Source organism: Burkholderia sp. 4NA327C6, from assembly GCF_005502655.1.
Lineage (GTDB): Bacteria > Pseudomonadota > Gammaproteobacteria > Burkholderiales > Burkholderiaceae > Burkholderia > Burkholderia contaminans.
In genome coordinates this window covers 171574-228313 of sequence record NZ_SCNZ01000004.1, presented here as the reverse complement: position 1 = coordinate 228313, position 56740 = coordinate 171574, and the positions used below count along the sequence as shown (strand labels likewise).

The 56740-nt window shown below is 68.2% G+C and carries 48 protein-coding genes and 1 pseudogene (2 of these 49 running past the window's edge); 25 read left to right on the top strand and 24 right to left on the bottom strand.

The genetic code is table 11. From position 1 onward, the window contains the following. Together FFS49_RS06210 and FFS49_RS06205 are read right to left on the bottom strand one after the other, a co-directional pair. Window positions 1–464: the beginning of a P1 family peptidase gene (locus FFS49_RS06210; RefSeq protein ID WP_039367269.1), read on the bottom strand. Its footprint begins 646 nt before the window's first position; 464 of the gene's 1110 nt are visible here — the first part of the coding sequence; it begins with the start codon at window positions 462–464; its stop codon lies beyond the left edge, outside the window. A 71-nt stretch (window positions 465–535) separates the two neighbouring features. Continuing rightward, complete coding sequence (locus tag FFS49_RS06205; protein ID WP_105815293.1) at window positions 536–1942, bottom strand: APC family permease; 1407 nt, start codon at window positions 1940–1942, stop codon at window positions 536–538. Between the two features lie 141 nt (window positions 1943–2083). On the opposite strand from FFS49_RS06205, the gene FFS49_RS06200 reads away from it, so the two are divergent. Together FFS49_RS06200 and FFS49_RS06195 are read left to right on the top strand one after the other, a co-directional pair. Then, window positions 2084–2884 carry a helix-turn-helix transcriptional regulator gene (locus FFS49_RS06200; protein ID WP_071332643.1) on the top strand — a complete coding sequence of 267 codons (801 nt, stop codon included), beginning with the start codon at window positions 2084–2086 and terminating at the stop codon, window positions 2882–2884. Window positions 2885–3022: 138 nt separating this feature from the next. After that, window positions 3023–3406, top strand: a complete 384-nt coding sequence (locus FFS49_RS06195; protein WP_105815294.1) for a hypothetical protein — start codon at window positions 3023–3025, stop codon at window positions 3404–3406. An 80-nt stretch (window positions 3407–3486) separates the two neighbouring features. Here FFS49_RS06195 and FFS49_RS06190 read toward each other — a convergent pair whose 3' ends face one another. Beyond that, on the bottom strand, window positions 3487–3792 hold the full coding sequence (locus FFS49_RS06190) for a panthothenate synthetase (RefSeq protein ID WP_105815416.1): 306 nt from the start codon (window positions 3790–3792) through the stop codon (window positions 3487–3489). Window positions 3793–4000: 208 nt separating this feature from the next. Further along, the gene (locus FFS49_RS06185) at window positions 4001–5428 is read right to left on the bottom strand and encodes a cytochrome P450 (protein ID WP_105815417.1); all 1428 of its coding nucleotides are present in this window, start codon (window positions 5426–5428) and stop codon (window positions 4001–4003) included. Between the two features lie 87 nt (window positions 5429–5515). Between FFS49_RS06185 and FFS49_RS06180 the strand changes: the two genes are divergently transcribed. From FFS49_RS06180 to FFS49_RS06170, 3 genes and pseudogenes are all read left to right on the top strand, one after another. Beyond that, window positions 5516–6451 (top strand): AraC family transcriptional regulator, encoded by a 936-nt coding sequence (locus FFS49_RS06180; RefSeq protein ID WP_105815295.1) that lies wholly within the window; start codon window positions 5516–5518, stop codon window positions 6449–6451. Window positions 6452–6609: 158 nt separating this feature from the next. Further along, window positions 6610–6753 (top strand): annotated as a pseudogene (locus tag FFS49_RS43060) (EamA/RhaT family transporter); the annotation flags it as partial. Between the two features lie 296 nt (window positions 6754–7049). Further along, the gene (locus tag FFS49_RS06170) at window positions 7050–7424 is read left to right on the top strand and encodes a hypothetical protein (protein ID WP_021159211.1); all 375 of its coding nucleotides are present in this window, start codon (window positions 7050–7052) and stop codon (window positions 7422–7424) included. 158 nt (window positions 7425–7582) lie between these two features. On the opposite strand, the gene FFS49_RS06165 is transcribed toward FFS49_RS06170, so the two are convergent. Both FFS49_RS06165 and FFS49_RS06160 read right to left on the bottom strand, forming a co-directional pair. Then, window positions 7583–9100, bottom strand: coding sequence for a CoA-acylating methylmalonate-semialdehyde dehydrogenase (locus tag FFS49_RS06165; protein WP_039367248.1), 1518 nt, complete (start codon window positions 9098–9100; stop codon window positions 7583–7585). Window positions 9101–9150: 50 nt separating this feature from the next. Continuing rightward, on the bottom strand, window positions 9151–10506 hold the full coding sequence (locus tag FFS49_RS06160; protein WP_039367245.1) for an aspartate aminotransferase family protein: 1356 nt from the start codon (window positions 10504–10506) through the stop codon (window positions 9151–9153). A gap of 105 nt (window positions 10507–10611) precedes the next feature. On the opposite strand from FFS49_RS06160, the gene FFS49_RS06155 reads away from it, so the two are divergent. Further along, a complete protein-coding gene (locus FFS49_RS06155; protein ID WP_071332648.1) occupies window positions 10612–11562 on the top strand; it encodes a LysR family transcriptional regulator in 951 nt (316 codons plus the stop codon). Window positions 11563–11644: 82 nt separating this feature from the next. Here FFS49_RS06155 and FFS49_RS06150 read toward each other — a convergent pair whose 3' ends face one another. From FFS49_RS06150 to FFS49_RS06140, 3 genes are read right to left on the bottom strand one after another with little or no spacing between them, the layout of a single operon-like run. After that, a complete protein-coding gene (locus tag FFS49_RS06150) occupies window positions 11645–12883 on the bottom strand; it encodes an MFS transporter (RefSeq protein WP_071332649.1) in 1239 nt (412 codons plus the stop codon). Beyond that, window positions 12880–13215, bottom strand: a complete 336-nt coding sequence (locus FFS49_RS06145; protein ID WP_105815297.1) for a hypothetical protein — start codon at window positions 13213–13215, stop codon at window positions 12880–12882. Before FFS49_RS06145 ends, FFS49_RS06150 begins: the two co-directional genes overlap by 4 nt. 47 nt (window positions 13216–13262) lie before the next feature. Beyond that, window positions 13263–13733 (bottom strand): MarR family transcriptional regulator, encoded by a 471-nt coding sequence (locus tag FFS49_RS06140; RefSeq protein ID WP_105815298.1) that lies wholly within the window; start codon window positions 13731–13733, stop codon window positions 13263–13265. Window positions 13734–13901: 168 nt separating this feature from the next. Here FFS49_RS06140 and FFS49_RS06135 point away from each other — a divergent pair, with 168 nt between their 5' ends. After that, on the top strand, window positions 13902–14393 hold the full coding sequence (locus FFS49_RS06135; protein ID WP_137950997.1) for a 2,4'-dihydroxyacetophenone dioxygenase family protein: 492 nt from the start codon (window positions 13902–13904) through the stop codon (window positions 14391–14393). Between the two features lie 93 nt (window positions 14394–14486). On the opposite strand, the gene FFS49_RS06130 is transcribed toward FFS49_RS06135, so the two are convergent. Next, complete coding sequence (locus FFS49_RS06130) at window positions 14487–15635, bottom strand: epoxide hydrolase family protein (RefSeq protein ID WP_105815300.1); 1149 nt, start codon at window positions 15633–15635, stop codon at window positions 14487–14489. Window positions 15636–15711: 76 nt separating this feature from the next. Then, a complete protein-coding gene (locus FFS49_RS06125; protein WP_105815301.1) occupies window positions 15712–16671 on the bottom strand; it encodes a GlxA family transcriptional regulator in 960 nt (319 codons plus the stop codon). 136 nt (window positions 16672–16807) lie between these two features. Here FFS49_RS06125 and FFS49_RS06120 point away from each other — a divergent pair, with 136 nt between their 5' ends. Both FFS49_RS06120 and FFS49_RS06115 read left to right on the top strand, forming a co-directional pair. Further along, window positions 16808–17608 (top strand): SDR family oxidoreductase, encoded by an 801-nt coding sequence (locus FFS49_RS06120; protein ID WP_105815302.1) that lies wholly within the window; start codon window positions 16808–16810, stop codon window positions 17606–17608. Window positions 17609–17935: 327 nt separating this feature from the next. Then, window positions 17936–19756, top strand: coding sequence for a sensor domain-containing diguanylate cyclase (locus FFS49_RS06115; RefSeq protein ID WP_224755726.1), 1821 nt, complete (start codon window positions 17936–17938; stop codon window positions 19754–19756). 109 nt (window positions 19757–19865) lie between these two features. Here the strand turns inward: FFS49_RS06115 and FFS49_RS06110 are convergent, their stop codons facing one another. The 3 genes from FFS49_RS06110 to FFS49_RS06100 all read right to left on the bottom strand — a co-directional run bounded on the left by FFS49_RS06110 (window position 19866) and on the right by FFS49_RS06100 (window position 23775). Further along, window positions 19866–21206: an MFS transporter gene (locus tag FFS49_RS06110; RefSeq protein ID WP_046196512.1), complete on the bottom strand. Its 1341-nt coding sequence runs from the start codon at window positions 21204–21206 to the stop codon at window positions 19866–19868. A gap of 86 nt (window positions 21207–21292) precedes the next feature. After that, window positions 21293–22636: an MFS transporter gene (locus FFS49_RS06105; protein WP_105815304.1), complete on the bottom strand. Its 1344-nt coding sequence runs from the start codon at window positions 22634–22636 to the stop codon at window positions 21293–21295. A 179-nt stretch (window positions 22637–22815) separates the two neighbouring features. After that, window positions 22816–23775, bottom strand: a complete 960-nt coding sequence (locus tag FFS49_RS06100; RefSeq protein ID WP_046547717.1) for an MBL fold metallo-hydrolase — start codon at window positions 23773–23775, stop codon at window positions 22816–22818. Between the two features lie 177 nt (window positions 23776–23952). Here FFS49_RS06100 and FFS49_RS06095 point away from each other — a divergent pair, with 177 nt between their 5' ends. Continuing rightward, window positions 23953–25608, top strand: a complete 1656-nt coding sequence (locus FFS49_RS06095; protein ID WP_105815305.1) for an IclR family transcriptional regulator C-terminal domain-containing protein — start codon at window positions 23953–23955, stop codon at window positions 25606–25608. Window positions 25609–26432: 824 nt separating this feature from the next. Here FFS49_RS06095 and FFS49_RS06085 read toward each other — a convergent pair. Continuing rightward, window positions 26433–26915, bottom strand: coding sequence for an Lrp/AsnC family transcriptional regulator (locus tag FFS49_RS06085; protein WP_021159229.1), 483 nt, complete (start codon window positions 26913–26915; stop codon window positions 26433–26435). 286 nt (window positions 26916–27201) lie between these two features. Between FFS49_RS06085 and FFS49_RS06080 the strand changes: the two genes are divergently transcribed. From FFS49_RS06080 to FFS49_RS06065, 4 genes are all read left to right on the top strand, one after another. Then, complete coding sequence (locus FFS49_RS06080) at window positions 27202–27849, top strand: LysE family translocator (protein ID WP_105815306.1); 648 nt, start codon at window positions 27202–27204, stop codon at window positions 27847–27849. Between the two features lie 122 nt (window positions 27850–27971). After that, window positions 27972–29186, top strand: a complete 1215-nt coding sequence (gene kch, locus FFS49_RS06075) for a voltage-gated potassium channel protein (protein ID WP_105815418.1) — start codon at window positions 27972–27974, stop codon at window positions 29184–29186. Window positions 29187–29271: 85 nt separating this feature from the next. Beyond that, window positions 29272–29703 (top strand): YqaA family protein, encoded by a 432-nt coding sequence (locus tag FFS49_RS06070; RefSeq protein WP_039356692.1) that lies wholly within the window; start codon window positions 29272–29274, stop codon window positions 29701–29703. Window positions 29704–29863: 160 nt separating this feature from the next. Continuing rightward, window positions 29864–31846, top strand: a complete 1983-nt coding sequence (locus FFS49_RS06065; RefSeq protein ID WP_039356694.1) for a methyl-accepting chemotaxis protein — start codon at window positions 29864–29866, stop codon at window positions 31844–31846. A 36-nt stretch (window positions 31847–31882) separates the two neighbouring features. On the opposite strand, the gene FFS49_RS06060 is transcribed toward FFS49_RS06065, so the two are convergent. After that, window positions 31883–33538 carry an acyl-CoA synthetase gene (locus tag FFS49_RS06060; RefSeq protein ID WP_105815307.1) on the bottom strand — a complete coding sequence of 552 codons (1656 nt, stop codon included), beginning with the start codon at window positions 33536–33538 and terminating at the stop codon, window positions 31883–31885. A gap of 168 nt (window positions 33539–33706) precedes the next feature. On the opposite strand from FFS49_RS06060, the gene FFS49_RS06055 reads away from it, so the two are divergent. The 7 genes from FFS49_RS06055 (at window position 33707) to FFS49_RS06025 (ending at window position 43488) form a co-directional block, all read left to right on the top strand. After that, window positions 33707–34462, top strand: coding sequence for a Crp/Fnr family transcriptional regulator (locus FFS49_RS06055; RefSeq protein WP_039356700.1), 756 nt, complete (start codon window positions 33707–33709; stop codon window positions 34460–34462). Between the two features lie 228 nt (window positions 34463–34690). After that, complete coding sequence (locus FFS49_RS06050) at window positions 34691–37858, top strand: efflux RND transporter permease subunit (protein ID WP_039356702.1); 3168 nt, start codon at window positions 34691–34693, stop codon at window positions 37856–37858. Between the two features lie 36 nt (window positions 37859–37894). Beyond that, on the top strand, window positions 37895–39124 hold the full coding sequence (locus tag FFS49_RS06045) for an efflux RND transporter periplasmic adaptor subunit (protein WP_105815308.1): 1230 nt from the start codon (window positions 37895–37897) through the stop codon (window positions 39122–39124). A 41-nt stretch (window positions 39125–39165) separates the two neighbouring features. Continuing rightward, complete coding sequence (locus FFS49_RS06040) at window positions 39166–40644, top strand: efflux transporter outer membrane subunit (protein ID WP_105815420.1); 1479 nt, start codon at window positions 39166–39168, stop codon at window positions 40642–40644. Between the two features lie 28 nt (window positions 40645–40672). Beyond that, window positions 40673–41368, top strand: coding sequence for a heavy metal response regulator transcription factor (locus FFS49_RS06035; protein ID WP_039356712.1), 696 nt, complete (start codon window positions 40673–40675; stop codon window positions 41366–41368). Beyond that, entirely contained in the window at window positions 41365–42804 is a 1440-nt protein-coding gene (locus FFS49_RS06030; RefSeq protein WP_105815309.1) for a heavy metal sensor histidine kinase, read from the top strand. The genes FFS49_RS06035 and FFS49_RS06030 overlap by 4 nt, the downstream gene beginning before the upstream one ends. Before the next feature lie 96 nt (window positions 42805–42900). Then, window positions 42901–43488: a LysE family translocator gene (locus FFS49_RS06025; RefSeq protein ID WP_105815310.1), complete on the top strand. Its 588-nt coding sequence runs from the start codon at window positions 42901–42903 to the stop codon at window positions 43486–43488. A gap of 10 nt (window positions 43489–43498) precedes the next feature. On the opposite strand, the gene FFS49_RS06020 is transcribed toward FFS49_RS06025, so the two are convergent. Further along, the gene (locus FFS49_RS06020) at window positions 43499–44344 is read right to left on the bottom strand and encodes an AraC family transcriptional regulator (RefSeq protein ID WP_105815311.1); all 846 of its coding nucleotides are present in this window, start codon (window positions 44342–44344) and stop codon (window positions 43499–43501) included. A 182-nt stretch (window positions 44345–44526) separates the two neighbouring features. Between FFS49_RS06020 and FFS49_RS06015 the strand changes: the two genes are divergently transcribed. Next, entirely contained in the window at window positions 44527–45321 is a 795-nt protein-coding gene (locus FFS49_RS06015; protein ID WP_105815312.1) for an SDR family NAD(P)-dependent oxidoreductase, read from the top strand. Between the two features lie 24 nt (window positions 45322–45345). On the opposite strand, the gene FFS49_RS06010 is transcribed toward FFS49_RS06015, so the two are convergent. From FFS49_RS06010 to FFS49_RS05990, 5 genes are all read right to left on the bottom strand, one after another. Continuing rightward, entirely contained in the window at window positions 45346–45720 is a 375-nt protein-coding gene (locus FFS49_RS06010) for a hypothetical protein (protein WP_039356742.1), read from the bottom strand. Between the two features lie 221 nt (window positions 45721–45941). After that, window positions 45942–47012 carry an AI-2E family transporter gene (locus FFS49_RS06005; protein WP_039356744.1) on the bottom strand — a complete coding sequence of 357 codons (1071 nt, stop codon included), beginning with the start codon at window positions 47010–47012 and terminating at the stop codon, window positions 45942–45944. A 128-nt stretch (window positions 47013–47140) separates the two neighbouring features. Beyond that, entirely contained in the window at window positions 47141–48250 is a 1110-nt protein-coding gene (locus FFS49_RS06000; protein WP_071332665.1) for an NADH:flavin oxidoreductase/NADH oxidase, read from the bottom strand. 142 nt (window positions 48251–48392) lie between these two features. After that, entirely contained in the window at window positions 48393–49079 is a 687-nt protein-coding gene (locus tag FFS49_RS05995) for a type 1 glutamine amidotransferase domain-containing protein (RefSeq protein WP_039356751.1), read from the bottom strand. A 416-nt stretch (window positions 49080–49495) separates the two neighbouring features. Beyond that, on the bottom strand, window positions 49496–50524 hold the full coding sequence (locus FFS49_RS05990; protein ID WP_071332667.1) for a substrate-binding domain-containing protein: 1029 nt from the start codon (window positions 50522–50524) through the stop codon (window positions 49496–49498). A 172-nt stretch (window positions 50525–50696) separates the two neighbouring features. Here FFS49_RS05990 and FFS49_RS05985 point away from each other — a divergent pair, with 172 nt between their 5' ends. Continuing rightward, window positions 50697–52283 carry a glycoside hydrolase family 68 protein gene (locus FFS49_RS05985; protein WP_105815313.1) on the top strand — a complete coding sequence of 529 codons (1587 nt, stop codon included), beginning with the start codon at window positions 50697–50699 and terminating at the stop codon, window positions 52281–52283. Window positions 52284–52459: 176 nt separating this feature from the next. Then, on the top strand, window positions 52460–54097 hold the full coding sequence (locus tag FFS49_RS05980) for a glycoside hydrolase family 32 protein (RefSeq protein WP_105815314.1): 1638 nt from the start codon (window positions 52460–52462) through the stop codon (window positions 54095–54097). A 96-nt stretch (window positions 54098–54193) separates the two neighbouring features. Here the strand turns inward: FFS49_RS05980 and FFS49_RS05975 are convergent, their stop codons facing one another. Beyond that, window positions 54194–54943 carry an SDR family oxidoreductase gene (locus FFS49_RS05975; protein ID WP_039356765.1) on the bottom strand — a complete coding sequence of 250 codons (750 nt, stop codon included), beginning with the start codon at window positions 54941–54943 and terminating at the stop codon, window positions 54194–54196. Window positions 54944–55100: 157 nt separating this feature from the next. Then, the gene (locus FFS49_RS05970; RefSeq protein ID WP_039356768.1) at window positions 55101–56018 is read right to left on the bottom strand and encodes a LysR family transcriptional regulator; all 918 of its coding nucleotides are present in this window, start codon (window positions 56016–56018) and stop codon (window positions 55101–55103) included. A gap of 232 nt (window positions 56019–56250) precedes the next feature. Here FFS49_RS05970 and FFS49_RS05965 point away from each other — a divergent pair, with 232 nt between their 5' ends. Next, window positions 56251–56740, top strand: partial view of a PLP-dependent aminotransferase family protein gene (locus FFS49_RS05965; RefSeq protein WP_105815315.1) — the 5' portion only. The gene runs 995 nt beyond the window's last position; 490 of the gene's 1485 nt are visible here — the first part of the coding sequence; its start codon is at window positions 56251–56253; its stop codon lies off the right edge, out of view.

Sequence of the window (56740 nt, the reverse complement as noted above, 5' to 3'; positions counted from 1 at the left end):
GACTGCGCGGCGGCCAGCGCGCGCAGCACGTGCGCGGCGCTCACGTGCTGCCCCCAGATGTCGTTCAGCAAGCCGTCGTAGGTTTCCATCACGACCGGCATGCACCAGTACACGCGGCCGGCCGCCGCTTCGCGCTCGTTCGCGACGAGCGCATCGCGCACCGCGCCGACGCTGTGCGTGTTCGTATAGGCGATCGGCGTGGTCAGCAGGCCGGCCTCGCGGATCCATTCGAGCCCCGTTGCGTCGCCGTTGCCGTTCAGCACGTGCACGCCCGCGAAGCACGGCGAATCGTGCGCGGCGCCCGCGCGCGGCTCGATGACGGTGACGCCGGTGCGGATCGATGCGTCGCCGTTCTCGACGTTCAGCGTGCAATGTCCGACCCGCACGCCCGGAACGTCCGTGATCGCGTTGAAGCGGCCCGGCGTGCCGAGTCCGATGCGGATGCCGAGATCCCTCGTGCGCATGATGCAATTCCTCCAGTCTCTCAATGGTTCGGTGTGTCAGTGTTTCGATACGGCAAGTTTCGATCCGCCGCTCACAGCGTGCGGAAGGCTTCGCTGTGGCGCGCCCAGACCGCATACATCACGAGCGCCGCGACCAGCAGCCCCGCGATGATGATCAGGTCGGTGGGTTTCGTTGCCGTTGCGAGCGTGGTGTAGAGCGTATACGCGGCGCCGGCTACCGCGACGAGCGGCGTCACGGGCCACAACGGCATCCGGTAATGATGTTCGACGTCACGACGCACGAAGCGGCTCGCGAGCGCGGCCAGCCCGACGACCAGATAGATCAGCAGCAGCAGGTCGACCGTGAATGCGGTCAGCTCGTCGAGGCTCGACACGAACACGAGCCCGGCCGACGGCACCGCGAGCGCGATCGTGGCGAGCCACGGCGATTCGAAGCGCGGATGGATCGTCGAGAAGGCGCGGTTGCAGGTGCGCGACCAGAGCGCGTGCCGGCCGCTGCTGTACAGCAGCCGGCCCATCGTGATCACGATCGCGATGATCGCGTTGAACACCGACAGGAAGATCCCGCCGCTGACCACGCGCGACACGGCCGGATTGCTCAGCGAACGCACCACATAGCCGATCGGGTCGGCGCTCTTCGTCAGCTCGGTCAGCGAGGGTGCGCCGAGCACGATCGCGGTGAGCGGAATCAGTTCGACGACGAGGATCACGAGCAGCGAGTAGATCACCGCCTTCGCGACATTGCGGTTGCCGCCGCGCAGGTCTTCGGCGAGATAGGCAGCCGAGCCGAAGCCGTTGTAGCAGAAGATCGCCGTGCCGATCGCCGGGACGATCGCGGCGAGCGTCGCCGGCACGAGCGCGTTGCCGCTCGCGACGACGGGCGCGATCAGCGCGTCGGCGCCACGATGCGGCGAACCGAAGCCGAGGCCCGCGATCAGCATCAGCACGCCGATCTCGACGACGAGAAACGCGCCCGTGATCCACGCGTTCGTCTTGATGTTCAGCATGCCGAGCAGGTAGCTGACCAGCACGATCGTCAGCGCGACCGACTGGTTGCCGAAATGCGTGCCGAGCGCGTTGTTCAGGTACGGCGCGGCGCCGCTCGCGAGCACCGCCGGGATGAACACGCTCACGGACAGCACCGTGATGAAGGTCAGGTAGCCGGGCAGCGTGCCGAACACGCGCTTGGCCATCACGTATTCGCCGCCCGCGCTGCGGTGCGCGGCGCTGAGTTCCGCATAGCAGAGCGCGAACGCCAGCGCGAGTACGCCGCCGAGCAGGAACGACAGCACGGCGCCGCTACCGGCCTGCTGGATCGCGAACGGCGCGATCACGAAGATCGAACTCGCGGGCGTCACGCCCGATACGGTGATCATCACCGCATCGCGCACGCTGAGCGTCTGCGACAGCGCGCGCGGCGCGTCTTCCGTTGCAGGCGCCGCTTGCAGCGTGCCCGTCGATTCCGACATCATCGCCATTTCGTTCTCCTGTGCTTGGGTCAATCCTTTGCCACTTATTTTTGAACGCCCATACTCGGGCCCGATTGATTGCGTGGCAGTCTAGGAAGCCAATTTCAGGACCGCTATTCCCCCTTCGTGTTACGCCCTTCCGGTGGTGGTATGGATCGTCTCTTTTCCGAAATCGCGATGCACCAGGCGCTCGGCCGCGCAATCGATCACCTCGGCCAGCCGCGCTTCTGGCGGTTCCTGGTGTTGCTGCTCAATGAAATGGTGCCGTTCGACAACGCGCTTGCAACCGCGATCGGGCCCGACGGCGTGCCGCTCGTGCTCGACGAATACGACAAGGGCGGCACCGATGCCGCATCGCCCGTGCCGCTCTACCTGAACGGCGTGTATCTGCTCGACCCGTTCCTGCAGGCCGCGCACGACGGGCTCGCCGACGGCTGCTACCGGCTCGAGGAAGTCGCGCCCGACCTGTTCCGGCAGAGCGAATATTTCCTGAGCTACTTCCGCGATGCGGTCGGCGACGACGAGATCCAGATCCTCGTGCGGCCGAACGCCGACATGCTGCTGTCGCTGTCGCTCGGCGCGGGTGCGCGGTTCGACGTCGAGCCGCTCGGCAAGCTGACGGCCGCGATGCCGTGGGTGCTCGCGGCAATCCGGCAGCACTGGCGGCTGGTGGGCGATGCGGCACGCGCGACGCCCGATGCCGATCTCGGTGCGCGGGTCGAGCAGGCGCTTGCCCGCTTCGGCGCGGGCGTGCTGACCGATCGGGAGATGTCGATCGCGAGAATGGTGCTGCGCGGCAATTCGTCGAAGGCGATTGCCGAGCGGCTCGCGATATCCCCCGAAACGGTTAAGGTGCACCGGCGGCACCTGTACGCGAAGCTCGGGATTTCGTCGCAGCCGGAGCTGTTTTCGCGCTTCATCCAGGCGCTGGGGGAAGACGCGGCCGGATGACTGCATCGATCCCGGTGGATGGCAACCGGCGGGGAATCGGGCACACTCCGTGAAGCGCCGCATGCCGGGGGCAGCCGTTAGCACCGATGCGCAAGCGCCGTCGACAACAGGATTGCCCGAAAACTGGAGCCCCGACTCATGTCGCTCATTCCGATCATCGGACTTGGCTGGCTGCTGCTGTGTGCGGTCAGTGCCGCATCGATCGTGCTCGTCCCGCCGGTGGTGCTGGTCAGTTGCCTGATGGGCAAGAACGTCTGGTCGATCCTGACCCGCGGCCGGCTTCAGTTCGCGTTCCTGGCCTACCTCGGTTCAGCGCCGGTGCCGGCCGTCTTCACGTTCCTGCTGGAAGCCGGCGCGTCGGCCGGGAGTCACGGCGGCGTGGCGTCCGACAGCCTGCGCCAATGGAACGAACAGTTCTTTTTCGTGTTCGTCGCTGCTGCGGCACTCAGCGGACTGCTGTTGCTATTGCGGCCGAAACACGGGGAAGCAGCGAACGCCGGACCGTCACAACCGGCGCGATGACCGGCACGCGCACGACGGCGCGCCATGCCGCCTCCCCGTTCTCGAGCCGGGGCATCGTCATGCGCTGCTTCCCGCCACGTCTACTTCCACTTCGAGCCGATCTGCGCGAGCCCGGCGTTCTTGAGATCGTCCGGCAACATCACCACGCGGAACTCGCAGTCGGCATTCAACATCAGGAACCACGGCTCCGCGAGCGCCGGGATCTGCGACGGATCGTTCACGTCGACGATCACGACCGCCCCGCGCCCGCCGTTCTGCTCCGTGAAATACACGGCCTCCGGCTTGACCGCTTCGAGTATTCGCCCGATCACGTCGCCGACGCTGCCGTCGCGCACCAGCGTGTTGAACGGCTCGTGAGGGATTCGTATGTTGAGAAGCATGCGCATGACCATCCTCCTTGGTCTCCGCCCGGCCTGGGCCCTTCAAGCATAGGTGCTGCGCGATGCCGCGCTAGTAGCGCGGAGCACAGCGGCTGGCACGCATTTGCGTTCCGACGATTCGATTTCGTGGCGTGTCGCGAATCAGCCGCGCCTGCCGTCGCGTTCGATCTGCCGTCGACTCAGTGGCCCGCTCGCCCCGGCCGCGCCGTCCGCATCACGCGGAACGCTCATCCGCCGGCGCGATCGCGAGATGCAGCGGCCGGTCCGGCCGCAGCGTCACGTTCAGCACCGGCCGCGGCGGCACCCCGCCGGGCGGCGCCGACAACGCGTAGCGCTGCAGGATCATCGCCGCGACGACCGTCATTTCCGTCATGGCCAGATGCTGCCCGAGACACACGCGCGGGCCCGTGCCGAACGGCATGTAGGTTCCGCGCGGTGCGGCCGGCACATCGTCGGCAAAGCGCTCGGGACGAAACACGTCGGGCGCGTCGAACCATCTCGCATCGCGCTGCATGAGTTGCAGCGGCAGCATGAACAGCGTCCGTGCGGGAAACTGCCATGGCCCCAGCACCACCGGCCGCGCCGCGCGGCGGCTGATCAGGATCGGCGCGGAAGGATACAGGCGCAGCGTTTCCTCGAGCGTTTGCGTCAGGTAGCGTAACGACGATCGCGTCTCGGCGGACGGTGCGCAACCGCCCAGCACGCGCGACACTTCATCGCGCGCGGCGGCCTGCGCCGCCGGATTCGTTGCCATGCACCACGCCCACCAGGTCAGTGCCCCGGCCGTCGTCTCGTGGCCGGCGAGGAACGCGGTCATGCATTCGTCGTGCACGGCCTGCAACGGCCATCGCCGCGCGTCGTCCCGATGCAGCCGCAACAGGCGCGACAGCAGATCGTCGGGCCACGCACGCTCAGGCAGGTCGAGACGCGCATGCAGTTGCCGGTCGATCAGCCCGTTCAGCACGGCCATCGCCCGAGCCTTGCCGCGCTTCCACGGCACCCAGTCCGGCGTGCTCGCGGGCCAGTAAAAATCGGCGTTGGCCGCCGCGCTCACCGCTCGCACGGCTTCCTCGGCCGCACGTGCATCGTCGCCGATCGCGTTGGAGAACATCGTGCGCATGATCACGTCCATCGCCAGCGACGTCAGCGCGCTTTCGATCGGCCAGTCAGGATCGTGCGCGGGCCACTGCGCGAGCGCATGTCCGGCCGTCGCCGCGATCGACGGCACGAACGTCTGCACCGCCTTCGGCATGAAATTAGGCTGCAACGCCTGGCGCTTGTCGCGCCACGCGTCGCCTTCGGCGATCAGCACGCTATGGCCGTGGACCTGCGCAAACACGCGAACGGCACGCTCCCAGCGCCCGATCGCATCGTGATGCGTGACCAGGAGTTCGCGCACGAGTGCGGGATCGGTCACCACCACCGCGTGCTCGGGCCACACGCGCACGTGCACGACGTCACCGTATGCGCGCTGCCAGCCGGCCAGCGTGCCGAGCAGGTCGCGCGACATCGCGCGCAGCAGCCCCCAACCCGTCAGGCCGGCACGCGGCCCCGGCGGCCATACGCCGGGCGGGTGAAGCACGGGCGCCACCGCAGCAGCGCCCGCATGGAATGGACATGAGGATGTGGATCGGGTGTTCATGGGACGGATTGTCCGCACCGGCATGCCGGCGGTCTTGAACGCAAACGACATCGACACGCGTCGGGCCGCTCCCTATACTCCAGCGTCATGTTCTCCGACCCGTCATCGATCCCGCTGTCATGCCCCGATCCGCTGGCACGCGCCCCTCGCGCGCCGAGCGACGGGCGGTCGCCGCATGGACGGCTGTACCCCGCGCCGGCCGCCCTGCAGGGCGCGGTGGTCGCGATCGTGTTGCACGACACGCGCGGGATCGCATTGAGCGACGCGCAGCGGCTCTCGCATTTTCCGGCCACGCCGCTCGTATGCGTGTCGTGGTATCGGGATCTCGACGTGGGCTTCGTCGAACCCACGGCCGACGGGCCCCGGTGGCGCCCCTTCGGTGCCGCAGTGACGCTGTCGGGCAGCCATTCGGCCCCTACCGTGGCCTGGGCGCCGACGGGCGGACGAATCGGCATGATCTGCTTCACCGCCGATGCGGCACGGGCGCTGTTCGGCATCGCGCTGGCGGACATCCACGACCGCGTGCTCGACGCACATGCGTGCCTCGGCCACGACTGGCACCCGCTGCTCGATGCGCTGGTCGGCGCGGACCGCGACGCCGATGCGCTGACGGCGATCGAACGTCATCTTGCGCCTCGCTGGCAGGCGTTACGGCCCGCGACGCCGCTGTCGTCGCTACGCAATGCGGGACGCAGTTGGGTCGAGCGCCTCGCCCTGCAGGCGCGCGAATGGCGGCATACCCACAGCCCGCGCCAGGTCGAGCGGCGTATCAAGACCTACAGCGGCCGATCGCTGCGCGAATGGCAAACGCTCGTCAGGACGGAAAGCGCGTTCTTTGCGGCACGCGACCGGTTCGAAGCCGGGGCCGCGTTCAACTGGGCCACGCTCGCGCTGGACGAAGGGTTCGCCGACCAGGCGCACCTGAGCCGCGAGGTCAAGCGCATCACGGGGTTCTCGCCGAGCGAATTCACGCAACGCTTCATCGAGGACGAATCGTTCTGGATGTATCGGCTGTGGGTGTGACGCGGGGTTAGTCGCGCGTCGACCACCGTTGTCGTACCGGTTCCCGATTACCCGTTCCGACCCGCACGGGCATGATGGGCGCGGCCCCTCCGCACGCCTGCCGTCTGCGGTCGATCCCTCCTCTCACATCGGCTCACCTAGGTCATTACGCGCATTCAGAACGCTGGTCGCTGTCACGCTGGGCCGGCATCGCCATCGCGCTGTTCGGCGCGCTGGTCGTGATCAGCCGAGGAGAATTGCTGCGCGGGCTGACCGATTTCGGCAACACGTTCGGCTCGGGCGAACGCTTCATGCTGTGTGCCGCGCCGATACGTCGGAATGCGCCCCTCGGGGCCGGATGTGAAATACCGAAGCAGAGCACAACGGCGATCGCTGCGCCGTTGCGTGACGCATACGCGCGGCCGATACGCCCCCCGATGTTCTCGCAGCCCCGCCAAAAACCGCCTATCGTGAATTGAGCGCCCCGTTCATCGCCATTCGACCCAGCGTCGCTCGCACCGGCGGAAACGGCACCGCGTTCCGGCACCATTCATCGCGATCCTGGCGCACGCTCGCCCGTGCACGATCGCGGCCGCCCACCGGATTACAGGAGGCCCCCATGAAAGCCGCGCTGCTCGTCAGCTCCGCCCTGCTCGCCATCGCATCCGCTTCGGCGTCGGCCCAAGGCTCGATCACGAAAGTCGAAAACGGTTCGCTCGTCGCCGCGAACGGGATGACCGTTTACACGTTCGACAAGGACAAGGCCAACGCCGGCACCAGTGCGTGCACGGGCCAATGCGAATCCTTCTGGCCACCGTACAAGGCCAGCGCGACCGATGTTCCGGTCGGGCCCTACACGATCGTCAAGCGCGACGACGGCAGCCCGCAATGGGCCTACAAGGGCAAGCCGCTGTACTTCTTCTCGAAGGACATGAAACAAGGCGACCGCAACGGCGACAACTTCAAGGACATGTGGCACGTGGTCGCCCCGTAACCGGCCTTCCGTCGTCTTCCGCGCTCGCCGCGCAGACGTAAAAAAGCCCGCGCGGATCGTCGATCCGGGCGGGCCTCCTCGCGGTCACGCCGGCCGCATTGCGTTGCGTTGTTGCCCGCCATCAGGCAGGCGGACGACGCATGCAGCCGGGTCGCGCGTCAGCGGTTCGACGGGAAGCTGAACACGGTGCCTTCGCGCACGCCGGCCGACGGCCAGCGCTGCGTGATCGTCTTGCGCTTCGTGTAGAAGCGCACGGCGTCCGGGCCGTACGCGTGCAGGTCGCCGAACAGCGAACGCTTCCAGCCGCCGAACGAGTGGTACGCAACCGGTACCGGCAGCGGCACGTTGATGCCGACCATGCCGATCTGGATGTTGTCGCTGAAGTAGCGCGCGGCCTCGCCGTCGCGCGTGAACAGGCACGTGCCGTTGCCGTACTCGTGCGCGTCGATCAGCGCCATCGCCTCGTCGAGCGACTTCAGCCGGATCACGCCGAGCACGGGCCCGAAAATCTCGTGCTGGTAGATCGGCATGCCGGGCTTCACGTTGTCGAACAGGCACGGGCCGAGATAGTAACCACCGTCGTGACCGTCGACCTTCACGCTGCGGCCGTCGACGACGAGCGTCGCGCCCGCTTCCACGCCGGCCTCGACGAAGCCCGTCACCTTCTCGAAATGCTGCTGCGTGACGAGCGGGCCCATGTCGACGCCCGCGCCGTTGCCCGGGCCGACCTTCATCTTCTCGATCTCGGCCTTCAGGCCCGCGACGACCTGGTCGCCCGTCTCGTCGCCGATCGCGACGACCAGCGGAATCGCCATGCATCGCTCGCCGCACGAGCCGTATGCCGCGCCCATCAGCGCGTTCACCGCGTTGCCGATGTCGGCGTCCGGCATCACCACCGCGAAGTTCTTCGCGCCGCCGAGCGCCTGCACGCGCTTGCCGTGCGCGCAGCCGGTCGAATAGATGTATTCGGCGATCGGCGTCGAGCCGACGAAGCTCACCGCCTTCACGCGCGGGTCGGTCAGGATCGTGTCGACCGCTTCCTTGTCGCCGTTCACGACGTTCAGCACGCCCGGCGGCAGGCCGGCCTCGAGCGCCAGCTCGGCCATGCGCAACGTGGACGACGGCGTACGCTCCGACGGCTTCAGCACGAACGTGTTGCCGCATGCGACGGCCATCGGCCACATCCACAGCGGTACCATCACCGGAAAGTTGAACGGCGTGATGCCGGCCGCGACGCCGAGCGCCTGGAACTCGCTCCACGAATCGATCGCGGGGCCGACGTTCTTGCTGTGCTCGCCTTTCAGCAGCTCGGGCACGTAGGTTGCATATTCGACGTTCTCGATCCCGCGCTGCAGTTCGCCCATCGCATCGGCGAGCACCTTGCCGTGCTCGGCGGTGATCAGCGCGCACAGCTCGTCGGCATGCTCTTCGAGCAGCGTCTTGAAGCGGCTCATCACGCGGGCGCGCTTCAGCGGCGGCGTATTGCGCCACGCCGGGAACGCGGCCTGCGCGGACGCGATCGCGGCTTCGACGGTCAGCTTGTCGGCGAGCGCGACGCTCTTGTGCGATTCGCCGGTGGCCGGGTCGAACACCGGCTGGACACGGCTGCCGCCGTCGACGCGCTTGCCGTCGATCAGGTGGCCGACGGTGGAGGTTACGTTGCTGTCGTGTTTCATCAGTTGAGGCTCTTTCGTGAATTCGGTGATCGCGGGAGGCGCGCGGCGGCTCAGTCCACTTCGTTCAGTGCATCGGACAACGCGTTGACCAGGTTGTCGATCTCGCGCTTCTCCGAGATGAACGGCGGCGCGAGCTGGATCGTGTCGCCGCCGTAGCGCACGTAGAAGCCCTTCGCCCAGCAGCGCATCGCGATCTCGTACGGGCGCCGCGCCGGCTCGCCCGGCAGCGCCGCGATCGTCAGGCCGGCGGCCAGCCCGTAGTTGCGGATGTCGGTGATGTGGCGCTGGCCCTTCAGCCCGTGCACCGCGGCTTCGAAATGCGGCGCGAGATCGCGCACGCGGGCTACCGCGTCTTCCTTCACCAGCAGGTCGAGCGCCGCGACGCCGGCCGCGCAGGCCACCGGGTGTGCCGAATACGTGTAGCCGTGCGGGAACTCGAGCATGTACTCGGGGCCGCCCGCGGCCATGAACGTGTCGTAGATTTCCTTCGTCGCGATCACGCCGCCGAGCGGCTGCACGCCGTTCGTCACCTGCTTCGCGAAGTTCATGATGTCCGGCACCACGCCGAACGCGTCGGCGCCCGTCATCGCGCCGGCCCGGCCGAAGCCGGTGATGACTTCGTCGAAAATCAGCAGGATGTCGTGCGCGGTACAGATGTCGCGCAGCCGCTTCAGATAGCCCTTCGGCGGCACGACCACGCCCGCCGAACCGGAGAACGGCTCGACGATCACGGCTGCGATGTTCGATGCGTCGTGCAGCGCGATCAGGTCGAGCAGGCGATCGGCCAGCTCGGCGCCGTGCTCGGGCATGCCGCGCGAGAACTTGTTCTCGGCCAGTTGCGTGTGCGGCAGGAAATCGGCGTCGATCCCCTGGCCGAACAGCTTGCGGTTCGGCCCGATCCCGCCGACCGAGATGCCGCCGTAGTTCACGCCGTGATAGCCCTTCTCGCGGCCGATCAGGCGCGTCTTCGTGCCCTTGCCTTTCGCGCGCCAGTAAGCGCGGGCGAGCTTCAGCGAGGTATCGGCCGCTTCCGAGCCCGAACCCGTGAAGAACACGTAGTCGAGGCCGGCGGGCGTCAGGTCCTTGATCCTGTTCGCGAGCTCGAACGATTTCGGATGGCCGAACTGGAATGCCGGCGCGTAGTCGAGCTGCGCGACCTGGCGGCTCACGGCTTCGACGATTTCCGTGCGGCCGTGACCGAGGCCCGTGCACCAGAGACCCGACAGGCCGTCGAAGATCTTGCGGCCTTCGGCGTCCGTGTAATACGCGCCCTTGCCCGACACGATCATGCGCGGATCGGCCTTGAACTGGCGGTTGGCCGTGAACGGCATCCAGTGCGCGTCGAGCCACGCGGCGTCGGTGCGGAGGTTGGTTTCGTCCTGCTGGGCGGTGGTGATGTCGGTCATGTCGGTCGGCGCGGGGCGCCCCTCCTCCTTATGTTGATATTGCGCATTGTCGGTAGGCCAATTAGTCTTTTGAATATCGCAATATCAATGTTCACTTGCGCATCTATGCAAGCAAAGAAACCGAAGAGTCGCGCGCTGCTCGGGCAGCTCAGCGACATGGATCTCCGCCTGCTGCGGGTCTTCAAGGGCGTCGTGCAGTGCGGCGGGATGGCGGCCGCCGAACTGGAACTGAATATCGGCATCTCGACGATCAGCCGGCACGTGAAGGATCTGGAAACGCGCCTCGGCCTCGTGCTGTGCCGGCGCGGCCGAGCGGGCTTCACGCTGACGCCCGAGGGCCAGACGGTGTACGAGGAGACGTTGCGGCTGCTCGCGTCGATGGAAGCATTTCGCAGCAGGATCGACGGCATTCACGACCGGATGGGCGGCGAACTGCACATCGCGGTATTCGACAAGACGGCCACCAACGCGAACGCGCGGCTCGGCGACGCGATCCGCCAGTTCGCCGACGAAGCGCCCGACGTCGCGCTGAACCTGCATGTCGCGTCGATCAACGAGGTCGAGCGCGGGATCATCGACGGCAGCTATCAGGTCGGGATCATTCCCGCGCACCGCAACTCGGGCAGCCTCGTGTATTCGGAGCTGTTCGACGAACGGATGCTGCTCTACTGCGGCCGCCAGCATCCGCTCTACGATGCACCGCACGGCAAGCTCACGTGGACGACGATCGGCAACCATGCGTTTGCGGGCCTCGGCTTCCATTCGCCGAACATGGAGCTGAGCCATCGCGCGAAGCTCACGCGCAGCGCGACCGCGTCGGACCAGGAGTCGATCGCGACGCTGATCCTGTCCGGCCGCTATCTCGGCTTCCTCCCCGATCATTACGCGGAAAGCTTCGAAAACAAGGGGCTGATGCAGCCGATCGCGCCGCACCGGTTCAATTACCGGTGCCGGTTCGTGAGCCTGCTGCGGCGCTCGCCGCGGCCGTCGCGGGCCGCGTTGCTGTTTCAGTCGTGTCTCGAAGCCGCGCATGCGGCGGCGCGGCCGGCTGCGTAACGACTGTCGCGGCTGATTGGCTGAGTGGCTGGCTGATTGGCGAAGTAGTCGGCTACGCAGCCTGCGACGGTTCAGCGGTCAGTCAGCCCCCCTCGCCCCTGCCCGCCTGCGCACGCATCCGCTTCATGAAATGCGTCGCGACCAGTGCCGCCGCAAATCCCGACATTGCGCCGACGCCGAGCGCCCAGCGCGGGCCGAGATGATTCGCGACCCAGCCGGCCACCGGCGCGCCGATCGGCGTGCCGCCGAGCGCCACCGCGAGACGCAGCGCCATCACGCGGCCACGCATCGCCGGCTCGGTCGACAGCTGCACGAGGCTGTTGGTCGAGTTCATGAAGGTGATCGCCGCGATCCCGGTCAGCACGAGCGCGGCGGCGAACAGCCAGTAGCCCGGCGCCAGCGCGGCCAGCGTGCAGCCGAGCCCGAACAGCGCCGCGCCGATCCACAGATGCCGGAAGCGCGGCCGGTCGCGACGCGCCGCAAGCAACGCGCCGCTGATCGTGCCGACGGCCATCATCGACGACAGCACGCCGAAGCCGCGCGCGTCGACATGAAACACGCTGGCCGCCATCGTCGAGATGAACAGCGGGAAATTGAGCCCGAACGTGCCGATCAGGAACAGCATCACGAGGATCGCTTTCAGGTCCGGGCGCTGCCACACGTAACGGAACCCGTCGAGCAGGCTGCCGCGCGCGCGATCAGCCCGCGCATGGGCACGCAGCTCGTCGGCACGCAGCATCGACAACGACGCCAGCACCGCCACGAAGCTGAGCCCGTTGAGCAGGAACGCCCAGCCGGTGCCGACCGACGCGATGATGAAGCCGGCCGCTGCCGGCCCGATCATCCGCGCCGCGTTGAACGACGTCGAATTGAGCGCGACGGCGTTCGCCAGCTCCCGATCGGCGACCAGCTCGGCAACGAACGTCTGCCGCACCGGCGCATCGAACGCCGACGCACAGCCGAACAGGAACGCGAACAGATACACGTGCCACAGCTGCGCGACGCCGGTCACCGTCAGCAGCCCCAGCAGGAGCGCGAGCCCGCCCATCAGCGCCTGCGTCGCCATCAGCAGCTTGCGCTGGTCGAAACGGTCGGCCGCGTAACCCGTCCACGGCAGCAGCAGAAGCTGCGGGCCGAACTGCAGCGACATCACGATGCCCACGGCCGACGCGTCGTGATGCGTGAGCTGCGTGAGGACGAGCCAGTCCTGCGCGGTGCGCTGGATCCACGTGCCGATGTTCGACACGAGCGAGCCGATCGCCCACACGCGATAGTTGAAGCTGCGAAGCGAGCGGAAGACGCCCGCCGCCGGCACGCTCACGGCCGCTCCCGGTCGGGCTCGTTGCCGCCGTGCAGCTCGCCGAAGTGCCGCGCGAGGAACAGGCCGAGCGCGAGGATGCCGAGGCCGAACGCTGCCGCGTCAGCCGCCACCCGGAGGTCGAAATCGCCGACCCGGCACACCAGCACATAAGCCATCAGCAGGTTTGCGACGCCCCACACGACATTTACCGTGGACGACGACAACCCGCGCCCCGGCGGATTCGCAAACGGGGTCTGGAACGGCTCGCCGCGCAACCCGCTGACGAGATGCGGCACGACGTTCGCGAAAAACGCGCCGCCGAAGAAGTACGACACGAGATGCGTGAGGTTCATGTGCGGGTGGTCCTTTCGGCGAACGGGTCGATGCGGGTGGATGGAGGTTACGAACGCGGCGGTTCCTGGAATTCGGCGAGCCGCTGCAGCAGCTTCACGGCCGACGCGAGCTCGGCCTGCTCGGCCTCCGACAGTTGCGCATGCAGCGCGCGGAACAGCCAGTCGTCCTTGGCCGCGCGGTTGGCCTGCAGCGCCTTGCGGAAACCGGGCGTGAGCGCGATCAGCGTCTGCCGGCCGTCGGTGGGATCGGGCTCGCCGCTGACGGCGCCGAGCGCCTCGAGCGTCGCGACCGTCACGCGCATCGACTGCGGGCGCACGCTTTCGGCGCGCGCGAGCGCCGACACGGTCGCGGGGCCGTCGCGGTCGAGCCGCAACAGCACCGATTTCTGCGATGACGTGAGGTCGTTCGGGTGGACCTGCTCCCGCATCCGCCGCATCAGCTTGCCGACCGAGATGCGGAGTTCGCCGGCCAGGCCGGCCAGCGGGAGCGCTTCGGAGGGAGGCAATGGCGTGTTCATGAAATCAAGATAGCAGATATACAGTCAAACTGTACAGTTTAGCTGCACATTTCAAGCTGTAAGGCGCGCGTCGTCGCATGCGCGCGTGCCGATGCGAAACGTCCCGTTCGGCTGCGCGAGCCGGCTCTGCGATAATGCGGGCTCCCCATTTCCGCTCCGCCGCCCGCCATGACGCAGCCGTCCGCCCCGCTCTCCAACGACCTGCCGCCGATCTCGTGCCTGCCCGGCGATGCGCTGCCGTGGCTGCCGATGAGCGCCGACCTGCCGGGGCTGGCGATCAAGTACCTGCACATCAATGCGGCCGAGGACACCCTCACCGCGCTGCTGAAGATGCCGGCCGGCGGCACGCTGCCGCGCCACCGTCATGAAGGCGAGGTGTTCGTCCATACGTTGCAGGGGGCGTGGCGCTACCGCGAATACGACTGGGTGGCGCACGCCGGCTCGACGGTGCTCGAACCGGCCGGCTCGGTGCATACGCCGGAAACGCTCGGCGCGCCGGGTGAGGATGTGATCACGCTCAACGTGATGCGCGGCGATCTCGTGCTGCTCGACGACGACGGCCGCGAAACCGCGCGCGAGAACTGCCGCGTCGCGCTGCTGCGCCCGCGCAAGCATGCGCGTACGGCGCCGGACGACGCCGCGCCGTTCGTCACGCGGTAGCGCACGCGCCATCGTCGCGTCACGATCCGCGTGGCGCTCGCGCTTCCTGTCGACCGGATGGCCGCCGGCGCGCTTCGCCGGCCGACCCGATCATCACCGAAAACGCCGGAAAAACGTCCGAATGTCGTCGGCCAGCCGATCCGGCTCTTCCATCGCCGCGAAATGGCCGCCGCTCGGCATGTCGGTCCATTGCACGACGTCGAACACGCGTTCGAGCAAGCTGCGCGGCGGACGGCTGATTTCCTTCGGAAAGCGCGCGAACGCGACAGGCACCGTCACGCGTTGCCCGGCTGCGAAGCGCATGGGCTGCAGGCGGTTTTCCCAATACATCTGCATGGATGAGCCGATGCAGCCGGTGAACCAGTAGAGCGAGATGCCGGTCAGCAGCGCATCATGCGAAAACCGCCGTGCGACGTCGCCGTCGCAATCGCTCCACGCACGGAATTTCTCGGCGATCCAGGCGGCCAGTCCGGCCGGCGAATCGTTGAGCGCGACGGCCAGCGTCTGCGGCTTCGTCATGTGCATATGCGCGTATCCGCCTTCCAGCGCGGCCCATTCGCCGCGCTGCGTCAGGAAGGCCCGTTCGTCGTCGGTCAGCGGCGCAGCCGCGTCGGTCGGCGGTTCGTAGCTGCCGGGCAGGTAATTCAGATGAATGCCGTCCACCCTGTCGGCATGCCGCGCGCCGAGCGCGATCGACACGCCTGCGCCGAGATCGCCGCCTTGTGCGCCGAAGCGTCGATAGCCGAGGCCGGACATCAACGCCGCCCAGCAGTCGGCGACCTGCAATGCCGACATGCCGGGCGCCGTTGGCGCGGGCGAGAACAGGAAACCGGGCAGCGACGGGACGACCACGTCGAATGCGTCGTCAGGATCACCGCCGAATGCCGCCGGGTCGCACAGGCGATCGATCAGCGCGTCGAATTCGAACACGGAACCCGGCCACCCGTGCGTGATGACGAGCGGATAAGGTTTCGGTCCCGCCCCACGCCGATGGATGAAATGCACGCGCTGCCCGCCTGCATCCGCGACGAACTGCGGCAACCGGTTCAGCGCACGCTCCACCGCACGCCAGTCGAAGCGCTCGGCCCAGTACCCGGTCAATTCGCTCAGCCACGCGCCGTCCACGCCCTGCTGCCACGGCTCGGCGGGCGTGAGCATCGGCGGGCGACGGGCGCGCAGGCGCCGACGCAGGTCATCCAGCGCGTGATCGGGTATCGCAATGTCGAACGGCTCGGCGTGCATGATGTCTCCTCTCGAAACGTGCCGGAGATTCTGCGCGATTTTTCCGCTGGCTGCAGGCGCCTCGCGCCCACGGGTGTCAGCCCGTGTCCCGCTCCTCCGCACGCGCTTCGCGCCGCATCGCCTGCGGCGGGACGCCGAATCCGCGCACGAACGCCTCGCGCATGTGGCGACGGTCGCGAAAGCCGTTTTCCTTCGCGATCACGTCGAGCGAATGGCGGCTCTGCTCGATCATCAGTCGCGCCCCCTCCAGACGCAGCCGCTCGATCGCCTTCGCCGGCGACTGCCCCGTTTCGTGCGTGAACACGCGGCTGAACTGGCGCGGGCTCAGGTGGACCGCTTCGGCGAGATCCTCGACGCTCAGCGCGCGGCCGAGGTTCTGCCGCGCGTAGTTCAGTGCGTCCTGGATCCGGTCGGATTTCGGCGCGAGTTCCAGCATTTCAGAATGCTGCGACTGGCCGCCGGCGCGCCGCTGGTGCATCACGAGCTTGTGCGCGACCGATCGGGCGGCATCGGCGCCGAGATCCTTTTCGACCATCGCGAGTGCGAGGTCGAGCCCGGCCGTCATCCCGGCCGACGTCCAGATCGGGCCGTCGACGATGTAGATCCGGTCGTCCTCGACGCGGATCTCCGGATAGCACCGCTGCATGTCGCGGCCGAACGCCCAGTGCGTCGTCGCGCGGCGCTGCGCGAGCAGCCCGGCTTCGGCCAGCACGAACGCGCCCGTGCAGATGCCGGCGATCCGTCGCGCACGTGCGCTGGTGCGGCGCAGGAACGCGACGACGCCGGCCGGCGCCGGCGAAGCGAGCGGATCGTTGACGCCCGCGACGATCCACGTATCGACGGCGATCCGCCCGCGCAGCGCGCGCGTGGCGACCGGCAGCCCGAGCGACGAGCGCACGTCGCCGCCGTCGACCGAATAGTTGGCCATCACGTAGAACGGCTCGCTCATGCCCATGTTCGCGTACTCGAACACCGATTGCGCGGCGAGCGCCATGATCTGAAAGCCGTCGCTGATCAGAAAGCCGATGCGGTGCATGTGGGTTCTCCCGTCCCGGGCGAAGGGGTCGGCCCGATGTCCTGAATCATACCCATCTACGTCATTTGTGTCGCAGCGATTCGAGACCAGAATGGCTTCACGCCATCCGGCCATTTCCATCGAAACGGAGCACCTCATGACGCAAGCACATCGCGGTACCGCCCTCATTACCGGCGCCTCGTCGGGCATCGGCGCCGTCTACGCGGACCGCCTCGCGCGCCGCGGCTACGACCTGATCCTGGTCGCGCGCAACCGCGACCGCCTGGCCGCCCTCGCCGACCGCATCACGAACGATACGCAGCGCAGCGTCGAGATCGTCGACGCCGACCTCAACGACCGCGCCGCACTCGCCGCCGTCGAGGCGGAGCTGAAGCAGGATGCGAGCATCACGCTGCTCGTGAACAACGCGGGCATCGGCACGCACACGCCGCTGCTCGACAGCGACGTCGACGCGATGACGCGGATGATCGACCTGAACGTAACCGCGCTGACGCGCCTCACCTATGCGGCCGTGCCCGGCTTCATCGCCCGCGGCAACGGCGCGGTGATCAACATTTCGTCGATCGTCGCGATCTCGCCGGAAACGCTGAACGGCGTGTACGGCGGCAGCAAGGCGTTCGTGCTCGCGTTCAGCCAGTCGCTGCATCACGAACTCGCCGACAAGGGCGTGCAGGTGCAGGCCGTGCTTCCCGGCGCGACCGCCACCGATTTCTGGCAGACGGGCGGCCTGCCGCTCGAGCACCTGCCGAAGGAAATCGTGATGTCGGCGACCGACATGGTCGACGCGGCGCTGGTCGGCTTCGATCGTGGCGAACTCGTGACGATCCCGTCGCTGCACGCGGGTGACGAATGGGCCGCGTACGAGGCCGCGCGCCGCACGATGGCGCCGCACCTGTCGGCCGACACGCCCGCGCCGCGCTATTCGACGGCAGGCTGATCACGCTACGCCTCGCAGGTCGCAAGCACCACGCACGTCGAACCCTGGGAGCAGTTGCGGAACCCGGTGATACGCGGCGAACCGGCCGCCATCATCCGGGGTTCCGCGGCACGCTTACGGGCAGATGCGGATGGGTGAATTTGTCTGCGGAAACACGCGCCGGATTATTTCCCGGTCGGCATAAATGTCGCGCGCCGACCGACGATTCCGGTTCGCTTGCCACGCATTCCGCGCAACAGTAAGCTCTGCGATTGCAGTCCCCAAGCGACCTCGTTCGACCGGCATTCGTCCGATCACGAGGGCAATCGTCCGTTGCGGAATTCGACCATGCAGGCCCGTATGTTCATCACCGAGACCGGCGACGCGCCGGCCTCCGCACGCGGGTCGGCCGACCGTCTGCCCGCGCTCCCGCCCCTGCCTGAACTGGACACCGTCTGCCGAGTCGCGCGTGCTCATTTCGGCGCGGCCGGCGCGTTCATCGCGCGCGCCGACGCCGATGCGCAACGCGTGCTGGCCGCCGACGGCGCATTGCCCGACCCGCTTCCCGACCCGCTGGCCGCCGATCTCTTGCCGCCCGAAGCCGAGCCGGCGCCGGCCGCCGCTTCGCGGTTCGCCCCGTGGCGCGCGCATGCCAGCGGGCAACGCAACGACGGTGCGCATCACGCGTCGCGGGTCGTCGCGGCCTGCGAAGTCGCCGCGCCCGATGGCGCGACCTTCGGCACGCTGTGCGTCGTGGACGATAAAACCCCGGCGCTCGATGCCACGCAACGTGCGCTGCTACGTGACCTCGCCACACTTGCCTCGAGTGCGCTGGGCCGCGCGATCGAAACCGTGACCTTGCGCGAACGCCTCCGCACCGTCGAGGAACACAGCACGCTGACCACGCTCGCGCTCACCGAAAGCGGCACCGGCGTGTGGGATCGCAACGTGGAAACCGGCGAGATTCATTACTCGCCGGCCTGGAAGGCGCTGCTCGGCTACGCGCCGCACGAGCTCAGCACGCGGATCGAGGAAGCGTACGAACGGCTGCATCCGGACGACGTCGCCGACGTGAAGGCCGCGATGCTCGCGCACTTCGAGCACCGCACCGACCACTACGCGGTCGAGCACCGCATCCGCTGCAAGGACGGCTCGTACAAATGGATCCGCAGCCGCGGCAAGGTGATCGAACGCGACAGCCACGGCCGCGCGCTCCGGATGGTCGGGACGACCACCGACATCACCGCGTTGCGCGAGCTCGCCGCGCGATTGCGCGACTCGGCCGCGCTCGTCACGGACCTCACCGACCAGGTTCCCGGGCTCGTGTTCCAGCTGCGACAGACGCCCGACGGGCGCCGCTTCTTTTCGTACGCGAGCGCGGGTGTCAGCGACATCTACGAACTGACGCCCGAGCAGATCGCCGGCAGCGCGGAGGCGGTCGAGACGCGCATCCATCCGGCCGACCTGGTCGCCTACCGGCTGTCGCTGCACGACTCGTCGGTGCGACTGACGCCGTGGCGCCTCGACTATCGCGTGCTGCTGCCGGGCCAGGGCCTGCGCTGGCGCGAAGGCGATGCGCGCCCGCAGCGCACGCCCGACGGCGGCACCGTGTGGCACGGCTTCATCACCGACGCGACCGACCGCAAGCACATCGAGGCCGAACTGCACCGGATGGCCACGACCGACCACCTGACGCAACTGTCGAACCGCCATGCGTTCATGCGGCAAAGCGAAGCCGCGCTGCGCGCCGTGCGCACGACCGGCCACGCCGCCGCGGTGCTGATGCTCGATCTCGATCACTTCAAGGCGCTGAACGATCGTTGGGGCCACCCGGTCGGCGACCGCGCGCTCAGGCATTTCGCGCGGCTGCTGCTTGCGGAAACCGGGCCGGACGGCATCGTCGGACGCGTCGGCGGCGAGGAATTCGCGATCGTGCTGCCGGGCGCGGATCTCGACCGCGCGCTGGCCTTCGCGCAGCGCGTGCAGCAGCGCACGATGCAGGCGCGGCTCATGCACGAGGACCAGCAGGTCACGCTGACCGTCAGCATCGGCATCGACGCGATGCGGGCGTCGGACTTCGGCGCCTACCAGCCGCTGTCGCGCGCCGACAAGGCGCTCTATCTCGCGAAGGAGCGCGGCCGCAACCGGATCGAGGTGTATCGGGCGTAGATTTCGGGCAGGCAGCGCTCGCCTCCGTTGCGCAGACCGATCGTGCAGGCCGGCGCCCCTGCCCGGGCTGTTTCCGTACTTCCACTGAATCGCACCGCCACCGCCCGCGTCACGCCGATTCCGCACGCGGCACTGCCCGCACGCCCAGCAGCATCGCGACCGCGCACGCGGCCAGCAGCGCCGCGATCATCAGCATCGCCGGGTCCATGCTGCCGGTTCTCGTGCGAATCAGCCCGACGAGCCACGGCGTGATCATGCCGCTCGACACGCCGATGCTGCTGATCAGCGCGATCCCGCCCGCCGCGCCCGCGCCGGAGAAATACGCGGACGGCACGGCCCAGAACACCGGATGCGCGGCGAAGATCAGCATCGCCGCGACCGACAGCAGCGCCATCATCGCGACGATGCTCGACAGGTGCAGCGTCAGCAGTGCGAGCGCCACCGCGCCGCCGAACGCACATGCCGCGAAGTGCCAGCGCCGTTCGCGCTTGCGATCGGAGCGCCGCGCGATCGCGATCAGGCCGGCCGCGCCGATCGCGTTCGGCACGACCGACAACAGGCTGATCTGCACGACGTCGTGAATGCCGAATTCGCGGATCATCAGCGGCATCCAGAACAGCAGCATCAGGAGCGCGGTGGTCAGCGAGAAATAGATGAACGCGAACAGGTACGTGCGCGGTTCGGCCAGCACCTGTCGCAGCGAATGCGGCGCCGGCGTACCGGTACCGGCGCGGTCGGCGGCCAGGTCGGCCGCGAGCCGCTGGCGATCGGCGTCGGACAGCCAGCTCGCCTGCTCGGGACGATCGCACAGCCAGAACCAGGCGATCACGCCGAGCAGGATCGCGGGCGCCCCCTCGATCGCGAACATCCATTGCCAGCCGTGCAGCCCGAACACGCCCGACATCCCGCGCATCAGCCAGCCCGACAGCAGCCCGCCGACCATCCCCGCCACGGCGACGCCCGCGTAAAAGATCGACAGCACCGACGCGCGCCGCCGCGCCGGATACCAGTACGTCAGGTAGAACACCACACCCGGAAAGAACCCGGCCTCGAACAGCCCGAGCAGGAAGCGCAGCACGTAGAAATGCTTCGCGCTGTCGACGGTGATCATCGCGACCGACACCGCGCCCCACAGGCACATGATCCGCGCAAACGTGCGGCGCGCGCCGAAACGGCGCAGCAGCGCGTTGCTCGGCACCTCGAACAATACATAGCCGACGAAGAACAACACCGCGCCGAGGCTGTACATCGCGTCGGTCAGGCCGAGATCCTGCCGCATCTGCAACTGGGCGAAGCCGATGTTGCTGCGATCGAGGATCGACACTATGTAGCAGATGAACAGGAACGGCACGATCCGTGCGCCGATGCGGCGGTACAGCGCGTCGTCGTCCGTTGATGCGACACCGGACGCGACGGCACGCGCGGCGTCCGCTTGAAGAGGGGCTGACATCGATCGTCTCCTCGATGGATTCGGATACGGGCCCATGCGTAGTGCAGGTCGCCACCGCCCGCCGGCGGCGACCTGCCGTGGCTTGCCTAGTCGCGCGGCGCGGCTTCGCCTTTCACGCCGAGCATCAGCGCGACGCCGCTCGCCACCAGCAGCGCGGCCAGCAGATACACGGCGAGATCCATGCTGCCGGTGCGCGTGCGGATCATCCCGATCACCCACGGGCTGACGATCCCGCTCGTGATCCCGATGCTGCTGATCAGCGCGATCCCGGCCGCGGCCGCGTTGCCCGACAGGTAACGGGTCGGCACGGCCCAGAAGATCGGCAGCGCGGCGAAGATCAGCGTCGCCGCGACCGACAGGCACGCGAGCATCGCCGCGAAGCTGTGCAGATGCAGCGTCAATGCCGCGAGCGCGAGCCCGCCGCCGATCGTGCAGCACGCGAAGTGCTTGCGCCGCTCGCCGGTGCGGTCCGACCGGCGCGCGATCAGGATCAGCCCGACCGCGCCGACCGCGTTCGGCACGACCGTGTAGAGGCTCACGGCCACGACGTCGGTCACGCCGAAGTCTCGGATCATCAGCGGCATCCAGAAGTTGAGCGTCAGCGACGCGCAGGTCAGCGAGAAATAGATGAACGCGAACAGGTACACGCGCGGGTTCGCGAGCGCCGCCACGAGGCTGCGCCCGTCGTGCGCGTTGCCGTGCCCGCGGCCGTCGGCGCACAGCGCGGCAACCCGCGCCTTTTCATCGGGCGTGAGCCACGTGGCGTCCTGCGGCCGGTCGACCAGCCACGTGAACGCGGCGAACGCGAGCAGGATCGCCGGCGCGCCTTCGATCGCGAACATCCACTGCCAGCCGTGCATCCCGAGCACGCCGCTCATGTCGCGCATGATCCAGCCCGACATCAGGCCGCCGAGCACGCCGGCCACCGCGACGCCCGCGAAGAACACCGAGATCGCGGCCGCCCGCCGGTTCGCGGGAAACCAGTAGGTCAGGTACAGCACGATGCCGGGAAAGAAACCTGCTTCGAACACGCCGAGCAGGAAGCGCAGCACGTAGAAATGCGACGGCTGCGACACGAACATCATCCCGGTCGACGCGATGCCCCACAGCAGCATGATCCGCGTGAAGGTGCGGCGCGCGCCGAAACGCGCGAGCAGCAGGTTGCTCGGCACTTCGCAGAACACGTAGCCGACGTAGAACACCGCAGCGCCGAGGCCGTACATCGCATCGCTGAAGCCGAGGTCGTGCTTCATCTGCAACTGCGCGAAGCCGATGTTGATCCGGTCGAGGAACGAGACGACGTAGCAGAGGAACAGGAACGGCACGATTCGCCAGGCGATCTTGCGGAACAGCAGCGCGTCGTCCGTGGCGGCGGAAGCCGAAGCGCTCGCGTGCGCGAGCGTGGCTTCGGCGGGAAGCGATTGAGGCATGTCTCTCTCCAAACAGGCCGCGCGATTCGAGCGCGCAGCCGTCTCCCGGGGCGTACGTGCGCCCTGCTTTCTTGTGGGATCGGATACGGCGGACGGAAAACCGGCAGGAAGCCGTGACCAGTCGCCGCTTCAGAAAAAAGGCGGAGCGCCCTGCCGGACACCCCGCCTGTGCAAACCGCTCAGTCCTGCAGCGCGGCCCACATTTCCTTGTCGCGCTCCGCGGTCCAGATGCGCGGATGCGTGATGCCGCTCGCTTCGTCGAATGCACGCGACACGTCGAACGGCAAGCAGTGCTCGTAGATGAACACGTGACCGAATTTCGGATCCATCGCTTCACGCGTCAGCGCCATCGAAGCCTTCAGGTCAAGCTGCTGCTCGACGGCCTTGCGGCCCTGTGCGAGCAGCGTCGTGACGAAATCCTTCGTGTAGTCGAGGCCCTTGTTCACGTCGGCCGGGTTCAGCAGCGCGGGGCCGCGGCCCGGCACGAGCTTCTCGGCGCCGAGCGCGCGCAGCGCCTCGAGCGTGGCCGGCCATTGTTCGAGCTGCGCATCGCCGCAGTAGCACGCGGCGTCGTATTCGACGAGGTCGCCCGAGAACAGCACCTTCTGCGACGGGATCCAGACGATCGTGTCGCCCTTCGTGTGGCCCGAGCCGACGTGCATGATCTTCACTTCGAGCTTGCCGAGGAACAGCGTGATCTCGCGCTCGAACACGAGCGTCGGCCAGGTCAGGCCCGGCACCGTCTCGACACCCGCGAACAGGCGCGGGAAGCGTTCGATCTCCGACTTCATGTCGGCCTCGCCGCGCTCGACGATCATCTCGTACGTGCCGCGGCTCGCGATCACGTGCTGCGCGCCTTCGTCGAAATACGCGGACGCGCCGAGCACGCGCACCGCGTGGTAGTGCGACAGCACGACGTGCTTGATCGGCTTGTCGGTCACGCTGCGGATCTTCGCGATCAGGTCCTGCGCCATCGCGGGCGTCGCGGTCGTGTCGACGATCAGCACGCTGTCGTCGCCGATGATCACGCCCGAGTTCGGGTCGCCTTCGGCGGTGTACGCGTAGGCGTTCTCGGACAGCTTCGTCCAGGTGACTTTCTTCTCTTCCAGATCGGCTTGGGAGGCGAATGCTTTGGCCATGTTGCGTTCCGTGGCTGCGAGCCATGTGTTGAGGGGAGTGAGCGGATCATCTTCCTGCGCCGAATATTTGTCAATGACAAAGTCGCTTGCTATTGTTTAATACGGGTAAACCTGCGGGCTGGCGCAATAAATGGCGTCGGATACCATGCGGGGTTTCGTCAACGGAAGAATCATCGCGTGCAGAACCACGAAGTCAGCGCGGACGACGCGCCGCCCAAGGCGCAGCGCGGGATCCAGAGTGTCGAGGTCGGCGGCCGGCTGCTCGACGCGCTCGCGCGCCGGCGCAAGCCGCTCGGCCTGTCCGAGCTGGCCGCGGCGGCCGACCTGTCGACCGCGCAGGCGCACACCTATCTCGTCAGCCTGATGCGGCTCGCGCTCGTGAAGCGCGACGCGATCACCGGTAATTACGAACCGGGCCCGTTGTCGCTGCGGCTCGGGCTGATGTCGATCGAGCGCCAGCCGGCCTATCGCGCGGCGCTGCCGCACGCGGCACGGCTCGCGGAAGCGGTCGGCCTGAGCGTCGCGCTGTCGGTGCCGGGCGCGCTCGGGCCGACGATCGTGCGTATCGAGCACGGCGGTTATCCGCTGCACGTGAACCTGCACGTCGGCTCGGTGATGTCGCTCGACACGACGGCGACCGGCCGCGTGTTCCGCGCATTCGGCGATCCCGCCCAACTCGACGCGATGGCGGCCAGCCAGGCCGGCGCGGGCGCCACGCTCGCGGGCGCCGAGCAGCCCGTGCCGGACGCCGGCGTGCCGCAGGCGGAACTCGACGCGATCCGCGCACGCGGTATCGAGCGTGGCGTCGACCTGCCGAGCCCCGGCGTCAGCGCGATGTGCGTGCCGGTGTTCGATGCGGAAGGCAAGCTGCAGCTCGCGTTGACGGTGATCGGTTCGACGGGCTCGATCGACGTCGACTGGGAAGGCCCGATCGCAGCGGCATTGCGCGACGCCGCACGGCAGGCCAGCGCATCGCTCGGCGCGGCGCACGATGCGCCTCCGCCGGCGTCCGGCCCGGGGCCGGCCCCGGTCGCCCCGCGCGTACCGCCCGGGCTCGCCGACGATGCGAAGGCGCAGCGCGGGATCAATGCGCTCGACAGCACCGGCGAGCTGCTGCTCGCGCTGGTCTCGGCGGGCCGCGCGCTGCCGCTGCGCGATCTGGCGGCGGCGGCCGGCATGCCGGCCGCGAAGGCCTTTCCGCATCTCGTCAGCCTGCAGAAGATCGGCCTGCTGAGCCGCGACGACGCCGGCTGCTTCGGCGGCGGCCCGCTCGGGCAGGCGCTCGGCCTGATCGCGATGCAGCGCGTGTCCCCCACACGCGACGCAGAAGCCGAGATCGTCGCGCTGGCTGGCGCGACCGACATGAGCGTGGCGGCCGCGACGCTCGGGCCGCTCGGCCCGACCGTGATCCGCCTCGAAGAGTCAGCGCGACCGCAGCACGTGAGCCTGCAGGTCGGCACGGTGATGTCGCTCGTCAATACGGCGATCGGCCGGATCTTCGCGTCCGGCATGTCCGACGACGTGCTGGCCGACCTGCTCGCCAACGAGCCCGTGCGCCTCGCGGGCCGCGCCGCCGCGCCGGCCGACGCGGCCTTCCGCGCGCGGCTCGCGACGATCCGCGCGGACGAACTCGATTTCGCGTTCGACGCGCCGGTGCCGGGCATCGGAACGGTCGCCGCGCCCGTGTTCGATCACACCGGCAGCATCCGGCTCGTGATCGCGATCATCGGTTCGTCGCGCGGCTTCCCGCGCGGGCCGGACAGCGACCTCGCGCAGGCGTTGCTCGCCGCGACGCGGCGGCTGTCGTGGCGGTTCGGGTGGATCGGCGGGTAAGCCGCCGGCCGCCCCGCCCCTCATTCTCCCGACCGGTCGAACCCCCTTCTTGTCCCATGCGAGGCCGTGCAGGCGCGGCGCCGTCACGCCTGCGGGCCGCGCGCAGGCATCCGATATTCATGTTGCGAAGCAGCAACACAAATTGTCAGTAATTCTCATATAACGAAATCGCATTTCACAAAGCGAAGCCGTTTCGCTATGATTAGGGTTATCCCTAACTCGCCACCTATACGGGGCTTCGTCATGCAAACGTCTAACACCTCCGACCGTTCCACCGAATCCGCTGGCTGGCTCGCACGTATGGGCGAACTGATTGCAGAAGCTTGGGCACTCCACCTCGAGAACTGCGAAGTCATCGCTGAAGCGCACGCACGCCTGCCGCGCTGAACGCGGAATGGCCGGCCGCCAGCCGGTTGGCCGCACGATACCCTGCCTGATCCGTTTGCCCGGACGCGTGCCATGAGGGCGCAGTGTCGGGCAACGGGTTGCAAGGCAAATCTTCGGAAACAGGCCGGGTAGTCCCGTTGAATGCGCCGTGTTTCGGGCGCGCGTTGAAGTTGCTCTGAAGTTGCTTCAAAGCCGATGCCGGCGCCGATCAACCTCGGCGCGGTTTTGTCTGCCAGTTGCCCGGACGGGCAGCCGTTGTCTCGCCAGCGCGTGAGTACGCCGGATCGCCGCGAACGGAAGATTCATCCGCTTTGCAGGCCCAGGCGCCGAACCGCGCCTCATGCGTGGCCCCTCGCCCGATTGCCGGCTTGCTCCGCGCACATGCGCAACCCCATGCGCCGTCATATCAACGTCGGCCGCACCCCATCCCCGCCCGATCACACCTGAATCGACGGCACGTCCTTCATGCAGCGCAGCGCGAACATCGAGCGGCTGTGACGGATGCTCGAAATCTTGTACAGCTTTTCGCGCAGGAACCGCTCGTAGCCGGCCGTGCCGTCCACCGCGACCTTGATCCAGTAGTCGTACTCGCCCGACACGAGATAGGCCTCGAGCACCTCGGGCAACGCGGCGAGTTCCTCGCCGAAGCGTGCGAGCGCGTCGTCCTCGTGACGATCGAGCGTGACTTCCAGGATCACGATGTCCGCATAGCCCAGCTTCCGCTGGTTGACGAGCGCGACGTAACCGTCGATGTAGCCGTCCACCTCCAGTTGCCGCGTGCGGTTCCAGCACGCGGTGGTCGACATGCCGATCTGTTCGGCCAGTTCGGCGTTCGACAGACGCGCATTTTTCTGCAGTGCGCCGAGGATCTTGCGGTCCTGGCTGTCGAGCGTTTTCGGCGAGCGTTCACGTGTGGCCATGGCGAAAAAGAATCTTCTACTGAAAACCGGGATTCTATCTGAACGACATCCCTGATTTGTGTCGGTTTGTGTGGAAAAGCGGAAGCCTTTTAATCCGGCCCCTTGATATATTTTTACCCATGCCTGCTGCCCGGCACGCTCCCCGCGACAACCCCTTCGCACCGGGACGCACGGCCGCAATCACGAGTTGCGGTGCCGGCCGGCAGGCATACGATTCCCCGCCGCCCGCGCGCCTATCCGGCCGCGCGGCTTCGGCGCCCGTGATCCTGTTCCTGCCCTACCCGTCATGTCGTTCAGGCTTTACCTGTCGTTTCTCGCCGCTTCCGCCGTTCTCGTCTACGCCCCCGGCCCCGTCAACCTCCTCACCATGAACCAGGCGCTACGCGCCGGCTGGCGCCGCGCGCTGCCGTGCGTCTGGGGCGGCACGCTCGCCGTGCTGCTGCAACTCGCGCTGACCGCGCTGTGCCTGAATTCGCTCGTGCATCTCGACGAACGCGCGCTGACCGTGCTGCGCTGGGCCGGCGCGGCCTACCTCGTCTGGCTCGGCTGCAAGCAATGGCTCAGCCGCGCGCCGGCCGGCGCACCCGCCGCCTCGGCAGGGCCCGCCGGACTGGCCGCGCCGGACACCGACTCGCACCGCGCATTGTTCTGGCGCGGCGTGGCGACCTCGGGCCTGAATCCGAAGACGCTGCTGTTCTTCCCGTCGTTCTTTCCGCAGTTCCTCGTCCCGAGCGCCGACTGGAGCCTGAACCAGCAGTTCCTGCTGCTCGCGGCGACGTTCGCGGTGCTGTTCGCGGGCGGCGTCGCGTCGATGGCGCTGTTCTCGCACCGGCTGAGCCGCGCACTGCAGCGGCCCGCTCGGATGCGCGCGATGAACCGCGTGACCGGCGGCCTGCTCGTCGGGATGGGCGCGATCATGGTCGGCTGGAACTGAAAGCGGCCGGGCGGCCGGCTCCATCGCGGCCGCCGCAAAGCCCCTCGAAAAAGCAGCCGATCGCCGAATGCTTTAGGGTAGCGGCTGTTTCGTTGGACATGCCCGGCCAGCCGGGCGACTGGATGAAGCCCCTCACTTCCCGCCTGCGACGCCTGTTCGCGCCGATCGGCCTGCACTGGTATCTCGCTCTCCTCCTCGCGCTCGATGCGCTCATGGTGCTGCGCCCCGTCGTCGAGCATGCGAAGCTCGGCGTGCATCACGCGTGGCTCGCCGATGCGCTGAATCTCGTCGACAACGCCGGGCTCGTCGTGTTGCCGCAAGTGGTCGTCGCGGCCGGCCTCGCGACGATGGCCATCGGCATCGTGCTGCGCGCCCGCGTCGCGTGGGTGCTGTCGATCCTGCTGCTGGTCGCGGCCGCCGCGATCAGCGTGCTCGGCGGTTACCGCAGCCACGCGGTGTTCGTCTACACGGCCGTGCTGGCCGTCGCGCTGCTGTACTACTGGCGGCACTTCGACCGCGCGAGCGTCGCGGCGAGCAGCCTGTTCGCGTTGCTGAGCATCGTGTCGCTGCTGATCTACGCGACCTTCGGCGTGCTGTATCTCGGCGACGAATTCACGCCGCCCGTCCACGATCTCGCCACGGCCGTCTATTTCTCGATCGTGTCGATGTCGACGGTGGGCTACGGCGACATCGTCCCGCACGCGCCGACCGCGCGCCTGTTCACCGCATCGGTGATCGTGCTCGGCATCACGGTGTTCGCGACGTCGATCAGCGCGGTCGTCGGCCCCGTGATCGGCGGCAATCTGAAACGGATCGTCAAGGGAGGCATTTCGAACGTGATCCGCAAGCATCATTACCTGATCGTCGGCGCGACACCCGTCGCGCATGCGGTGCACGACGGGCTGCGCAAGCGCGGCTACGCGGTGACCGTCGTCGTGCCGGCCGGCGTCGAGCACAACTATCCTGCAACGACCGACCTGATCGTCGGCGACGCGACCGACCACGCGGTGCTGGAAAGCGCCGGCGCGGCGACCGCGCGTGCGGTGCTCGCGCTGCGCGCCGACGATGCCGAGAACGCGTTCATCATCCTCGCGATTCGCGAGATCGCACCGACGGTGCGCACGGTCGCCCTCGTGAACCACCAGCGCAACCTCGAACGGCTGCGCCTGCTGAAGCCCGACATGGTGTTCTCGCCGCAGCAACTCGCCGGCGAACTGCTGGCCAGCACGCTCAACGACGAACTCGCCGGCGAACTGCTGGCCAGCACGCTCAACGACGAACCCGTCGACAAGTCGCTGATCTCGCACCTGCTGTTCGGCACGGCCAACGCCGCCTGAATGCCTGAATGCCTGAATGCCTGAACGCATGAGCGCATGACGCTGTGCTCCGGATTGGCCGGCACGCGCCCGGTACAATCGCGCGATGTCCGAATTGCTCACTTACGGCGGCTTGTTCGCCGTGTCGATGGTCGCCGCGACCCTGTTCCCGCTGCAGTCCGAAGCCGTGCTTGCCGGCCTGCTGCTCGCCGGGCGCGAACCCGTGTGGGCGCTGGTGTTCGTCGCGAGCATCGGCAACGTCGCGGGCTCGGTGATCAACTGGGCGCTCGGGCGCGGCGTCGAGCACTTCCGCGAACGCCGCTGGTTTCCGGTCAAGCCCGCCGCGCTCGCGCGCGCCGAGCGCTGGTATGCGCGCTACGGCCGCTGGTCGCTGCTGCTGAGCTGGGCGCCCGTGATCGGCGATCCGCTGACGATGATCGCCGGCGTGCTGCGCGAGCCGCTGCCGTCGTTCCTCGCGATCGTCACGGTCGCGAAGGTCGCGCGGTATCTCGTGATCGCGTGGCTCGTGACGCACTGACACGCGCTTCTCGTCGCCCACCCGCGCGACGGCCGCACCGGCCGGCACCGTCATCGACGACGCGCCGCTAAAGATTTCGCCGAAGTTGCCGTATTAACCGGACGACTAGCGGTGACGCGTGCGTTCCGCCCCCCCTCTCCCTCCCCACTCAGGATGTTCCATGAGATTGACCCAACTGGGCCGGGTGAGCGTCGGCGCGCGTCTTGCGGCGCTGGCGTGCGCACTCGTCGCCGTACTGTTTACCGTTTTCGCGTGGACGCTCGCTCATTTCGCCGGCCAGCAGCTGGCTGAAGAAGCACACATGCGGATCGTCGACAAGGAACAGTCGATCCGCGCGATGGTCGACCTGTTCGACAAGGCGCTGACGGCCGAAGCCAACCGCTCGATGTCGCTGTTCGCGAGCTTCCTCCCGCCTGATTTCTCGCTCGACCCGGCGCGCACCGTCGACATCGGCGGCGTCGCCGCGCCGACCCTGCTCGCGGGCGGCCAGCCGCTCGACCTCGATTATTCGATTCCCGACCAGTTCCTGAAGAAAAGCGGCGCGATCGCGACGATCTTCGCGCGCGACGGCGACGATTTCGTGCGCATCACGACGTCGCTGAAGAAGCAGGACGGCGCGCGTGCCGTCGGCACCAGACTCGACCGCGCCGGGCCCGCGTACGCACCGCTCGTCGCCGGGCGCAGCTACACGGGCCTCGCGAAGCTGTTCGGCCGGTCGTACATCACGCAGTACAAGCCGGTGACCGATGCGACCGGCCGCGTGATCGGCGCGCTGTTCGTCGGCCTCGACATCGGCGCCGAACTCAAGCTCGTCGAGGACGGCATCCGCGCGCTGAAGATCGGCGACAACGGCTACTACTTCGTGCTCGATGCGTCGCAGGGCCCGTCGCGCGGCACCTTCGTCGTGCATCCGGATGCCGACGGCCGGCCTGCCGACGACACGCGTGCGCCTTATGCGCAGATGCTCGCGGCCGGCCAGGGGCGGCTCGCGTACACGTCGACCGACCCGGCCGCGCACGATGGCGGCCCGACCGCGAAATTCGTGTCGTTCACGACGATTCCGCAGTGGCAGTGGCTCGTCGGCGGCATCGCGCTCGACGACGAACTGCTCGCCACCATGCGCGCCACCCGCAACCGCTTCCTGATGATCGGCGCGGTGCTCGTCGCGGCGTTCGCGACGCTGTTCGTCATCGTGGTACGCCGCGTCGTGAGCCGGCCGCTCGATGCGGCGGCACGGGCCTCCGAGCGCTATGCGGCGGGCGATCTCAGCGTGCGCATCCGTGACGGCGCGGCCACGCGCGGCCATGCGGGCGACGACGAGATCGGCCGGCTCGTGCAGGCGGTCGACGGGATCGGCGACGGCCTCGCGCGGATCGTCGCGCAGGTGCGCAACAGCTCCGCCGACATCGCGCGCGGCACGGTCGACATTGCAGCCGGCAGCAGCGACATCGCCGCGCGGATCGCGACGCAGGCGAGCAGCGTCGAACAGACGGCCGCCAGCATGGAACAGATCACCGCCGCCGTGCAGCAGAGTGCCGAGCACGCGGCGCAAGCCAATGCGCTGGTCGCGGATGCGTCGGCCGCCGCGACGAACGGCGACGCCGCGGTACAGCGCGTGGTCACGACGATGGACGACATCGGTCGCGCGACGCGCCGGATCGCCGAGATCACGGGCGCGATCGAAGGCATCGCGTTCCAGACCAACATCCTGGCGCTGAACGCGGCCGTCGAGGCCGCGCGCGCGGGCGAACACGGCAAGGGCTTCGCGGTGGTCGCGGCCGAAGTGCGCGCACTTGCACAGCGCAGCGCGGCCGCGGTCAAGGAGATCGACACGCTGAGCGCCGAATCGTCGACGACCGTCGAACAGGGCTACCGGATCGCGGAGGCCGCACGCGGCACGATGCGCGACATCGTCGCGCGCGTCGACCAGGTCCGCACGCTGATCGGCGAGATCAGCGCCGCGTCGCGCGAACAGTCGACCGGCATCGAGCAGGTCAACCTGGCCGTCACGCAGATCGGCGACGCGACGCAGCAGAACGCGATGCTGATTTCGGATGCCGAACGCGCGGCCGTCGCGCTGCGCGACCAGGCCGCGCACCTGTCGGACGCGGTCAGCGTGTTCCGGCTCGAACGGAGTGCATGACGGAGAACGGATGGCCGGCCCAGGCCGGCCCATCGCCTACTTCTTGTCGTCGCCCGCCAGATCGATCGCCTTGTCGGATCCCACCGCGTTGCGCAGCTGGAACTTCTGGATCTTGCCGGTCGACGTCTTCGGCAGCTCGCCGAACCGCACGGCCTTCGGCACCTTGAAGCCCGCGAGCAGCGCCTTGCAATGCGCGACGATCTCCGCCTCGGTCACGTTCGCGCCTTCGCGCAGCTCGACGAACGCGCACGGCACCTCGCCCCATTTCGGGTCGGGCATCGCGACGACGGCCGCGACCGCCACCGCCGGATGCCGGTACAGCGCATCCTCGACCTCGATGCTCGAGATGTTCTCGCCGCCCGAGATGATGATGTCCTTCTTGCGGTCCTTGATCCGGATATAGCCGTCTGGCATCAGCACCGCGAGATCGCCGGTATGGAACCAGCCGCCGTGGAACGCCTCGTCGGTCGCCTTCGGGTTCTTCAGGTAGCCCTTCATGCAGATGTTGCCGCGGAACATGATCTCGCCGAGCGTCTCGCCGTCGGCCAGCACCGGCGCCATCGTGTCGGGATCGAGCACCGTCGCGCCCGCTTCGAGGTGATAGCGCACGCCCTGGCGCGCATTGAGCCGCGCGCGCTCCTCGTCGCTCAGTTCCTCCCAGTGCGACTGCTTCGCGCACACGGTCGCCGGGCCGTAGACCTCGGTCAACCCGTACACGTGCAGCAGGTCGAAGCCGATCTCCTTCATCTTCGCGATCACGGCCGGCGCGGGCGCCGCGCCCGCGACCATCGCGTGCACCGTGTGGTCGATGCCCTCGCGGAACTCGGCCGGCGCGTTCGCGATCGCGCTCTGCACGATCGGCGCGCCGCAATAGTGCGTGATGCGCTCGCGGCGGATCAGGTCGAACACCGTCTTCGCATCGAACTTGCGCAGGCAGACGTTCACGCCCGCGCGCGCCGCGACGGCCCATGGAAAACACCAGCCGTTGCAGTGGAACATCGGCAGCGTCCACAGGTAGACGGCGTGCTTCGGCATGTCCCATTCGAGGAGGTTGCTGATCGCCGCGAGATACGCGCCGCGATGGTGGTAGACGACGCCCTTCGGGTCGCCGGTCGTGCCGGACGTGTAGTTCAGCGCGATCGCATCCCATTCATCGGCGGGCGGCGTCCATGCGTAGTCGGCGTCGCCGCTCGCGACGAGCGCCTCGTAGTCGGTCGCGCCCGCGAAGCGCGCGGGATCGGCCGGCATCGCATCGGCCACGCTGACGATCTTCAGGCCCGGCACCTCGAGCGCCGCGCGATGCGCGAACTCCGCGTACTCGGTGTCGACGATCAGCACCTTCGCCTCGCCATGACGCAGCATGAACAGCACCGAGGACACGTCGAGCCGCGTATTGATCGTGTTCAGCACCGCGCCGGCCATCGGCACGCCGAAGTGCGCCTCGACCATTGCCGGAATGTTCGGCAGCATCGCCGCGACCGTGTCGCCACGTTCGACGCCGAGCCGCGCGAGCGCGCTCGCCAGTTGCTTCGCGCGCGTGTAGGTCTCGCCCCAGGTGCGCCGCACGTCGCCGTGCACGATCGCGAGGCGCTCGCCGTAGACTTCGGCCGTCCTGACCAGGAAGTCGATCGGGGTGAGCGGCACGTAATTCGCGTCGCGGCGGCCAAGTCCGGCCTCGAACATCTGCGTCATGATCCTGTCTCCCGTGTCCTGTCGACCGGGGCGCATCCACCCCGGATCGTTTTGATGTGGTTCAATTGCCGACAGCCTAACGGGCGCTATTGTGAGCCGTCTGTCATCGAAACGACAGAGTGCCTTTCACGCGCTGCGTGTTATCCCTATCCTCGCAAACCCGCACCCATGCACGACCCTCTCGTTGCCCCGCCCGACGCGCCCGCCGCCCCTGCCGACGCCCTGCCCGAACCGGGCCCGCTGCCGGCGCTGGCCACGCTGTTCGGCCAGTGCGCGTGGTTCCGCACGCTCGCGCCCGAGCACCAGGCGCTCGTGCTCGCGCAGTCGCGCGTCGAGCAGTGCGAGGCCGGCGACGTGATCGCCCATCGGCTCGCACCATCCGAATACTGGATCGGCGTGCACCGCGGGCTCTTGAAGCTCGCGATCTTCAACGCGTCGGGGCGCGGCTGCACGTTCTCCGGCGTGCCGTCGGGCGGCTGGTTCGGCGAAGGCAGCGTGATCAAGCGCGAGCTGCGCAAGTACGAGGTCGTCGCGATCCAGCGCTCGACCGTGCTGTTCGTGCCGGTCGACACGTTCCACGCGCTGCTCGACACGAGCCTGCCATTTACGCGCTTCGTGATCCACCAGTTGAACAACCGGATGGGCGAGTTCATCGCGTCGATCCAGAACAGCCGGCTGCTCGACGTCGATGCACGCGTCGCGCAGGCGCTCGCGCAGCTCTTCAATCCCGACCTGTACCCGGACACCGGCCCGTCGCTGTCGATCTCGCAGGAGGAACTGGGGATGCTCGTCGGCGTATCGCGACAGCGCATCAACCAGGCGCTGCAGCAGCTCGAGAAGCTCGGCGCGTTGCGGCTCGCGTACAACCAGATCGACGTCGTCGATCTCGGTGCGCTCGCGCGCGTCGGGATGGAGCAGATCTGAGCGCGAGACGATGAACGGAATCGCCGCCGACGCAGCGCGCCCATCCGGTATCGCGGCCGTTTTCCGGCCATCGCGCCGCGCTGCGTTTCCTCTGCTGAATCGACCATCGGCCGCTCCGCCTCCACCTGACAATTCCGCCAGTTTCGCGACAGTAACCCGTTCCACGCCGACGCCTATCATTCGGGTTCCATTTACCCACGCCTGATCACCGCCTGTCCCGCCGCCTCCATGTGGATCGTCAATCTCGCGCTCAAGCGCCCCTACACGTTCATCGTGATGGCCATCATGATCGTGCTGGCCACCCCGCTTGCGCTGATGCGCACGCCGGTCGACGTGCTGCCCGCGATCAACATTCCCGTGATCAGCGTCATCTGGAACTACAGCGGCTTCTCCGCGACCGAGATGACGAACCGCATCACGTCCGTGCATGAGCGGATCCTGACGACGACCGTCAACAACATCCAGCACGTCGAATCGACGTCGTTGCCCGGCATCGCGGTCGTGAAGGTGTTCCTGCAGCCGGGCGCGAACGTGCAGACAGCGATCGCGCAGACCGTGTCGTCCGCGCAGGCGATCGTGCGGCAGATGCCGCAAGGCGCGACGCCGCCGCTCGTGATCACCTATTCGGCATCGAGCATCCCGGTGATCCAGCTCGGGCTGTCGAGCAAGACGCTCAGCGAACAGTCGCTCGCCGACATCGCGCTCAACTTCCTGCGCCCGCAGCTGATCACGGTGCCGGGCGTGCAGATCCCGTTCCCGTACGGCGGCCGCACGCGCGTGGTCGCGATCGACCTCGACCCGCAGGCGCTGCAGGCGAAGGGGCTTACGCCCGCCGACATCGTCAACGCGGTCAACGCGCAGAACCTCGTGCTGCCGACCGGCACCGCGAAGATGGGCCAGACCGAATACCGGATCGACACGAACGCGTCGGCCGACACCGTCGCCGACATCAGCAACCTGCCGGTCCAGACAATCAACGGCGCGACGACCTACCTGCGCGAGGTGGCGGCGGTGCGCGACGGCTTCGCGCCGCAGACCAACGTCGTGCGCCAGAACGGCCAGCGCGGCGTGCTCATCTCGATCCTGAAAAGCGGCGACGCATCGACGCTCAAGGTCGTGTCGGACCTGAAGGCGCTGCTGCCGAAGGTGATCCCGACGCTGCCCGAAGGGCTCACGATCACGCCGCTGTTCGACCAGTCGGTGTTCGTCAACGCGGCCGTCCAGGGCGTGATCCACGAGGCGCTCATCGCCGCCGTGCTGACCGCGATGATGATCCTGCTGTTCCTCGGCAACTGGCGCAGCACGTTGATCATCGCGATCTCGATTCCGCTGTCGATCTTCACGTCGCTGATCGCGCTGTCCGCGCTCGGCGAGACCATCAACATCATGACGCTCGGCGGCCTCGCGCTCGCGGTCGGGATCCTGGTGGACGATGCAACGGTGACGATCGAGAACATCGAGCGGCACCTGCATCTCGGTACGAACCTGCACGACGCGATCCTCGAAGGCGCGGGCGAGATCGCGGTGCCCGCGTTCGTGTCGACGCTGTGCATCTGTATCGTGTTCGTGCCGATGTTCTTCCTGACGGGCGTCGCGCGCTTCCTGTTCGTGCCGCTCGCGGAAGCCGTCGTGTTCGCTATGCTCGCGTCGTACGTGCTGTCGCGCACGCTGGTGCCGACGCTCGCGATGCTGCTGTTCCGCCCGCAGCAGGCGAGCACCGGCCCCGGCCGGGCGACGTCGCGCTTCGCGCGCATCCATCACGCGTTCAACGCGGCGTTCGAGCGGCTGCGCGCGTGGTACATCGTGCTGCTCAGCATCCTGCTGGTGCGCCGCCGCTTCTACGCGATGTGCTTCCTCGGCTTCTGCGTGCTGTCGACGGGCCTCGTGTTCGTGCTCGGCCGCGACTTCTTCCCGAATGCGGATTCCGGCAACATCCGGCTGCACATGCGCGCGCCGACCGGCTACCGGATCGAGGAAACCGCGCGCCTCGCCGACCAGGTCGAGCGCGTGATCCGCGAAACCGTGCCGCCCGACGAACTCGGCGCGATCGTCGACAACCTCGGCCTGCCGGTGAGCGGCATCAACCTGTCGTACAGCAACGCGGGCACGATCGGCACGCTCGACGGCGAGCTGCTGATCGCGCTGAAGCCTGGCCACCGCGCGACCCAGCACTACGTGCAGGCGCTGCGCAACGTGCTGCCCGGGCGCTTCCCGGGCGTCGAGTTCTTCTTCCAGCCGTCGGACATCATCACGCAGATCCTCAACTTCGGCCAACCGGCCGCGATCGACCTGCAGGTGCTCGGCAACGATCTCGCGAGTAACATGACTATCGCGAGCAGCCTGATGAAAAAGATCAGGCAAATCCCCGGCGCCGTCGACGTGCACGTGCTTCAACGCAACGACGAACCGACCCTGCTGGCCGACATGGACCGTACGCGCATGCAGCAGCTCAACCTCTCCGCGCAGAACGTCGCACAGAACATGCTGATCTCGCTGTCCGGCAGTTCCCAGACCACGCCGTCGTTCTGGATCAACCCGCGCACGGGCGTCCAGTACCCGCTGCAGATCCAGACCCCGCAATACAACATCTCGTCGGTCGACGACCTGCTCGGCACGCCGATCTCGGCGAGCGGCCGCACGGGCATGCCGCTGCAACTGCTCGGCAACCTCGTGCAGGTGCGCAGCACCGCGAACCCGGCGGTGATCACGCACTACAACATCCGCCCGGCGATCGACGTGTACGTGAGCGTCGAGGGCCGCGACCTCGGCGCGGTGGCCGGCGAGATCGACCGCATCGTGTCCGATGCGCGCGCGACGCTGCCGCGCGGCACCGAGCTGACGATGCGCGGCCAGATCGAGACGATGCGCACGTCGTATATCGGCCTCGGCGCGGGCGTCGCGATGGCGATCGTGCTGGTCTACCTGCTGATCGTCGTCAATTTCCAGTCGTGGCTCGACCCGCTGATCATCATCAGCGCGATGCCGGCCGCGCTCGCCGGCATCGTCTGGATGCTGTTCATCACCGGCACGCACCTGAGCGTGCCCGCGCTGACGGGCGCGATCATGACGGTGGGCGTCGCGACCGCGAACAGCATCCTGGTCGTGTCGTTCGCGCGCCAGCGCCTCGCGGACGGCGCGCCGCCGCTCACGGCCGCGCTGGAAGCCGGCGCGACGCGGATCCGGCCGGTGCTGATGACGGCGCTCGCGATGATCATCGGGATGGTGCCGATGGCGCTCGGTCTCGGCGAAGGCGCCGAGCAGAATGCACCGCTCGGCCGCGCGGTGATCGGCGGGCTGCTGTTCGCGACCGTGTCGACCCTGCTGTTCGTGCCGCTCGTGTTCGGCGGCGTGCATGCGCGGCTGGCCCGCCGGCGTGCGCGCCCGGCCGGCCACTGACTTTCGTCCCACTACCCGGTTGATTTGGTTGAATTCATGGAAGAGAAACATCACAGCGCAGTCGGCATCCAGGTGGACGAACACGGCATGCACCTGCCGGCACGGTCGTCGGTATCGCGACGCGGGAAAATCGTCCTGATCGTGATCGGCGTGCTGCTGGCCGCCGGCGCCGCGCGCACGGTCGTCGTCAACGTGCTGAACCACAACCGGCTCGACGCGGTCGCCGAGCAGAACACGCGCCAGTACGTGACCATCGCGCATCCGGTCGATGCCGCCACCGGCGGCAAGCTGACGCTGCCCGGCACGCTGCGCGGCTTCGTCGAGGCGCCGATCTACGCCCGCGCGAGCGGCTACGTGCTGCGCTGGCAGGCCGACATCGGCGCGCACGTGAAGCAGGGCCAGACGCTTGCCGAACTCGACACGCCCGAGTTGAACCAGGAACTCGCGCAGGCCACCGCACAGCGTCAGCAGGCGCAAGCCGCGCTCGCGCTTGCGAAGACGTCGTTCGACCGCGCGCAGCAGCTGCGCCAGCGCGATGCCGTCTCGCAGCAGGAACTCGACGACCGGCAAGGCGCGTTCAACCAGGGCACCGCGAACCTCGCCGCGGCCGATGCGAACATGCGCCGCCTCACCGAGCTGAAAGGCTTCCAGCGGATCGCCGCGCCGATCGACGGGATCGTCACGCAGCGCAACGTCGACGTGGGCGATCTCGTCAGCTCCGGCAATGCGGGCCGCTCGCTGTTCACGGTCGTGCAGGCCGACCGGCTGCGCCTCTACGTGCAGGTGCCGCAGGCGTATGCGCAGCAGGTGAAGGTTGGCCAGCACGTGAGCGTCGCGCAGGCCGAGTTGCCGGGCCGGAACTTCGACGGGACGGTCACGCGCACGTCCGAGGCGATCGACGTCGCGACGCGCTCGCTGCAGATCGAGATCACGCTGCCGAACCCGGACGGCCGGCTGCTGCCCGGCTCGTACGTGCAGGCGACACTGCCGATGACGCCGGTCGGCCGCCTGCAGGTGCCGGCCAATACGTTGCTGTTCCGCGCCGAAGGCCCGACGGTCGCCACCGTCGATGCGAATGGCCAGGTGCGCCTGAAGCAGGTGACGGTCGTGCGCACGATCGGGCAGACGCTCGAAGTCGACGGCCCGCTCACGCCGAACGACCGCCTCGTCACGAACCCGAGCGACGCGCTCGCGAACGGCGACCCGGTGATCGTCACGGCACCGGCCGCGAAGCCGGCCTCCGGTGCGGCGGAGGCGAAGTCGTGATCGCGAAGCGCGTCCGCCGGCGGCCCACCGCCGTCTCCATCATGTCGGTTGCGCTCGCCGCCGCGCTCGCCGGCTGCACGGTCGGCCCCGATTACAAGCGGCCCGACGTCGACACGCCGGCCGCATGGCGGCTCGACCCGGCGGATTCCTACTGGCACCCGGCCGCGCCGGCCCGCGCGCCGCTCGACCCGGCGTGGTGGACCGCGTTCGGCGATCCGCAGCTCGATGCGCTGGAAGCCGAAGCGCTGCGCAACAACCAGAACCTGAGAGCCGTCGCCGCGCGCTACGACCAGGCGAAGGCGACGCTCGCGTCGGTCGCCTCGGCGCAGTATCCGGCCGTCGGCCTGAACGCGAGCGGCCAGCGCTTCAAGATCTCCGCCGACCGGCCGCAGACCAACTACGCGACGAAAAGCACGTCGACCGTGCAGAACGAGATCCAGGTCGGCGCGGCCGTCAGCTACGAACTCGACCTGTTCGGCCGCGTGCGGCGCAGCGTCGAATCGGCGCAGGCGACCACCGAGCAGGCTGGCGACGATTTCGCGAACGCGCGCCTGGTGCTGACCGCGAATCTCGCGTCGAGCTATTTCGCGCTGCGCGAATTCGACACCGAGATCGACGTCGTCAAGCGTTCGATCGACCTGCAGCAGAAAGCGCTCGACTACGTGAGCGCGCGCCACGACCTCGGCGCGGTATCGGGCCTCGACCTGCTGCAGCAGCGCGCGCAGCTCGACGCGACGCGCACGCAGGCGCAGTTGCTGCTGCAGCAGCGCGTGCAGGTCGAAACCGCGATCGCGACGCTGGTCGGCACGCCGGCCCCCGCCTTCTCGATCGCACCGCGTGTCGTGCCGATCAACGCGCCGGCGCTGCCGACCGGCCTGCCGAGCGACGTGCTGCAGCGGCGCCCCGACGTCGCGTCGGCCGAGCGCGCGATGGCTGCCGCGAATGCGCAGATCGGCGTCGCGCGCGCCGCGTATTTCCCGCGCATCACGCTGTCGCCCGATATCGGCTGGGACGCGACGCGCTTCGCCGGCCTGTTCACCGTGCCGGCGTTGCTCTGGTCGGTCGGCGGGTCGCTCAGCCAGCCGCTGTTCGAAGGCGGCAAGCTGAAAGCCGGCGTCGATTTCGCGCAGGCCGGCTATGTCGCCGCGCAGGCCAGCTACCGGCAGACCGTACTCACCGCGTTCCAGGAGGTGCAGAATGCGGTCACTGGGCTGTCGGTGCTCGCCGACGCCGCGCAGCAGGCCGCCGCGGCCGTCGACGATGCGCGCAAGCTCGTGTCGCTCGCGCAGGATCGCTACGCGGGCGGCCTGACGCCGTTCATCGACGTGCTGACGGCCCAACAGCAGTTGCTGACGAGCGAGCGGCAGGCCGTGCAGATCCAGGGCCAGCGCGCGGCGCTCGTCGTGTTTCTCGCGAAGGCGCTGGGCGGCGGCTGGGATGGCCATGCCGCGGGCGGCCCCGCACCGGCCGAGGTCGCCACGGCCGCGCCGGCGGCGGCCGCGGCGCACCCGAGCCCTTAACCGGATTACCCGGACAACGGATTCGAACATGAAAGTCCTGATCGTCGAAGACGAACCGAAAGTCGTTGAATACCTGAAGAGCGGCCTGACCGAGGAAGGCTGGGTCGTCGACACCGCGCTCGACGGCGAGGACGGCGCGTGGAAAGCCGTCGAATTCGACTACGACGTGGTCGTGCTCGACGTGATGCTGCCGAAGCTGGACGGCTTCGGCGTGCTGCGTGCATTGCGCGCGCAGAAGCAGACGCCCGTCATCATGCTGACCGCGCGCGACCGCGTCGACGACCGCGTGCGCGGGCTGCGCGGCGGCGCCGACGACTACCTCACCAAGCCGTTCTCGTTCCTCGAGCTGATCGAGCGGCTGCGCGCGCTGACGCGCCGCGCACGCGTGCAGGAATCGACGCTGATCTCGATCGGCGACCTGCGCGTCGACCTGATCGGCCGCCGCGCGACCCGCGACGGCACGCGGCTCGACCTGACCGCGCAGGAATTCCAGCTGCTCGGCGTGCTCGCGCGCCGCAGCGGCGAGGTGCTGTCGAAGACGACCATCGCCGAACTCGTGTGGGACGTGAACTTCGACAGCAACGCGAACGTCGTCGAGACGGCGATCAAGCGTCTGCGCGCGAAACTCGACGGCCCGTTCACGGACAAGCTGCTGCACACGATCCGCGGCATGGGCTACGTGCTCGAGGCGCGCGAGGACGGCGACACCGAGAGGTCCGCATGAACCGCTCGATCGTCCTGCGGCTGTCGGCGATGTTCGGCATCGTGTCGCTGCTCGTGTTCACGCTGGTGGGCTGCGGGCTGTTCGTGATCATGGAGCGCCAGCTGTTCGCCGAGCTGCGCGCGACGCTCGACACGCGCACCAAGGTCGCCGAGATGATCGTGTCGCATGCGACCACGTCCATGCGCGGTCGTCTCATGCAGGAAAAGCTCGCCGACCTCGAACCGCCCGACGGCTCGACGCACTACCAGGTCGACAGCCCGAATCCGGATTTCCGCTTCGGCACGCCCGTCGACGGCGTGCCCGTCGGCGCACCGTTCGGCGCGTTCCAGCGCTACGCGCTGAACCACAGCACCTACGACGTGATGACGAAGACCGTCACGGTGGCCGGTAACGGCGAGCGGCCGGCGTTGAAGCTGATCGTCGCCAGCTCGTGCGAGCGCACGCAGCGGATGCTGCGCCGCTTCGGCTGGACGCTCGCCGGGCTGATCACGATCGCCACGATCATCACGCTGCTGCTGAGCCGCGCGGTGGCCCGCTTCGGGCTCGCGCCGCTCGACCGGCTGTCGCAGGACGCCTCGGCGATCAGCCTCGCGAACCGCCGCCAGCGGCTGCAGACCGACGCGCTGCCGCCCGAGCTGCGCGACCTCGCCACGTCGTTCAACGGTGCGCTCGACCGCATCCAGCAAACCTACGCGCGGCTCGAGGCGTTCAACGCGGACGTCGCGCACGAGCTGCGCACGCCGATCAGCATCCTGATCGGCCAGACCCAGGTCGCGCTGACCAGCCGCGACCGCTCGGTCGAGCGGATGGAGCGGACGCTGCAGTCGAACCTCGAGGAATTCGAGCGGCTGCGCGTGATCATCAACGACATGCTGTTCCTGTCGCGCAGCGACCGCGGCGAACGCGCGACCGACCTGAAGGACGTGTCGCTCGCCGACGAAGTGCGGCGCATGCTCGACTTCCTCGAAATCCCGCTGGACGAAGCGCAGTTGCGCGCCGAGCTGCACGGCGATGCGCGCGCGGCCGTCGATCCGTCGCTGTTCCGCCGCGCGATGACGAACCTGCTGATCAACGCGATCCAGCATTCGGCGCCCGGCGCGACGGTGAACGTGACGATCACGCGCCGCGACACGCTCGTCGACATGGCGGTGTCGAACCCCGGCGAGCCGATCGACCCGGTGCAGCGCTCGCACGTGTTCGAGCGTTTCTACCGGCTCGAGGAAGCCCGCGCGAACAGCAAGGAGAACCACGGGCTCGGGCTGTCGATCGTCAAGGCCGTGGCCGAGATGCACGGCGGCAGCGTATTCGTCGCGTGTTCGGGCGGCGTCAACACGTTCGGGTTCTCGGTATCGACCCAAGCCCGCGCAGGCGCCCCGCTGCGCCCGGCCGACGCGCGCGATGCGCGGCCGGCCCACGCGCCGCGCGCGCTGCACTGACGGCTGCCGCCCGCCGAGGGCAGTTTTCTTCAATACGGGCCCGTGCGGCGCCCGTAGTCTCGATGCGACTTTCGACATTTCGCATGGAGACATCCAATGAGCATGCTGGTTTCGATGGCCGCGTTCGCGCTCGCCTCGTCGATCACCCCCGGTCCCGTCAACATCGTCGCGCTCAGTGCCGGCGCACGCCACGGCCTCGGCGCGAGCCTGCGCTATGCGGCCGGCGCGACGCTCGGCTTCGTCGCGCTGTTCCTGCTGATCGGCCTCGGGCTTCACGCCGCGCTCGCGCGCTGGCCGGTGCTGACGACGGCCACGCAGTGGTCGGGGATCGCGTTCCTGCTTTATATGGCGCTGCGGCTCGCGCTCGACGACGGGCGGCTGTCGGCCGACCCGGACGTGGCCGGCCCGTCGGCGGCCACCGGCGCGGCGATGCAGTGGCTCAATCCGAAAGCGTGGCTCGCATGCGTGGCCGCGATGGGCGCGTATGCGACCGATGGTGAACGCGCGCAGGTCTGGCAGTTCGCCGCGCTGTACCTGGTGATCTGTTTCGCGTCGATCGCGTGCTGGTCGTATGCGGGCGCGTCGCTGCGGCACCGGCTCGCGAACGCGCGGCACATGCGCGTGTTCAACCGGCTGATGGCGCTGCTGCTCGCGGGCAGCGCACTCTTCCTGCTCGACGTCTAGTGCCTGCCGTTCAGCTCGTCGCGCTGCGGTACTGTCCGGGCGTCGCGGCTGCGATCCGCCGGAACGCGCGCTGGAAATGCGCCTGGTCGGCGAAGCCCGCGTCCAGCGCGACGTCGGCGATCGGCCGGCCGCGGCGCAGCTCCGTGCGGCCGTACTGCACGCGGCGATCGATCAGGAAGGCATGTGGCGTCATCCCGTAGCGGGCATTGAACGCGCGGATCAGGTAGGACGGCGACAGATCGGCCGCCGCGCAGATCGCATCGAGCGTGACGCCCTCACGGCAGTGCGCGGCGATGTAGTCGGCCGCGCGCGCGAGCCGGGCGTTGTCGTCGCCGGCGCGCGGGCCGGGCAGTTCGCGATCGAGCGCGCCGTGCAACGCCGTGAAGAACTCGACCGCCGCACTCTCCTTGCCGAGCGGATCGACGCCGGGAGCGACGAGCGTGCGGTAGAAACCGCCAAATTGCGCGAACAGGTCGCGCCGCTGCGTCAACTTCTGCGAAAACCCGTGAAAATCACTGTTCGGATCGCGACCCAGCGCATGCTGAAGCCGGGCGAGCCACGGCACGTCGACATAGACCATCCGGTACGCCCATGCGTCCGGGCCATACGGATTGCACGCATGCACCTGTTCCGGATCGATGATCACGAGCACGCCGCGCCCGACGTGCTCGTTCGTCGCGCCGTTCACGTAGGTGCTCGTGCCGCCGACGATCGCGCCCACCGAAAACGTGTCGTGCGTGTGCTTCGCGTAACAGATCGCGCGGCCGTCGTCGACGGTGCGCGCCTCGATGAACGGCAGCGCGGCATGACGCCAGAATGGCGACGGTACGACGGATCGGTTGGCGGTACGGCTCACGCGGCGGGCTCCCGGTTCGGACGGCGAACGCTCACCGTACAAGACTGTGCGACACCGCGCAACCGGATCGGCGGATCGCCCGCCGCGGCTTCAATACCGGATCGCGCCGTTTCGCCTAAGCTTTGAATTCCGTCCGCCGCGGCACCCGCTGCGATTCCGTTCATTCCTCTCCCGTCACGCACATGCATATCGATCTGAAAGGCAAGACCGCGGTCGTTACCGCCTCCACCGCCGGCATCGGGCTCGCGATCGCCGCAGGGCTCGCGCGCGCCGGCGCGCGCGTCGTCGTCAACGGCCGCAGCGATGCGTCGGTGCAGTCCGCGCTCGCGCACCTGCGCGCCGCCATCCCCAGTGCAGACTTCGACGGCGTCGCGGCCGACCTGTCCGATGCCGCCGGCGTCGCGCGCGTCACGCAGCACACGCCGGATGCAGACATCCTCGTCAACAATGCGGGCATCTACGGCCTGAAGGCGTTCTTCGAGATCGACGACGCCGAGTGGGAACATTACTTCCAGATGAACGTGATGTCCGGCGTGCGGCTCGCGCGGCATTACCTGAAGGGGATGATCGAACGCAATGCCGGGCGCATCGTGTTCATTTCGTCGGAATCCGGCTTGAACATCCCGGTCGACATGATTCATTACGGGTTCACGAAAACGGCGCAGCTGTCGATCGCACGCGGCCTCGCGAAGCTCGCGGCGGGCACCCACGTGACCGTCAACTCGGTGCTGCCGGGGCCGACGATGTCGGACGGCGTGCGGGCGCTGCTGAAGGAAACGGCCGACGAAACCGGCCGCAGCGTCGAGGACGTGGCCGTGGATTTCGTGCGCAACCACCGCTCGAGCTCGATCATCCAGCGGCCGGCAACACCGGAGGAAGTCGCGAACATGGTGGTCTACGTGTGCTCGCCGCTCGCCTCGGCAACGACGGGCGCCGCGTTGCGGGTGGACGGCGGCGTGGTCGACACGATCGCGTAACCGCGAACGGGCAAGGCCGCCGCGCTAGCGCGAGGCGCCCTTGGCCGGCTGGAGCGTGCCCTTGCGGTCGGCGTTCATGCAGGAATCGAAGCCGTATTGCGTGACGACGCCGGCCCTGTCGAACACGACGAAATACTCGCGGTGATCGTTGCCGTGCTCGATGAAATAGTTGTAGCAGACACCGTTGCCGTTGCGGACCATCCATACGCTGCGCGGATTGCCGGCGGCCCGGACGACATCGGCGCGCGTCGCGCCGTGCCGCGACGCGGCCCTCGCAAGCGGCGTGCGCGAATACGAAAACGGCAGCCACGAGTCGAACCACGCGCAACCGTGCAACATCAGGCAGCCGGCAGCCAGGGACAACGCCGCTGCGGGACGGGACATCGTAATCAATCGCATGCTTGGGAAAATCTGCCGCGCCATGCCGGCGTCATCGAAAGCCCCATGCTACTCGACCTTTGGGTCCGGATCGAAAAGAAATGTAGAGATCTTTATCCGAATCCTCGCATTGCATGCTCCGGCAGAAGCATGATCGACGCCCGCCGCGGCGGCCGATGCGCGCGTGAACACGCATCCGCACCATCGCTTCCTGCCGCCTCGGCACGCATCGTCACACATCGTCACGCGACCCATTCGGCCCACAGCATCGTCAGCACGGTCATCAGCGCGGGGCCGACGAACAGCCCGATCAGCCCGAACGTCTCGGCGCCGCCGAGGATGCCGAACAGCACCAGCAGGAACGGCAGCCGCGCGGAACTGCCGATCAGCACCGGCCGCACGAAGTGCTCGGCCACGAACACGACGACGAACCCGAGCACGGCCACCACGATGGCCCACATGGTCGCGCCCTGTACGAACAGCCACAGCGCCGCGCCGCAGAACACGACGGGCGCGCAGAACGGCAGCATCGCGGCGATCGCCGTGACGAGGCCGAGCAGCGCCGCATGCGGGACGCCGGCCAGTGCATACGCGATACCGAGCAGCGCGCCCTCGCCGAGCCCGACGACGACGAGCCCCGTCACCGTGCCGAACACGGCCGAGACCATCCGCTCGATCAGCTCCGCGCCGCTGCGCCCGAACGCGCGCCGCGCGCCCTGCAGCAACGCCCCCGACAGCTTGTGGCCGGCGCGCAGGATCACGAACAGCGTGACGAGCATGAAGCCGAATTCGAGCAGCGCGTGCGCGAGCTTCGTGCCGAACTGCCGCCCGAACGCGAGGAATTTCTCGCTGTTGACGCCGTGCATCGCGGTGGCCGCATGCAGCGGATGGCCGAGGTTGGCCTGCCACCATTCGGTGATCTGCGCCGCACCGTAAGGCAGCCGCGCGACCACGTCCGGCACCGGGATGCCGTTTTCCTGGATCGTGCGCAGCCACTCGCGCAGGTCATGCACCTGGCCGATCGCCTGGGTCGCCGCGACGGCCACCGGCAGCACGACCAGCAACGAGATCGCCGCCGTGATGACGAGCGCGACGAGCGTCGGGCGGTTGCGGAACAGCCGATGCGATTCGAAGCGCTTGAGCATCGGCCACATCGCGATGGCGATCACGCAGGCCCATGCGATGGCGGGAATGAAATCGCGGATCACCCACAGCGCGATGACCAGCAGCGCCGCGACCAGCACGGCACGGGAAACCTGCTGCGTGCGCGGCCGTGCGGCGGGCTCGGGAGACGACGGGACATGTGCGCCCATGGCACCTCTGTCGAAATGAAAAAATGGCGGTCCGCGCAGGCAACCGGCCTGCGCGAACCGCCATTCTATCCATCGGCGCCGGATCGGCGGCGCATATGATGCGCGCGCCGCCCCGGCATCCCGCCCGCTCAGGCCACCTTGTCGGCGGTCCGGTAACGCTCGAGCCAGTGTGCATACGGCGCGGGCAGCGTCCACGACGGACGCTCGACGCCGAGTTGCTTGGCCGCGTAGTACGGCCAGTGCGGATCGGCCAGATGCGCGCGGCCGACCATCACGAGATCCAGCTGCTCTTCCGCCACCACGCGGTTCGCCAGTTGCGGCGTATCGATCCCCCACGCGGACGACACCGGCAGCCCGGCCTCGCGGCGCACGCGCCCGGCGATCGGCGCGAGGAATGCCGGGCCCCACGGGATCTGCGCGTCGGGCGTCGAGAAGCCGACCGACACGCTCAGCATGTCGAGCCCTTCCTGCTTCAGCCGCTGCGTGAGCGCGATCGATTCGGCGAGTGTTTCTTCGTCGCGGCCGTCGTACTCGATCACGCCGAAGCGCGCAGTCAGCGGCAGATGCTCGGGCCACACCTTGCGCACCGCTGCCAGCGTCTCGACGAGGAAGCGGCCGCGGTTCTCGGCCGAGCCGCCGTATTCGTCGTCACGCTGGTTCGCATGCACCGAGAAGAAGCTCTGGCCGAGATAGCCGTGTGCGAAGTGCAGCTCGAGCCATTCGAAGCCCAGGTCGCGCGCACGCTTCGCCGACGCAACGAAGTCGGCCTGCACGCGTGCGATGTCGTCGCGCGTCATCGCACGCGGCGTCTTCGGCAGATGCGCGCCGAACGGCACGGCCGACGGCGCGATGGTCTGCCAGCCGCGCGGATCGCCGTCGGCGATATGGTCGTCGCCTTCCCACGGGCGATTCGCGCTCGCCTTGCGGCCCGCGTGCGCGATCTGGATGCCGGGCACCGCGCCGGCCGCCTTGATCGCCGCGACCGACGGCGCGAACGCTTCGGCCTGCGCATCGTTCCACAGCCCCGCGCAGCCAGGCGTGATGCGCCCTTCCGGCGACACGGCCGTCGCCTCGGCGATCACGAGGCCCGCACCGCCGCGCGCGATGCCGGCCAGATGCACGTGATGCCAGTCGTTGACGACGCCGTCCTCGGCGACGTACTGGCACATCGGCGGCACCGCGATGCGGTTGCGCAGCGTGACATCCTTGAGTTTGAACGGTTCGAACAGGGCAGACATCCACGGCTCCTTTGCTTGGTTCTGCAAAACGACTGGGAACGCGTCGTGCAACGTGCACGACGGAACGATTCGGGCCGTCGACGGGCCGGCTTGCGCCCGACGACGGATACGGGATGGCGCCGGCCCGGCCGGCGCCCCTGGTTCAACGGCGGCCGAGCTGCGCGAGCAGCGCCTCGGCGGCAGGCTCCGACGACGCGGGGTTCTGCCCCGTGATCAGCAGCCCGTCGGTGACGACATGCGGCGCCCAGTCGGCGCTGCGCTCGAACTCCGCGCCGTTGGTCTTCAGCATGTCCTCGACAAGGAACGGCACGACTTCCGTCAGTTCGACGGCCGCTTCCTCGCTGTTGGTGAAGCCCGTCACACGCTTGCCGCGCACGACCGATTCGCCGGTCTGCGGGTTCTTCACGTGACGCAGCACGCCCGGCGCGTGGCACACGGCCGCGACCGGCTTGCCGGCCGCCAGCGCGCGCTCGATCAGGCCGATCGAATGCAGATCCTCGGCGAGATCCCACAGCGGGCCGTGGCCGCCCGGATAGAACACGGCGTCGTAATCGTCGACGGACACGTCGGCCAGCTTGCGCGTCGAAGCCAGCTCGGCCTTGGCCGCTGCATCGGCGTCGAAGCGGCGCGTCGCGTCGGTCTGGGCCGTCGGGTCGCTGCTTTTCGGGTCGAGCGGCGGCTGGCCGCCCTTCGGAGACGCGAGCGTCAACTCGACGCCCGCATCCTTGAACGTGTAATACGGCGCGGCCAGTTCCTCGAGCCAGAAGCCGGTCTTCTTGCCGGTGTCGCCGAGCGTGTCGTGCGAGGTCAGGACAACCAGAATCTTCATGATCGGACACTCCTTGGAAAATGGATGACGGGAACGGGGCCGCTCGACCGGCAAATCCGGCCGGTCGGCGCGGCACGCCTGTCGGTTAGTCAGCTGTGACGCGTCAACGTGCGACCCGTGTATCCGAATGCGGCCCGCACCTATTAGACCAGTCGTCTAGACCAATTCGAAATAAAACGACGGCGTCTCGCTGCATCATCAGCATCGCAGCGCGAAATGGCATTCGGATGGCATTTTCGCGTCTTCGTTGCCTGCGCCGCGGACGTCGTCGCATTCACCGGAACGGATGATAGCCCCGGATTAGACCGGTCGTCTAGTAAACGGATAATCGCCCCTGCCGTCGTCATGGCCTTTTCGGTGGAGCGCGATCTGCCGGCGTCTGCCGTCGCTCGCGCCCCTCACCTGCGCCGTGGCGTCTAGCCGCGCAACGGACCGTCCGTGTCACCCGCCTCGATCGCCGGTGCTTCGAGCCGCTGCTCGCGAACACCGTCGCCCAGCAGCCGCAGCATCAGTTCCGCCAGTGCGCGCCCCGACGCGTGGCCGGTCGGCTGCACGACCGCCGTCACGCGATACGGATGCGCGAGGCCCGGCGGCACGCCGTCGTAGACGATCAGCGACAAGTCCTCGCCCAGGCGCAGCCCGCTGTCCACGAGCGCCCGAAACGCACCGCCGCCCGCGATGTTGTTGTCGACCAGCAGCGCCGTCGGCCGCTCGTCGCGCGCGAGCAGCGCCCGCACCGCCTGCAGCCCGCCGTCGTGCGTAAACGGACACTCGACGAGCAGCGCCGGATCCGGCTCGATACCGGCTTCGCGCAGGGCCGACAGATAGCCTGCACGGCGCTGCGCGGCGAAATTCAGCGCCAGCGGCGCGCTGATCATCGCAATGCGCCGATGCCCGAACGCCGTCAGCCGGCGCACCGCGTCCCGCGCGCCGGCCTCGTTGTCGAAGTCGAACCACGCATACGGCTCGGCCACCTGCGTCCGGCCGTAAGCCACGTACGGAAACGCGCTCTTTTGCAGATACGCGATGCGCGGATCGTCGACCAGCGTGCGTGCGACGATCAGCCCGTCGACGAGTTTGCCGTCGACGATGCGCCGATAGGTGTCCAGTTCCGCGTTCGGCCGCGCCGACGCGATGATGAAATCGAGATTGCGTTCCGCGAGCCGCTCCGTGATGCCCGCGACGACCTCGCCGAAACGCGGATCGCCGAGATCGCCCGCGCCGAACGGATAGACGATCCCGATCATGTCCGCCCGCCCGGTCGCCAGCCGGCGCGCGGTCGGATCCGCCACATAGCCCATTTCCCGGGCGGCCCGCGCGACGCGCTCGCGCGTCGCCTCGCTGACGTCGTCGTAACCGTTCAGCGCGCGGCTGACCGTCGTCCGCGACAGCCCGAGCGCGTCCGATAACGCCTTCAGATTCACCTTCACCGTCGTTCCTCGCATTCCATGTGCCGCACGGCATGCCGATTGGCGGCAATTGTTTCCGCTCGGTAGTGATTACCGTCAAATAATTATCTTTTGACGTCCAAACCGGTTTGAAATAGCATTCAAACCGGTTTGGACATCGATGCCCACTCAGCCGTTCACTTTCACCTTTCCAGGAAACGACGACGAGATGACATACTTTTCCCTTTTCCGCCCGACGGCGGCCCAACGCTTGTTCCTCGCTGGCGGCGCACTCGCCGCCTTCGCGTCCGTCGCGCATGCGCAGTCCGGCGGCACGGGCGCGCCCATCCCCACGCCCCACACGCAACAGGCCTACGATCCCGAAGGCAACTTCACGATGCGCTGGACGCGGGCGGACATCCGCCAGATCGTCGCGCAGTCGCACACGGCCGGCGCCGACAAGAACTCGCTGCCGCAAGCGCTGACGATGCCGGACATCCCGCAGGATTTCCCGCTGATCAATTCGAACGTGTGGGTGTGGGACACGTGGCCGCTGGCCGACCTGCGCGCGAACCAGCTCAGCTACAAGGGCTGGGAGGTGATCTTCTCGCTCACCGCCGATCCGCATGCGGGCTACACGTTCGACGACCGTCACGTCCATGCGCGCATCGGCTTCTTCTACCGTCGCGCGGGCATCCCCGCGTCGCAGCGCCCCGCGAACGGCGGCTGGACCTGGGGCGGCCACCTGTTCCCCGACGGCGCCAGCGCCAAGGTGTTCGGCACCGCGCCGATGACCAACAACGCCGAATGGTCGGGCTCCGCGCGCCTCACGCAAGGCGACAACGTCAGCCTGTACTACACCGCGACGTCGTTCAACCGCTCGGCGCCCGGCGGCGCCGACATCACGCCGCCGCAGGCGATCATCACGCGCGCCGACGGCCACATCCACGCCGACGCCACGCACGTCTGGTTCAGCGGCTTCGACGATCACAAGGCGCTGCTGCAACCGGACGGCAACTACTACCAGACCGGCCAGCAGAACACCTACTTCTCGTTCCGCGACCCGTTCGTGTTCACCGACCCGGCGCACCCGGGCAAGACCTACATGGTCTTCGAGGGCAACACGGGCGGCCAGCGCGGCGCACGCACCTGCACCGAAGCCGATCTCGGCTACGCGCCGAACGATCCGTACAGGGAAGATCTCAACGCGGTGATGAATTCGGGCGCAGTGTATCAAAAGGCCAATGTCGGCCTGGCGGTCGCGACGAACCCGCAATTGACCGAGTGGAAGTTCCTGCCGCCGATCCTGTCGGCGAACTGCGTCGACGACCAGACCGAGCGCCCGCAGATCTACCTGAAGGACGGCAAGTACTACCTGTTCACGATCAGCCACCGCACGACGATGGCGGCCGGCGTCGACGGGCCGGACGGCGTGTACGGCTTCGTGGGCAACGGCATCCGCAGCGACTTCCTGCCGCTGAACGGCGGCAGCGGCCTCGTGCTCGGCAACCCGACCGACTTCTCCGCGCCGGCCGGCGCGCCGTACTCGCAGGATCCGAACCAGAACCCGCGTGAATTCCAGTCGTATTCGCACTACGTGATGCCGGGCGGGCTCGTCGAGTCGTTCATCGATGCGATCGGCGCGCGCCGCGGCGGCACGCTCGCGCCGACGGTGAAGGTCAACATCAACGGAACGTCGACGGCGGTCGATCGCGCCTATGGACGCGGCGGGCTCGGCGGCTACGGCGACATTCCGGCGAACCTGCCCGCGACCGGCGCCGGCCACAACGGCGGCAACGGCGGCAACGGCCAGTGAAAAATCGGGATAACCAACAATAACGAACGCTGGTAGAGGCCCGGGGTCAGGGAGGCGCCTATCGCGCGTGTCGCGTGCGCGCCTCCTCCTTTTTCTTCCATCCATGGTGCGCACCGCCGTTGAAAGCGGCATGCGCCCTCCTTTCCCGCTTTGCACGACGAAGCACGGCCCACCGCATGATATCGACGTCTTTCCGCTTTTCCATCCGGATCGCCCGGTTGCTGCTCGCCTGCGTGGCCTGCACCCAGGTCGCTGCCGCGCCTTGCAACGCACCGGCCGAACAAGGCACATCGCAATGGCGGCCCGCGCTCCACTACACGCCGCAGCGCAACTGGATGAACGACCCGAACGGTCTCGTCTACGACAACGGCCGCTATCACCTGTTCTATCAATACAATCCGCTCGGCAACGACTGGGGCAACATGTCGTGGGGCCATGCGACGAGCACCGATCTCGTCCACTGGCGCGAGCAGCCGGTCGCGATGCGCGCGAACGCGACGGAGGAAATCTTCTCGGGCTCGATCGTCGCCGACACGCTCAATACGTCCGGGCTCGGCACGCCGGGCCACACGCCGCTCGTCGCGCTTTATACGAGCGTGTACAAGGCGGGCTCCGGTCACGCGCCGGGCGTCCAGGCGCAATCGCTCGCGTACAGCCTCGATCACGGCGCGACCTGGCAGCCGTACGCACACAATCCGGTGCTGACGCTCGATCCGGAATCGAAGCAATTTCGCGATCCGAAAGTGTCGTGGTATGCGCCGGGCGGCTACTGGCTGATGACGACGGTCGTCGCCGACGCGCAGGTCGTGAAGCTCTATCGCTCGGACGACCTGATCCACTGGAGTTTCCTGAGCGACTTCACGCGGCCGGGCGTGCCGCACGACGGCACGCTGTGGGAAATGCCCGACCTCGTGCCGCTGCCGCTCGACGGCGACCCCGCCCGCATCCGCTGGGTCATGATCGTCAACGTCAATCCGTGGTCGATTGCCGGCGGCTCCGGCGCGATGTACTTCGTCGGCGACTTCGACGGCCGCACGTTTACGCCGGATCGCGTTGCGCCCGCCGGCTCGGATCCCGCGCAATTCCGCTGGGTCGATCATGGCGCGGATTTCTACGCAGCCGGCACCTTTTCCGGCGCGCCCGGCTCGCGGCCGGTCGCGATCGCGTGGATGAGCAACTGGGATTACGCGTCGAAAGTGCCGACCACGCCGTGGCGCGGCGCGACGACCCTGCCGCGCGAACTGTCGCTGAAAACGATCGACGGCGAACCGACGCTCGTCGTCGAACCGGCCGCCGCGTTCGATGCCTGGGCGGACGGCAGGCCCGCCGTGCATGAAGGCGACCTCACGGTCGATTCCGCGACGCGCGCGCTGTCGGCGGCGACGCGCGGCGTCGTCCAGCGCATCACGGTCACGATCGCGCCGCAGCATGCGGCACGGGCTGGCCTGATCGTCCGGCGCTCGGCGGATGGCTCGATCGGCACCCGGATCGTGTACGACACGGCAAAGCGCACGCTGACGCTCGACCGTTCGATGTCCGGTGCAACCAATTTCGCCGACACGTTCAGCCGCGAACACATCGTGGACCTGCCGCTCGAGCACGGGCAGTTGCGGCTCGAGATCGTCGTCGATCGCGGTTCGGTGGAAGTGTTCGCGAACGGCGGCCGAGTCGCGCTCACCGACCTGATCTTCCCGCCGCTCGATGCGGACCGCGTCGCCGTGTTCGCCGAACACGGCCGCGCGACGTTCTCCGGGCTCACGGTGACGCAGCTCGAAGCCGGTAGTGACGGGCATGGCGCCTGTGCGGCGCGATAGATGCGATGGGCGGACGGCCATTGGTCCTGCATGAGACGGGGGCTGTCCGTCCGGCATCACGCCGGGCGGTTGCAGCCCCCGCCTGAGCCCCACCGATCAGAGCAAGCCCATCCCGCCCGACGCGATGATCTCCGCGCCCACGATGAACGCGGATTCCGGCGCACTGAGATGCAGCACCGTCGACGCGATCTCGTCCGGCGTGCCGAACCGGCCGACCGGCACGAGGCCCTTGATCTTCTCTGCCGTTTCGTCGAGCGTGGCCGCGTCGAGCCCGAGCTTGCCGTAGAGCGGCGTCTGCACGGGGCCGGGGCTCACGACGTTCACGCGCACGCCGTGCGGCAGCAACTCCGTCGACAGCGTCTTCGCGAACGAATTGACGGCCGCCTTGCTCGCCGCATACACCGACGAGCCGGGCATCCCGATGTGCGCGTTGATCGAGCCGTTGATCACGATCGACGCGCCGCGGTTCAGCAGCGGCACCAGCGACTGGATCTGGAAATACGCGCCCTTCACGTTGGTGTTGAACACGAGATCCCACATGGCCTCGTCGCTGTCGGCGAACGGCGCGAGCTTCGCGACGCCCGCGTTGATGAACACGGCGTCGAGCCGCGCCCCCGCCGACGCGATCGCATCGGCCAGCGCGCGGGCCGACGCGACGCTGCCTGCCTCGTTGCGGATCGCCAGCGCGCCTTCGCCGAGCGTTTGCCGCGCGGCCTCGAGCGTCTGCGCATCGCGCCCGGTGATGATGACGCGCGCGCCTTCTGCCGCGAATGCCTTGGCGGCCGCCAGGCCGATACCGCTGTTGCCACCCGTGACGAGGACCGTCTTTCCTTCGAAGCGTTGCATGATGTTCTCCTGTGAACCGGTGAGTTGACCGTGAACACAGGATGCGCGCGGCGCCCGGTCGTGCCGTACGACGGGCGCGACGAACATGTTCGAAATCTTCGAACATGTTTGGGCTGGCGGGTTCGCTTGCCCTGTCCTGTTCCTGTTCCGTGCTGCGTCAGCCGGCCACGTCGATGCCGTCGAGCAGGCGCTGCGCGAGCCGCGGTTCGCGCAATTGCTCGAGCCACCATTGCAGCGCGCGGCCGTCCCGGTCGCCGTGCCATGCGACAAACAGCAGGTTCGGCTCGCGCGGATCGGCCGTCTGCCTTTCCACGAGTTCGCCGCGCGCGAGCAGCGACGCCACGCGCCGGCGCGGCACCCAGCCGACGCCGAGCCCGTCGCGCTGCGCGAGGATCTTCGCGCGCATCGACGGCACCGCCAGCACGGCCTGCCCGCCGAGCAGGCCATATGCGCGGCCGGCCGCGCGCCGCGATGAATCGGCGACGACGACGGCCCGGTGCGCACCGATCGCGTCCCGCGTCAGCGCGCCGCTCACGGCGGCCAGCGGATGGCGCGGCGACACCGCGAACACCCACTCCATCGCGCCCAGCTCGAACCACTTGAAACCGGGAATCGCCGGCGGCTCGTTGGTCGCGCCGATCACCAGGTCCGCACGCCCGTCGCGCAGCGCTTCCCAGGTCCCGCCGAGCACTTCGTGCGTGAAACGCAGCGACACGCCCGAATCGAGCGCATCGAACGCACGGACGACCGGCAGCAGCGTGTCGAACTCCAGCACCTCGTCGCTGACGATCCACAGCCGGTCCTCCCAGCCGCTCGCGACCTGCCGCACCCGCTGCGTCAGCCGTGCGACGTCCAGCGCCAGCCGCGCGGCTTCGTCGGTCAGCAACTGGCCGGCCGGCGTGAGCTGCAGCCGGTAGCCGCGGCGGTCGAACAGCAGCGCGTCGAAGCGCGTTTCGAGCTGGCGCGCCGCGTGCGACACCGTCGACGGCGCCTTGCCGAGCCGCGCGGCCGCGCGCGACAGGCTGCCGGTGGCGCGGATCGCGTCGAGCAGCGCAAGTTCGTCTTCGGACAGCATGGGCACGCTCCGGTGTGAGGTTGTCGTGGATCGTAAGGCAGCGGCGGGCCGAGGTCCAATCGGAGGATGCGGGCAGCGGATGCCGGTTACGGGGCTGTCCGGCCGGTTCGGCCCGCCTCCCCGGTTCCTGGCGGCCTGGCGATCGATGCAGGCGTGCCGCGAAGCCAACACCGCAGCCGACTTCCGGTATGCTGATCGGCCCGAATTCAACGCAATCGAGGTAACCACTGCGATGGACATCGCGATCCGTATCGAAGGCCGTCACGACCTGACGGGGCAGATCTTCCGGCAACTGCGCACCGCGATCGTCGACGGGCGGCTCGCCGGCGGCGCGCGGCTGCCGTCGACGCGCGACCTCGCGAAACAGCTCGGCGTATCGCGCAAGACGACGCTCGACGCGTTCGAGCGTCTCGTCGCCGAGGGTTACCTGACGACGCGCGCGGGCGACGGCACGTTCGTCGCCGACGGCCTCGCGCGTGTGCCGCACGCCGCGGCCATGTCGGCGCCCTCCCTCGTCGAATACACGCCGCGCATCGACGCGGTCGATGCGCGCGCGCTGTGGGACGAGTTGCCCGACGCGCTCGCGATGCCCGCGCCGCAGGATACGCCGGGCTTCGACTTCCGCGGCGGCGTGACCGACAAGGCGCTGTTCCCGTTCGACGCGTGGCGGCGCTGCCTGCATCACGCGCTGCGCCAGCAGATGCGCGGCCCCGCCCGGTACC

Bases quoted from the DNA above. Each gene is read 5' to 3' on its own strand.
- FFS49_RS06120 (WP_105815302.1), top strand. From the start codon at position 16,808: ATGACGCAAGCACATCGCGGTACCGCCCTCATTACCGGCGCCTCGTCG.
- FFS49_RS06145 (WP_105815297.1), bottom strand. From the start codon at position 13,215: ATGAACCTCACGCATCTCGTGTCGTACTTCTTCGGCGGCGCGTTTTTC.
- FFS49_RS06005 (WP_039356744.1), bottom strand. From the start codon at position 47,012: ATGGGCGCACATGTCCCGTCGTCTCCCGAGCCCGCCGCACGGCCGCGC.
- FFS49_RS05995 (WP_039356751.1), bottom strand. From the start codon at position 49,079: ATGAAGATTCTGGTTGTCCTGACCTCGCACGACACGCTCGGCGACACC.
- FFS49_RS06000 (WP_071332665.1), bottom strand. From the start codon at position 48,250: ATGTCTGCCCTGTTCGAACCGTTCAAACTCAAGGATGTCACGCTGCGC.
- FFS49_RS06055 (WP_039356700.1), top strand. From the start codon at position 33,707: ATGCACGACCCTCTCGTTGCCCCGCCCGACGCGCCCGCCGCCCCTGCC.
- FFS49_RS06070 (WP_039356692.1), top strand. From the start codon at position 29,272: ATGTCCGAATTGCTCACTTACGGCGGCTTGTTCGCCGTGTCGATGGTC.
- FFS49_RS06130 (WP_105815300.1), bottom strand. From the start codon at position 15,635: ATGCACGCCGAGCCGTTCGACATTGCGATACCCGATCACGCGCTGGAT.
- FFS49_RS06185 (WP_105815417.1), bottom strand. From the start codon at position 5,428: ATGAACACCCGATCCACATCCTCATGTCCATTCCATGCGGGCGCTGCT.
- FFS49_RS06140 (WP_105815298.1), bottom strand. From the start codon at position 13,733: ATGAACACGCCATTGCCTCCCTCCGAAGCGCTCCCGCTGGCCGGCCTG.
- FFS49_RS06110 (WP_046196512.1), bottom strand. From the start codon at position 21,206: ATGTCAGCCCCTCTTCAAGCGGACGCCGCGCGTGCCGTCGCGTCCGGT.
- FFS49_RS06160 (WP_039367245.1), bottom strand. From the start codon at position 10,506: ATGACCGACATCACCACCGCCCAGCAGGACGAAACCAACCTCCGCACC.
- FFS49_RS06050 (WP_039356702.1), top strand. From the start codon at position 34,691: ATGTGGATCGTCAATCTCGCGCTCAAGCGCCCCTACACGTTCATCGTG.
- FFS49_RS05990 (WP_071332667.1), bottom strand. From the start codon at position 50,524: ATGCGAGGAACGACGGTGAAGGTGAATCTGAAGGCGTTATCGGACGCG.
- FFS49_RS06105 (WP_105815304.1), bottom strand. From the start codon at position 22,636: ATGCCTCAATCGCTTCCCGCCGAAGCCACGCTCGCGCACGCGAGCGCT.
- FFS49_RS05985 (WP_105815313.1), top strand. From the start codon at position 50,697: ATGACATACTTTTCCCTTTTCCGCCCGACGGCGGCCCAACGCTTGTTC.
- FFS49_RS06060 (WP_105815307.1), bottom strand. From the start codon at position 33,538: ATGACGCAGATGTTCGAGGCCGGACTTGGCCGCCGCGACGCGAATTAC.
- FFS49_RS06125 (WP_105815301.1), bottom strand. From the start codon at position 16,671: ATGCACCGCATCGGCTTTCTGATCAGCGACGGCTTTCAGATCATGGCG.
- kch (WP_105815418.1), top strand. From the start codon at position 27,972: ATGAAGCCCCTCACTTCCCGCCTGCGACGCCTGTTCGCGCCGATCGGC.
- FFS49_RS06085 (WP_021159229.1), bottom strand. From the start codon at position 26,915: ATGGCCACACGTGAACGCTCGCCGAAAACGCTCGACAGCCAGGACCGC.
- FFS49_RS06100 (WP_046547717.1), bottom strand. From the start codon at position 23,775: ATGGCCAAAGCATTCGCCTCCCAAGCCGATCTGGAAGAGAAGAAAGTC.
- FFS49_RS06165 (WP_039367248.1), bottom strand. From the start codon at position 9,100: ATGAAACACGACAGCAACGTAACCTCCACCGTCGGCCACCTGATCGAC.
- FFS49_RS05970 (WP_039356768.1), bottom strand. From the start codon at position 56,018: ATGCTGTCCGAAGACGAACTTGCGCTGCTCGACGCGATCCGCGCCACC.
- FFS49_RS06195 (WP_105815294.1), top strand. From the start codon at position 3,023: ATGTCGCTCATTCCGATCATCGGACTTGGCTGGCTGCTGCTGTGTGCG.
- FFS49_RS06015 (WP_105815312.1), top strand. From the start codon at position 44,527: ATGCATATCGATCTGAAAGGCAAGACCGCGGTCGTTACCGCCTCCACC.
- FFS49_RS06115 (WP_224755726.1), top strand. From the start codon at position 17,936: ATGCAGGCCCGTATGTTCATCACCGAGACCGGCGACGCGCCGGCCTCC.
- FFS49_RS06065 (WP_039356694.1), top strand. From the start codon at position 29,864: ATGAGATTGACCCAACTGGGCCGGGTGAGCGTCGGCGCGCGTCTTGCG.
- FFS49_RS06180 (WP_105815295.1), top strand. From the start codon at position 5,516: ATGTTCTCCGACCCGTCATCGATCCCGCTGTCATGCCCCGATCCGCTG.
- FFS49_RS06040 (WP_105815420.1), top strand. From the start codon at position 39,166: ATGTCGGTTGCGCTCGCCGCCGCGCTCGCCGGCTGCACGGTCGGCCCC.
- FFS49_RS06155 (WP_071332648.1), top strand. From the start codon at position 10,612: ATGCAAGCAAAGAAACCGAAGAGTCGCGCGCTGCTCGGGCAGCTCAGC.
- FFS49_RS06135 (WP_137950997.1), top strand. From the start codon at position 13,902: ATGACGCAGCCGTCCGCCCCGCTCTCCAACGACCTGCCGCCGATCTCG.
- FFS49_RS06045 (WP_105815308.1), top strand. From the start codon at position 37,895: ATGGAAGAGAAACATCACAGCGCAGTCGGCATCCAGGTGGACGAACAC.
- FFS49_RS06010 (WP_039356742.1), bottom strand. From the start codon at position 45,720: ATGCGATTGATTACGATGTCCCGTCCCGCAGCGGCGTTGTCCCTGGCT.
- FFS49_RS06200 (WP_071332643.1), top strand. From the start codon at position 2,084: ATGGATCGTCTCTTTTCCGAAATCGCGATGCACCAGGCGCTCGGCCGC.
- FFS49_RS05975 (WP_039356765.1), bottom strand. From the start codon at position 54,943: ATGCAACGCTTCGAAGGAAAGACGGTCCTCGTCACGGGTGGCAACAGC.
- FFS49_RS05980 (WP_105815314.1), top strand. From the start codon at position 52,460: ATGATATCGACGTCTTTCCGCTTTTCCATCCGGATCGCCCGGTTGCTG.
- FFS49_RS06080 (WP_105815306.1), top strand. From the start codon at position 27,202: ATGTCGTTCAGGCTTTACCTGTCGTTTCTCGCCGCTTCCGCCGTTCTC.
- FFS49_RS06025 (WP_105815310.1), top strand. From the start codon at position 42,901: ATGAGCATGCTGGTTTCGATGGCCGCGTTCGCGCTCGCCTCGTCGATC.
- FFS49_RS06205 (WP_105815293.1), bottom strand. From the start codon at position 1,942: ATGGCGATGATGTCGGAATCGACGGGCACGCTGCAAGCGGCGCCTGCA.
- FFS49_RS06170 (WP_021159211.1), top strand. From the start codon at position 7,050: ATGAAAGCCGCGCTGCTCGTCAGCTCCGCCCTGCTCGCCATCGCATCC.
- FFS49_RS06035 (WP_039356712.1), top strand. From the start codon at position 40,673: ATGAAAGTCCTGATCGTCGAAGACGAACCGAAAGTCGTTGAATACCTG.
- FFS49_RS06030 (WP_105815309.1), top strand. From the start codon at position 41,365: ATGAACCGCTCGATCGTCCTGCGGCTGTCGGCGATGTTCGGCATCGTG.
- FFS49_RS06190 (WP_105815416.1), bottom strand. From the start codon at position 3,792: ATGCGCATGCTTCTCAACATACGAATCCCTCACGAGCCGTTCAACACG.